This is a genomic window from Pseudomonas psychrophila HA-4, assembly GCF_000282975.1.
Taxonomy (GTDB): Bacteria; Pseudomonadota; Gammaproteobacteria; order Pseudomonadales; family Pseudomonadaceae; genus Aquipseudomonas; species Aquipseudomonas psychrophila_A.
In genome coordinates this window covers 1-57671 of record NZ_ALJC01000069.1, presented here as the reverse complement: position 1 = coordinate 57671, position 57671 = coordinate 1, and the positions used below count along the sequence as shown (strand labels likewise).

At 56.2% G+C, this 57671-nt stretch carries 51 protein-coding genes and 1 pseudogene (1 of these 52 running past the window's edge); 25 read left to right on the top strand and 27 right to left on the bottom strand.

Translation table 11 applies throughout. The annotated features are described in order from the left end of the window. Window positions 1–214 carry the 3' portion of a YgdI/YgdR family lipoprotein gene (locus B347_RS0108695; protein WP_026014075.1) on the top strand. Its footprint begins 8 nt before the window's first position, so 214 of the gene's 222 nt are visible here — the last part of the coding sequence; its start codon lies beyond the left edge, outside the window; its stop codon occupies window positions 212–214. Window positions 215–280: 66 nt separating this feature from the next. Here B347_RS0108695 and B347_RS0108690 read toward each other — a convergent pair whose 3' ends face one another. The 8 genes from B347_RS0108690 to B347_RS0108655 form a co-directional block, all read right to left on the bottom strand. Further along, the gene (locus B347_RS0108690) at window positions 281–1567 is read right to left on the bottom strand and encodes an OmpP1/FadL family transporter (protein ID WP_019409317.1); all 1287 of its coding nucleotides are present in this window, start codon (window positions 1565–1567) and stop codon (window positions 281–283) included. 190 nt (window positions 1568–1757) lie between these two features. Next, complete coding sequence (locus tag B347_RS0108685) at window positions 1758–2648, bottom strand: pseudouridine synthase (protein WP_019409316.1); 891 nt, start codon at window positions 2646–2648, stop codon at window positions 1758–1760. 56 nt (window positions 2649–2704) lie between these two features. Further along, window positions 2705–2944 carry a glutaredoxin family protein gene (locus tag B347_RS0108680; protein WP_019409315.1) on the bottom strand — a complete coding sequence of 80 codons (240 nt, stop codon included), beginning with the start codon at window positions 2942–2944 and terminating at the stop codon, window positions 2705–2707. A gap of 87 nt (window positions 2945–3031) precedes the next feature. Further along, complete coding sequence (locus B347_RS0108675; protein ID WP_237719111.1) at window positions 3032–3754, bottom strand: hypothetical protein; 723 nt, start codon at window positions 3752–3754, stop codon at window positions 3032–3034. A 381-nt stretch (window positions 3755–4135) separates the two neighbouring features. Further along, window positions 4136–4876 carry a hypothetical protein gene (locus tag B347_RS0108670; protein WP_237719110.1) on the bottom strand — a complete coding sequence of 247 codons (741 nt, stop codon included), beginning with the start codon at window positions 4874–4876 and terminating at the stop codon, window positions 4136–4138. Between the two features lie 386 nt (window positions 4877–5262). Next, entirely contained in the window at window positions 5263–8841 is a 3579-nt protein-coding gene (locus B347_RS24775; protein ID WP_019409312.1) for a toxin VasX, read from the bottom strand. A gap of 68 nt (window positions 8842–8909) precedes the next feature. Further along, on the bottom strand, window positions 8910–9806 hold the full coding sequence (locus B347_RS0108660) for a DUF4123 domain-containing protein (protein WP_019409311.1): 897 nt from the start codon (window positions 9804–9806) through the stop codon (window positions 8910–8912). A gap of 66 nt (window positions 9807–9872) precedes the next feature. Continuing rightward, window positions 9873–10391, bottom strand: coding sequence for an Hcp family type VI secretion system effector (locus B347_RS0108655; RefSeq protein WP_019409310.1), 519 nt, complete (start codon window positions 10389–10391; stop codon window positions 9873–9875). A 586-nt stretch (window positions 10392–10977) separates the two neighbouring features. Here B347_RS0108655 and B347_RS0108650 point away from each other — a divergent pair. The 8 genes from B347_RS0108650 to B347_RS0108615 all read left to right on the top strand — a co-directional run bounded on the left by B347_RS0108650 (window position 10978) and on the right by B347_RS0108615 (window position 23132). Beyond that, entirely contained in the window at window positions 10978–12714 is a 1737-nt protein-coding gene (locus B347_RS0108650; RefSeq protein WP_019409309.1) for a cation:proton antiporter, read from the top strand. 159 nt (window positions 12715–12873) lie between these two features. Beyond that, on the top strand, window positions 12874–13188 hold the full coding sequence (locus B347_RS0108645; protein ID WP_019409308.1) for a DUF883 family protein: 315 nt from the start codon (window positions 12874–12876) through the stop codon (window positions 13186–13188). A gap of 1 nt (window position 13189) precedes the next feature. Next, window positions 13190–13564 carry a phage holin family protein gene (locus B347_RS0108640; protein WP_019409307.1) on the top strand — a complete coding sequence of 125 codons (375 nt, stop codon included), beginning with the start codon at window positions 13190–13192 and terminating at the stop codon, window positions 13562–13564. Then, window positions 13561–13902 carry a hypothetical protein gene (locus B347_RS0108635; protein ID WP_019409306.1) on the top strand — a complete coding sequence of 114 codons (342 nt, stop codon included), beginning with the start codon at window positions 13561–13563 and terminating at the stop codon, window positions 13900–13902. The genes B347_RS0108640 and B347_RS0108635 overlap by 4 nt, the downstream gene beginning before the upstream one ends. 185 nt (window positions 13903–14087) lie before the next feature. Beyond that, complete coding sequence (locus tag B347_RS0108630; RefSeq protein ID WP_026014071.1) at window positions 14088–15419, top strand: deoxyguanosinetriphosphate triphosphohydrolase; 1332 nt, start codon at window positions 14088–14090, stop codon at window positions 15417–15419. A 399-nt stretch (window positions 15420–15818) separates the two neighbouring features. After that, window positions 15819–16445, top strand: coding sequence for a response regulator transcription factor (locus B347_RS0108625; RefSeq protein WP_019409303.1), 627 nt, complete (start codon window positions 15819–15821; stop codon window positions 16443–16445). A gap of 8 nt (window positions 16446–16453) precedes the next feature. Next, window positions 16454–20077: a transporter substrate-binding domain-containing protein gene (locus B347_RS0108620; RefSeq protein ID WP_026014070.1), complete on the top strand. Its 3624-nt coding sequence runs from the start codon at window positions 16454–16456 to the stop codon at window positions 20075–20077. 97 nt (window positions 20078–20174) lie between these two features. Next, window positions 20175–23132 (top strand): HD domain-containing phosphohydrolase, encoded by a 2958-nt coding sequence (locus B347_RS0108615; protein ID WP_019409301.1) that lies wholly within the window; start codon window positions 20175–20177, stop codon window positions 23130–23132. Window positions 23133–23147: 15 nt separating this feature from the next. Here B347_RS0108615 and B347_RS0108610 read toward each other — a convergent pair whose 3' ends face one another. Next, window positions 23148–23630 (bottom strand): GAF domain-containing protein, encoded by a 483-nt coding sequence (locus B347_RS0108610; protein ID WP_019409300.1) that lies wholly within the window; start codon window positions 23628–23630, stop codon window positions 23148–23150. Then, window positions 23623–24516 carry an ATP-binding protein gene (locus tag B347_RS0108605; RefSeq protein ID WP_019409299.1) on the bottom strand — a complete coding sequence of 298 codons (894 nt, stop codon included), beginning with the start codon at window positions 24514–24516 and terminating at the stop codon, window positions 23623–23625. The genes B347_RS0108610 and B347_RS0108605 overlap by 8 nt, the downstream gene beginning before the upstream one ends. 176 nt (window positions 24517–24692) lie before the next feature. Here B347_RS0108605 and B347_RS0108600 point away from each other — a divergent pair, with 176 nt between their 5' ends. Then, a complete protein-coding gene (locus B347_RS0108600; protein ID WP_019409298.1) occupies window positions 24693–27011 on the top strand; it encodes a response regulator in 2319 nt (772 codons plus the stop codon). 64 nt (window positions 27012–27075) lie between these two features. Here the strand turns inward: B347_RS0108600 and B347_RS0108595 are convergent, their stop codons facing one another. Both B347_RS0108595 and msrB read right to left on the bottom strand, forming a co-directional pair. Then, entirely contained in the window at window positions 27076–27558 is a 483-nt protein-coding gene (locus B347_RS0108595) for a glutathione peroxidase (protein WP_019409297.1), read from the bottom strand. 23 nt (window positions 27559–27581) lie between these two features. Beyond that, complete coding sequence (msrB, locus tag B347_RS0108590; RefSeq protein ID WP_019409296.1) at window positions 27582–27977, bottom strand: peptide-methionine (R)-S-oxide reductase MsrB; 396 nt, start codon at window positions 27975–27977, stop codon at window positions 27582–27584. A gap of 212 nt (window positions 27978–28189) precedes the next feature. On the opposite strand from msrB, the gene B347_RS0108585 reads away from it, so the two are divergent. Both B347_RS0108585 and htpX read left to right on the top strand, forming a co-directional pair. Then, entirely contained in the window at window positions 28190–29401 is a 1212-nt protein-coding gene (locus B347_RS0108585; protein ID WP_019409295.1) for a pyridoxal phosphate-dependent aminotransferase, read from the top strand. A gap of 302 nt (window positions 29402–29703) precedes the next feature. Further along, on the top strand, window positions 29704–30591 hold the full coding sequence (htpX, locus tag B347_RS0108580; protein WP_019409294.1) for a protease HtpX: 888 nt from the start codon (window positions 29704–29706) through the stop codon (window positions 30589–30591). A gap of 56 nt (window positions 30592–30647) precedes the next feature. Here htpX and B347_RS0108575 read toward each other — a convergent pair whose 3' ends face one another. Further along, a complete protein-coding gene (locus B347_RS0108575) occupies window positions 30648–31313 on the bottom strand; it encodes a thiopurine S-methyltransferase (protein WP_019409293.1) in 666 nt (221 codons plus the stop codon). A gap of 101 nt (window positions 31314–31414) precedes the next feature. Here B347_RS0108575 and B347_RS0108570 point away from each other — a divergent pair, with 101 nt between their 5' ends. Then, window positions 31415–32182, top strand: a complete 768-nt coding sequence (locus tag B347_RS0108570; RefSeq protein WP_019409292.1) for a DODA-type extradiol aromatic ring-opening family dioxygenase — start codon at window positions 31415–31417, stop codon at window positions 32180–32182. Between the two features lie 87 nt (window positions 32183–32269). Here the strand turns inward: B347_RS0108570 and B347_RS0108565 are convergent, their stop codons facing one another. After that, window positions 32270–33943, bottom strand: coding sequence for a DEAD/DEAH box helicase (locus tag B347_RS0108565; protein ID WP_019409291.1), 1674 nt, complete (start codon window positions 33941–33943; stop codon window positions 32270–32272). A gap of 370 nt (window positions 33944–34313) precedes the next feature. Next, window positions 34314–35069 carry a spermidine synthase gene (locus B347_RS0108560; RefSeq protein WP_019409290.1) on the bottom strand — a complete coding sequence of 252 codons (756 nt, stop codon included), beginning with the start codon at window positions 35067–35069 and terminating at the stop codon, window positions 34314–34316. 158 nt (window positions 35070–35227) lie between these two features. On the opposite strand from B347_RS0108560, the gene B347_RS0108555 reads away from it, so the two are divergent. Beyond that, window positions 35228–36574, top strand: a complete 1347-nt coding sequence (locus tag B347_RS0108555) for a class II 3-deoxy-7-phosphoheptulonate synthase (RefSeq protein ID WP_019409289.1) — start codon at window positions 35228–35230, stop codon at window positions 36572–36574. 104 nt (window positions 36575–36678) lie between these two features. Here B347_RS0108555 and B347_RS0108550 read toward each other — a convergent pair whose 3' ends face one another. Beyond that, window positions 36679–36858, bottom strand: coding sequence for a DUF1127 domain-containing protein (locus tag B347_RS0108550; RefSeq protein ID WP_019409288.1), 180 nt, complete (start codon window positions 36856–36858; stop codon window positions 36679–36681). A gap of 96 nt (window positions 36859–36954) precedes the next feature. Between B347_RS0108550 and B347_RS0108545 the strand changes: the two genes are divergently transcribed. After that, entirely contained in the window at window positions 36955–37812 is an 858-nt protein-coding gene (locus tag B347_RS0108545; protein ID WP_019409287.1) for a LysR substrate-binding domain-containing protein, read from the top strand. Here B347_RS0108545 and B347_RS0108540 read toward each other — a convergent pair. The 3 genes from B347_RS0108540 to earP form a co-directional block, all read right to left on the bottom strand. After that, on the bottom strand, window positions 37802–38536 hold the full coding sequence (locus B347_RS0108540; protein WP_423812778.1) for a sulfite exporter TauE/SafE family protein: 735 nt from the start codon (window positions 38534–38536) through the stop codon (window positions 37802–37804). The two genes, B347_RS0108545 and B347_RS0108540, sit on opposite strands and share 11 nt — an antisense overlap. A 159-nt stretch (window positions 38537–38695) precedes the next feature. Beyond that, window positions 38696–39268, bottom strand: coding sequence for an elongation factor P (locus B347_RS0108535; RefSeq protein WP_019409285.1), 573 nt, complete (start codon window positions 39266–39268; stop codon window positions 38696–38698). Between the two features lie 49 nt (window positions 39269–39317). Beyond that, complete coding sequence (earP, locus tag B347_RS0108530) at window positions 39318–40451, bottom strand: elongation factor P maturation arginine rhamnosyltransferase EarP (RefSeq protein WP_019409284.1); 1134 nt, start codon at window positions 40449–40451, stop codon at window positions 39318–39320. A gap of 125 nt (window positions 40452–40576) precedes the next feature. Here earP and B347_RS0108525 point away from each other — a divergent pair, with 125 nt between their 5' ends. After that, a complete protein-coding gene (locus B347_RS0108525; protein WP_019409283.1) occupies window positions 40577–41059 on the top strand; it encodes a GreA/GreB family elongation factor in 483 nt (160 codons plus the stop codon). A gap of 25 nt (window positions 41060–41084) precedes the next feature. Here the strand turns inward: B347_RS0108525 and B347_RS0108520 are convergent, their stop codons facing one another. Further along, on the bottom strand, window positions 41085–41336 hold the full coding sequence (locus B347_RS0108520) for a hypothetical protein (RefSeq protein ID WP_019409282.1): 252 nt from the start codon (window positions 41334–41336) through the stop codon (window positions 41085–41087). A gap of 177 nt (window positions 41337–41513) precedes the next feature. Between B347_RS0108520 and B347_RS0108515 the strand changes: the two genes are divergently transcribed. The 4 genes from B347_RS0108515 to B347_RS0108500 all read left to right on the top strand — a co-directional run bounded on the left by B347_RS0108515 (window position 41514) and on the right by B347_RS0108500 (window position 44021). Next, window positions 41514–41834 (top strand): DUF883 family protein, encoded by a 321-nt coding sequence (locus B347_RS0108515; protein ID WP_019409281.1) that lies wholly within the window; start codon window positions 41514–41516, stop codon window positions 41832–41834. Window positions 41835–41986: 152 nt separating this feature from the next. Beyond that, the gene (locus B347_RS0108510; RefSeq protein WP_019409280.1) at window positions 41987–43189 is read left to right on the top strand and encodes an MFS transporter; all 1203 of its coding nucleotides are present in this window, start codon (window positions 41987–41989) and stop codon (window positions 43187–43189) included. A gap of 104 nt (window positions 43190–43293) precedes the next feature. Next, complete coding sequence (locus tag B347_RS0108505; protein WP_019409279.1) at window positions 43294–43590, top strand: DUF6388 family protein; 297 nt, start codon at window positions 43294–43296, stop codon at window positions 43588–43590. A gap of 122 nt (window positions 43591–43712) precedes the next feature. Next, window positions 43713–44021 (top strand): hypothetical protein, encoded by a 309-nt coding sequence (locus B347_RS0108500; RefSeq protein ID WP_019409278.1) that lies wholly within the window; start codon window positions 43713–43715, stop codon window positions 44019–44021. 80 nt (window positions 44022–44101) lie between these two features. On the opposite strand, the gene B347_RS0108495 is transcribed toward B347_RS0108500, so the two are convergent. Beyond that, window positions 44102–44620 (bottom strand): DUF4142 domain-containing protein, encoded by a 519-nt coding sequence (locus B347_RS0108495; RefSeq protein WP_019409277.1) that lies wholly within the window; start codon window positions 44618–44620, stop codon window positions 44102–44104. Window positions 44621–44899: 279 nt separating this feature from the next. On the opposite strand from B347_RS0108495, the gene B347_RS0108490 reads away from it, so the two are divergent. Continuing rightward, entirely contained in the window at window positions 44900–45775 is an 876-nt protein-coding gene (locus B347_RS0108490) for a LysR substrate-binding domain-containing protein (RefSeq protein WP_019409276.1), read from the top strand. A 126-nt stretch (window positions 45776–45901) separates the two neighbouring features. On the opposite strand, the pseudogene B347_RS0108485 reads toward B347_RS0108490, so the two are convergent. The 4 genes and pseudogenes from B347_RS0108485 to fae all read right to left on the bottom strand — a co-directional run. Next, window positions 45902–47293 (bottom strand): annotated as a pseudogene (locus tag B347_RS0108485) (MFS transporter); the annotation flags it as partial. Between the two features lie 63 nt (window positions 47294–47356). Continuing rightward, complete coding sequence (locus B347_RS0108480) at window positions 47357–48790, bottom strand: NAD-dependent succinate-semialdehyde dehydrogenase (protein WP_019409274.1); 1434 nt, start codon at window positions 48788–48790, stop codon at window positions 47357–47359. Further along, a complete protein-coding gene (locus tag B347_RS0108475; protein WP_019409273.1) occupies window positions 48787–49821 on the bottom strand; it encodes an aldo/keto reductase in 1035 nt (344 codons plus the stop codon). The genes B347_RS0108480 and B347_RS0108475 overlap by 4 nt, the downstream gene beginning before the upstream one ends. A gap of 10 nt (window positions 49822–49831) precedes the next feature. Next, window positions 49832–50344, bottom strand: coding sequence for a formaldehyde-activating enzyme (gene fae, locus B347_RS0108470; protein ID WP_019409272.1), 513 nt, complete (start codon window positions 50342–50344; stop codon window positions 49832–49834). A 317-nt stretch (window positions 50345–50661) separates the two neighbouring features. Here fae and B347_RS0108465 point away from each other — a divergent pair, with 317 nt between their 5' ends. The 3 genes from B347_RS0108465 (at window position 50662) to B347_RS0108455 (ending at window position 54670) form a co-directional block, all read left to right on the top strand. After that, entirely contained in the window at window positions 50662–51183 is a 522-nt protein-coding gene (locus B347_RS0108465; RefSeq protein WP_019409271.1) for a sigma-70 family RNA polymerase sigma factor, read from the top strand. After that, window positions 51180–52142, top strand: coding sequence for a FecR family protein (locus B347_RS0108460; protein WP_019409270.1), 963 nt, complete (start codon window positions 51180–51182; stop codon window positions 52140–52142). The genes B347_RS0108465 and B347_RS0108460 overlap by 4 nt, the downstream gene beginning before the upstream one ends. 77 nt (window positions 52143–52219) lie before the next feature. Continuing rightward, window positions 52220–54670, top strand: coding sequence for a TonB-dependent siderophore receptor (locus B347_RS0108455; RefSeq protein WP_019409269.1), 2451 nt, complete (start codon window positions 52220–52222; stop codon window positions 54668–54670). 128 nt (window positions 54671–54798) lie between these two features. Here the strand turns inward: B347_RS0108455 and B347_RS0108450 are convergent, their stop codons facing one another. Further along, window positions 54799–57015 carry an OsmC domain/YcaO domain-containing protein gene (locus B347_RS0108450; protein WP_019409268.1) on the bottom strand — a complete coding sequence of 739 codons (2217 nt, stop codon included), beginning with the start codon at window positions 57013–57015 and terminating at the stop codon, window positions 54799–54801. 80 nt (window positions 57016–57095) lie between these two features. On the opposite strand from B347_RS0108450, the gene B347_RS25860 reads away from it, so the two are divergent. Beyond that, a complete protein-coding gene (locus B347_RS25860; protein WP_237719109.1) occupies window positions 57096–57392 on the top strand; it encodes a type II toxin-antitoxin system RelE/ParE family toxin in 297 nt (98 codons plus the stop codon). Window positions 57393–57497: 105 nt separating this feature from the next. Here the strand turns inward: B347_RS25860 and B347_RS27155 are convergent, their stop codons facing one another. Further along, complete coding sequence (locus B347_RS27155) at window positions 57498–57662, bottom strand: DUF6124 family protein (protein ID WP_085983207.1); 165 nt, start codon at window positions 57660–57662, stop codon at window positions 57498–57500. Between the last annotated feature and the right edge of the window lie 9 nt (window positions 57663–57671).

The window sequence follows — 57671 nt, the reverse complement described above, 5'->3', positions numbered from 1 at the left end:
TCGGACTCTCGCCGCTCTTATGCTCACTGCTGGTCTGGCCGCCCTTGCTGGCTGTGCTTCGCCGTCCGTGATCACGCTGAACGACGGCCGCGAAATCCAGACAGTCGATGCCCCTAAGTACGATGAAGCGTCGGGCTTCTACCAGTTCAAGCAATTGGACGGCAAAGCCACCCGCATCAACAAGGATCAGGTTCGTACCGTTAAAGAGCTGTAAGCTCTGGCGTTTACGCGTTTAAAACAAAACCCGCCTCGTGCGGGTTTTGTTTTTTCAGACATACGATTAGAAGCGGTACGTCACCGAACCACCAAAGCCGTTAGCGCTATTTTCATACTTGGCGTTGTAAGTCAGGCCCAATGCGGGCTGGTTATCACGAACCTTGATCGGCTCTTCTTTAAGGTAGGAATAAGCGACGTCGAAGGTCAGGTTATCCACTGGCGTCCATCCTGCACCTAGGCTGAATACAGTGCGGTCGCCCGTAGGAATACGAACCGATCGGTCAGTGTTATTGGTCGGGGTCTGATCCACCGAGAAGCCGGTACGCAACACCAGTTGTTTATTGACCCGGTACGAAGCCCCGATGGCGTGTGACCACGTGTCATGCCAGTGCTGCTCTTCAGTGATGGCATCCAGGCCAGCCAGCGCGATGGCAGAATCGGACACACCCGAGTTATTGACTGTAATTTTCTTCAACTGGCTCCAGCGGGTGTAGGTACTGCCCGCATAGAGAGTCCAATCATCATTGAGTTGATGGGTGACGGAAAAGTCGACCGACGACGGTGTCGTGATGTTCAGCTTGGCGTCATAACGCTGCGGCCCACCGTCCACCAGGTCTGTGAGAAACCCCGAAGCCTTAGTGTTACCACTCAGGTGATAAACCACTTGCGAGTGGTAGGTCACACCGATGCGAGTGCTGTCCAGCGCCTGAACCAACAGACCCGCGTTGAAACCAGTCGCGGTGTCGTCACCCTTGATCTTGACGTTTTCCGTACCCAAGCCAAACGCTGGCACTTTGGAGTCCAGTTCGCCGCTGATGCGGTTGAACGTTGGGCCGACACCGACCGACACTTTGTCGTTGAAGGCATAGCTGACTGTCGGCTGGACCGTGACGACTTGAACCTTACTTTTGTTACCGAAGCCGTTGCCTTGGAAGCTGTGCTCATAGTCAGTAACTAGGCCAAACGGGGCGTAAATACCCAGACCGAACGCCCAATGCTCGTCGATCGGGGTCACCAGATACCCAAATGGCACGCCAATGCCCGGCACCATGTCGCCCTTGTTGGTACCCGGGTTATCGGCGCCAAACTGTGTTGAACTCGCGTCCTTGATAGTCGATGTGGCTTCGAGGTAGGTAGCGCCGAAGCTGACTTCGTTTTGCTTCAAGCGGGACATACCGGCGGGGTTGCCATACACGGTACTGGCATCATCGGCAGAAGAGGATCGACCGGCAAAGCCGGTCCCCATACTGCTGACACTTTGTTCGTTGAGGGCAAAGCCGCCAGCGAACAGTTGAGTGGAGGCAAAGGCAACAGACAGCGCCAGAGCGCTCTTGAGGAGATTTTTATTCATTATTAGAACTCGAATTATTGGGCAGCGCCGAGCACGCTATCAATCTTCAAGCAGGCTAATTATGAAGAGTTTTTAATGTTTACCTTTGTCAGCCAAACCTTACATTTTCAACGACTTTAGCTTGTTTTTCGGCACTCATTAAGACCCTTGAGCCTTAATCTGACTAGGCGGTTTCATTAAGCTACAACCACTACCAATCCAAATGAATCCGGCTTTCGAAGAAGCGTTCTTCGCCCGTCAGCGGGTCAGCAAAGCGCAAGCCCTGCGCCAGCAGTTTCAGCGGTTTAGCGTAGTCATCGACCGCGTCCTTAATCACGTCAGGATAAAACGGGTCATTGCAAATCCCCGCCCCCAGCGCTGCCATGTGCACCCGCAGTTGATGCTTTTTACCGGTCACCGGGTACAGCGCATAACGCCACAAATCACCATTTTTCTCACAGACCTCAACACGGGTTTCCGTATTGCTGGCGCCTGGGCCTTCCTGCATGCGGAAAAATGGCTCGCCCTCCACCAAACGGCTTTTATGTACACGCGGCAACTCAAGTTCTGGCAAGGCGCGGGCAATGGCCTCGTAGCGCTTATCAATTTTTCGCGTAGGAAATAACGACTGATACGCCGAACGACTGGCCGGGTTGGCTGAAAACAACACCAGGCCAGCGGTATGCCGGTCGATGCGGTGCAACGGCACCAAATGCGGGTTGTCCAGCGTGCGGATCAGGCGACGCAGCAGCGTCTGCTCAACGTATTCGCCCGCCGGGGTCACGGGCAGAAAATGCGGTTTGTCCGCGACCACCAGATGCTCGTCGGCATACAGGATGGTTTCTTGTACTGGAATGGGTGTCTCGTTGGGCACTTCACGAAAATAGTGAATGCGCAGGCCTTCTTTGTAAGCCAGTTGCGGACTGATCGGCGCACCGTGGGCGTCCAACACACGGCCACGGGCAATTCGATCAAGCCATTGCTCACGGCTGATGGCGCGGAAGTGTTCGCACAGACAATCGAGCACTGTCAGCCAGGCGCCCGGCGGCAGATACAAAGTGCTGGCTTGGTGCTCGGCGGCGTTAAACAGCTCGGTCGACATAAGAAACTCTGAACAAGAAATGCAGCCCGCGATTATCGCGCACAGAGCGTCGCGGTCTATAGCAGAAAGTTGGCCACCTGCTCCGTATCAAATGGCCAATCGAGCTCTTGGCCTGTATCGCCACGGCGCAACACAGGAATACGTAAACCGTAGGCTTCAACGGTCTCCTCACTGTCCGCGATGTCTATCAGCTCAACCATCAATTCGCAGTCGTAGACCAAAGGCATCACCACGTCTTCGGCCAGTTCACACAAATGGCAACCCAAGGTGCCGAGCAACTGACATTCAGGAGGCATCAATAATGACCTTAAATAAAATGAGTCTTCATTTTAGGAGCCTTGTCCGAAGACGTCGACCCGTTTGCGAGCAGGAAGGACACCGCATCATTTATCGCTGCGATAAGCCTCAGCACATACCTCCGTAATAGGCTTGCGTGGTGAGCGTTTGATCAACGCTTTGACTTTGGCGCTCAGACGCAACAACTCGTCGCTGGGCTTGGCCCATTGCGCTGGCGGCAAGGGCTCGGACCATTCGCGCATCGCTTGCGGCAGCGCCTTGCGGCCGACTTTGGCGATGCGTTTTATCTCCCACTCCACCAAATGATTAGGCAAGGTCCATAACGTCATCACGTGGTAGACGTACCAAAAAAAGCCATAGATCCAGCCCACCTCTTTTTCGCGAATACGCCGATGCAAACTGGCGCGGGCGTTGCGAAAGGTGTGCAAGCCTTCGTGGGACGGATCGCCGGGCTCATGCAGCTCCAGCGGGTCTTGAATGGCTGATAAGTCGTTGAGCTCGTATTCCATGTAACCGCGCACCGCCTCCCAATTGGCGATTGCCAGTTGCAAGGCGCCGCATTGGAATTCGACACGAACCAGCTCGCCTTCATGCTCAAACCCCATGCCCATGCCGTAGTGGCGAGTGACGCCATATTGGCTTGCGCTCTGGCCCTGGACGATCCAGGCAGAGAGGGATTCCCATGGGACGAATAGAGGTTCTGTGGCGCCGTCAGGCATGAAGCAGACTTCGCGGCGCTGGCGGTTGAAACGGGTGGGGATGACGGTGGTGAAGAGTTTGTGGGCTTCGAGCCAGACGTAAAGGCACATGGCTGATCCAGATAGCCACATGAATAAAGCGTAGCCCCAGACAGCATAAAAAAAATCTACCGCAAACTCCCAACTCTCGGCAAAGCTATAACCCTCCATCAGACCCATAATCCAGAATAATAGCGGAGACCCAAAAGCGAAGAAGCATGTAGCACTGAACGGTCCTCCTACCCATATTTGATACGAATAAACATTCGGCTCACCTCCACCGAAATCTAAATACGTGTCGTTGTAATCACTGATATACGGGCAGCAAGGCTCAGCCTCCGTGGGCAACGGCAAGGGGGCCAAGTAGGTTTGGCGACCGGAAGGAAAATACTCAATGTCACCTGCTTTTTTAAGGACAGGTTGTGGTTCGTCAATTGAAATAGCCATCGCTGCTCAGCCCCGCCTACGCGAGTTGGCGTCGCTGCGATAGGCCTCAGCAAATATCTCGGTGATCGGCTTGCGTGGTGAGCGTTTGATCAACGCTTTGACCTTGGCGCTCAGACGCAACAACTCGTCGCTGGGCTTGGCCCATTGCGCTGGAGGCAAGGGCTCAGACCATTCGCGCATCGCTTGCGGCAGCGCCTTGCGGCCGACCTTGGCGATGCGTTGTATCTCCCACTCCACCAAGTGGTTGGGCAAGGTCCATAACGTCATCACGTGGTAGACGTACCAAAAGAAGCCGTAAATCCAGCCCACTTCCTTCTCACGAATACGCCGATGCAAACCAGCGCGGGCGTTGCGCAACGTGTGTAAGCCTTCGTGGGGCGGGTCGCCGGGCTCATGCAGCTCCAGCGGGTCTTGAATAGCGGATAAGTCGTTGAGTTCGTATTCCATGTAACCGCGCACCGCCTCCCAATTGGCGATTGCCAGTTGCAGGGCTCCGCATTGGAATTCGACGCGGACCCACTCGCCTTCATGCTCAAAACCCATGCCCATTCCGTAGTGGCGGGTGACACCGTATTGACTGGCGCTTTGGCCTTGGACGATCCAGGCGGAAAGGGACTCCCATGGGACGAATAGAGGTTCTGTGGCGCCGTCAGGCATGAAGCAGACTTCGCGGCGCTGGCGGTTGAAACGGGTGGGGATGACTGTGGTGAAGAGTTTGTGGGCTTCGAGCCAGACGTAAAGACACATGGCTGAGCCCGATAGCCACATGAATAATGCGTAGCCCCAGACAGCATAAAAAGAATCTACCGCAAACTCCCAACTCTCGGTCGAACTACCACCCAGCGCCAAAAACATAACCCAGCAAAATAACGGGAATCCAAAAGCCAATAAGCATGTAGTACTGAATGGCCCTCCTAACCATATTTGGTACGAATAAACATTCGGCTTACCTCCACCGAAATCCAAATACGTGTCGTTGTAATCACTGATATACGGGCAGCAAGGCTCAGCCTCCGTGGGCAACGGCAAGGGGGCCAAGTAGGTTTGGCGACCGGAAGGAAAATACTCAATGTCACCTGCTTTTTTTGGCGCTCCACTAATCGGTTGCTGAGTTGATACCACTTTGGCTTTAGTCATGACGGCAAATCCAGTGCATTGACATCAACCTTCAGCAAAGGCATCTCAGCGCTTGATTCGAAGTGCTGCTGCGCCGGCATAAAGCGCCCACCTTCCGTAGCATCAAAGCAAATGCGGTAAGTGCGCTTTACCAGTTGCCCCTTGTCATCCAGTGAATGCAGCTCAAGCTCAATTAATAACTCCTCAGACACTTTGCCGAACACAGGCTCAGGGTTGCGTGGATAAGTGAGCTTTAACAACAAGGGTGCCGGACCCTGTTCTTCTTTCTCTTGCCTGCTTGCCACACGGCACAACCCGGCATGCACCTGTTCGGTTACAACCTCACGGTATTCCATGGGAGTGCCTCGATCGCCTCGCAGCGACCGAGTGATGCGCCGAGCACCGATCTTGAGAGCATGACTGGCCCTGCCCTCCAGCGTGAGTTGATAGTCGGACACAGTCCGCCCAGGAAGAATCACGCAAATCTCACCCGGTTTGGTATTGGGCAGCATGCTTTGCCAAAACGACTCTTCTCCGGAGCCCTTGACCTCTACAAAGGGCGTTTGCTGCAGCATCTCCAAGTAATACTGAAACTCTTGCAGGGTTAATTCTTTGCGTTTGTCTGCATCAAGCCCCCACGGAGTGCTTTGCAGCCACCAATCATGGGCATTGGTGTTGTAGCGGTTGTAAAGCCAGGTTCCTGCTAACTCCAGTACCGTAAAGAACGCACCCGCCAAGTTAAAACGGAAAAACACACTGCTTAAACGAGTGCCAGCAACCTTCCATGCCACCTCCCGTGCGGCGCCATTGGCAGCCTTCAATACATCTAGTCCTGCTCGTACCGTGTTAATAAACCCATAAGCATTACTGGTCGCCAGACCACCTGCGGCGATCATCGTCAACATTGCTGCGTTTTGAGCGCCTCTATTTCCGCTACGGACTGCTTGCAACCAATTACGGTGATAGCTGTAGAGACTGAAAATCGCAGCAATTAACCCGAAGGCATAATTAAAAATACCTAACCCAACATGCAACTTGCCGATCGTAACTTGAAGTCGACTGAGCGCAGTACGAGCTAAACCATCACCTAAATTTTTAACTTGAGCGCTAAGCGCCGTATCGAACACTCCCTGAGCAGCAGCAAACCCAGCGGCTCCAGTGGCAGTAAACGCGCCAATAAGGGGCATCCACGCTCTCTTATCACTCGAAACTGCCATCGTTTCCTTAAACACCTGCCTTAAATTCACCGCCTGCGCCACAAACAGCAACAACGCCGCCCCATCCCCTGGCACATTCAACACCGGCGCACGGCTCACACCTTGACGAAAATCCTCCATCAACCCGGCCACTTGGCGCTTGCCTTCGTTGGGAAAGATCACTGTCAACCCTGCCTTGCCCTGTGTAGAGCCAAAAATCCGTGCATGTTCATCCGGCAGTTCCGGGATTGGGCTAAGGCTGGCAGCCAGACGTCTTTGTTCCAGGTCCAACATCCCGTTCTGGTAGTCGATCTGCTGCAACAATTCTCGAGACGTGACTGACTTATGCCCGTTCCTCCGATTGGATAGAGCACGTTGTTTTTTCAGCAGGGCTATTTGGGCACGCAGCTTCAACGTCTCTTGCAGCGCCTCCCGGAGCGCGGCCTGTTCTTGCGGGGTAGAAAAGTGAAACGTCACGCCTTCGGTTTTAGCCGCCTGCAGTATTCGAGACTTCAACGCCGTTGGCAGTTTGCGCAGCAGCTCTTCAACGTCCGGCATGGCGTTGTTTTTGAAGAGGTCATCAAAGTTGAGCAGTGCTTTTTCCAACCCGCGATTTAGCGCCGGGGTTAGGGTATTCAGTGCAGCGTTGGCCACTGAGCGGGTGCTCTGCGGCAGGTCGTCCAGCGCCGGTAAGCGGCTCTGTTCAATCGTGCGCAAGCGGGCCAAAAGCTCAGGGCTGTTGTTGAACAGCACCATGCCCGCCGCCAGCAAAAAGGCGTAGTGCACCCAAAGCCCGGTTTGGTCACTGTAGGGCAAGGTGTGGTACAGCGGGCGACTGAATTGCGGCTCGCGCTCGCAGTAAGCCAGCAACTGGTCGCAGGCGTCATCGCTGCGGCAGATGTCTTTGAGGCAGGCGTATTCAAGGGTAAAGGCATGTCCTGTCTGCCCAATGTCCATCGGGTCGAAGTACCAAGCGGCTTTGTGAAACGCGCCGGAGCAGATTAAGTCTGTGCGGTCGGCAGTGATGAGGTCGAGCTGGTGGTTCCAGCGTGCAAGCCCGGCACGATGAGCAAGCAACTCACGGTCCATCGCTTCGCGATCGATCAGGTCATTAATCCCGCGCTGCCCCAGTTTAGTCCCGTATAAAAGGCCCGTGATCTGCTGGCCCTGCTGCCTACCCAGCGCTATCAACACCTCGAAGTGCTTATCGACAAATGCCGGTGACGCTACTCGAAAGTGTTCGCGTGTGAAGAAGCGGCGATCAACATCCTCAAGCGCACTCAGCGCATCAGAGCCATTGCTCATCTCACGTGAATAGTCAGTATCAATGGCTGCAGCCTGCGCCCGCTGGCGCAACACCGCCAACTCTTCCGGCACCGGGCTGCCCGCAGGCGGGGTCATCATGCCGCCCTTTTCGAGGTACTCAATGATCGCCGCATCCGTCACCCCTTGTTGCGGCTCAGCCATACACAGCAAGTCATCCATCAGCGCTTTATGCGCCGGGTCAGCGCTGTCACCGAGCAGCGTTTGAACATTCGGCGCATTGAGTTGGCTCAGGGATTCGATGTAACACGCCAGTAAATAGTCGCGCTCGTTATTGCCCTTTTTCGCCCCGCCATTGCTCCAGTCGTCGATCCAACCCACGACCTCATCCTGATAATTGGCCAGATCACGCAGCACGCCCAGCGTGTCGTCCAGCACCAGGTACAACACGTCATCGCGGTACTGCGGATGAATGCAGCCGGTCAGGCGGTTCATAGAGATTTGATTGAAACGCGCAGGTTCTTCCCACAGATACGGCTTGCGCTCGTGCTCGGGCAGTTCGACGTCCAGATGTTGTTGCGTGTGTTGGGCATGTTCGGCCAGGGTTGTCGCTGGCGCCTGCTGCTGCGCCTCGACCCTTTCAGTCGCCACCTCAGCCAGCAACTGCTCGGCCATGTCCGGGGTCAGCAGGTGCGGCCCGCCGGTATCGCATTCAGCCTTGCTCAGGTCGACCGCTTGCATAAAGTGGTTACGTTCCGAAGGCGAACTCAGCACTTGCTGGCACTTTTTCGCGGTCCACGGCACTTCGGCATAGGCCACGTACAACGTGCTGGTGTTGAGGAAAATGAGATTGGGTTCGTAGATTGGCTCGTCGCGGTCGTCGTCGAAAACAGCCAAGCCTTGCCACAGCATGGCGCTGACCAGCCCGTCGTCTATGCGGTACTCAGACAAGGTCCCGCTGCTGCCTTCAATCACGTACAACCAGCCATCGCGCAGCAGCCGTATCCCCAGCGGCCGGGCGCCGAGGCTGTACGGCATCGGGAGTTCGCCCACCGGGTTCAGCGCTGGGTTATCGACCATCCCGTAACGCAGCGGGATCAGTTGCACAGTGGATTTCATCAATGGGCAGGTGCCCATGCTGTTTCGTGCATCGTCTCGGGGGAGGTTGACGTTGTTGGGGTTTTGGGGCCTGAAGGCAGTCGACATTAGTGGGACTCTCGCAGGTGCAGGGCCCGGCATCGGGCGATTTCGGCCGCTTTCTCTACGCGTTGCGCTGGGGTGAGCAATGAGGCTGTGGTCAGGAGGTGCTGAAGATCGGGATGATGTTGCAGGGCCTCCTCCCCGAGGTAGCCCTGGATGTTGGCGTAGAGCGTGATGTCGAGTTCGCTGTAAAAGCCACGGTCGTACGCAGAGGTCGCCAGTTCATGCACATGCGCCCAACGCTGGGCCGCCGAGAGGTTGGCCTGATACGCGGGAAAGTAGTGGCGCAGATGCTGGTCAAGCCGCAGCACCACATTGCGAAAACTCACTTCATCCAACGTGCTCGCCTCTTGCGTCGAGAGCTGATAAAGCGTGGCATGTTGCGCAGTGGGTGCAGGGCCGGGTCGTTGCAGAAGATGCCAGCTGTCACGTGCGCCGTCAGCGATCAAAATTTGATGACAAGGGCCAAACAGAGTGGGATCACCCGCCTCGACAGCGAGGTTGAGCAATGCATGCATCACCGAAGGGTCGGCCACACGCAAAAAAACTTTCTGCTCGTGGGGCATGCGCACCACGGTCAACCAGCGCAGATGTTCAACCAAGGACTGCCACGGACCATCACTGAACAGCACATAGCCCCACTCTTCATCGGCCTTGGCCAAGAACTGTTGCAGCACCGGATGGTGCGGGTCTTCGACTTTCATCACCCGCGGCGTCACGTATTCAAGACCGGCCATTTGTGGACCCGTGTACAGGTGCTCAAACACCCAGGGATTGGTCCACTGCTCCAGGTTCTGAGACAGTTTGATCAGGCGAACGGCATCCAGTAATAAACCGCTGCCCCCTTGCCAATCGAGTTCGGGAGGAAAACCTGCCGCCAACGAACCTTCACGTTCAACCATACAATGCCCTCCGTGAACGACATCAGCCCGCATAAGCGGGCCGATGAAGTGTTATGCAGCTATGGTTTACGCGGAGACCGGCGTGCGCCAATCGTCAGAACCGGAAGTACCCGACACTTCGTGCGTCCAGGTAATTTTTCGGTAGGTGAATTGCACGTCTTCAAGGTGTGTGAAGTGGCTGTTTGCCGGATCTTGGCAGTTGTGCATGTAGTCCTTTATGTCGACGATGATCGCGTCTTCAAGTTTGGTGGTGTAGTAATGCTCTTGGGTGCCAGAAGCTGACGTCCGAAACCATTGAATAACGACTTCGGTGATGCGCTCACCGCTCGTCAATGCTTGAAGCAGCAAAGGCGAAGACTTGTCAAAAACCTTGGTGATACACAGGGGTTTGTGAACGCGCTGACCAGTAGGCTGACCCGACTGAGGATCACGAGGAATGATCACTTCGTGGCTGAAACCCTGAACCATGACTTGGTCTTCGTGACCTTCTTGGTAGCTGTTACCTATTGAATCTGCAGTGAAAGCACCGGCAGTGATCAGGCCTTGTTTCTCCCCGGTAATGGACATATACGCTGGCGTAGCCATGAAGCTCTCCTTGAAAAAGTGTGATAAATCCGCAAGCAAAAACGCTGCAGCACGCCAACAAGAGTTCAAGAGTTATGCCAACTTAAGTTAAAGCCTTATAAACCGCGGGCTGCACGCTTGTAGCGAACGTAGCGAAACTTCAATAACACTCAATAACCGTTAAAAGTGCGCAAGAAGTTGCGCACCACTGCGCAACTTCTTGCGCACTGCTCTACGAGCCTTTATTACGTTGACCTGCAGAACGTTATACACAGAAAAAAACGTATTTAACTGCGCAACAAGTTGCGCAGTTGGATTTTCAGAAAATAGTGCGAATTCAATATTCGATCCGCTTAATAGAGCCTAATTCATGGCGTTAAAATGACCCTTTAAACTAATGCCGATCGATCAGGCCTCTGTAGGGCACCTCCCCCCCCATTGCACTCAACAATACAGTCGCTTTACAGCTCCACTTGCGACTACGCTTGCACAGCATCTTGCGATTTAATCCGACGAATACCGGCCTGGCTGACGTATATCAGCGTCCCTTGCGCCCGATTGCTGGATGCTCGCGGCTTTTTTATTCGAACCGACAAGGAAGACTTTCGTGTTTGCCAATTTGTTAATCATCCTTGCCTCGTCACTGGTGGTCATCGCCCTGTTTCGACGTCTGCAACTGCCGCCGGTGTTGGGTTATTTGTGTGTCGGCCTATTCATTGGCCCGACCGCGCTGAACTGGGTCAATGACAGTCCGGACCTGCCTGACCTCGGCGAGTTGGGGGTGGTGTTTTTACTGTTTTCGCTGGGGCTTGAGTTCTCGCTGCCCAAGATGCTCAAGCTGCGGCGCGTGGTGTTTGGCCTAGGCAGCTTGCAGGTCTTAGGCACGACTGTGGTGCTGGGCGGCCTGCTGTATGCCTTTGGAATGAGCCCCAACAGCGCACTGCTACTCGGTGCAGGACTTGCCTTGTCGTCCACGGCCATCGTCAGTAAAGAATTGACCAGCCTAGGGGAGATTTTCAGTCGTCACGGCCAAAATGCTATTGGCGTGTTGCTGTTTCAGGACGTCGTAGCAGTATTGTTGCTAACGCTGGTGCCGGTGTTTGCAGGCAGCAGCGACCAAGCCTGGTATTGGGCCTTGCCCAGCACATTGGGCAAAACCGCGATTTTGTTTGTCGGCCTGCTCATCACCAGCCGCTGGCTGTTGCCGCGACTGTTTCATGAAGTGGCGGCTTCGCGTTCTGCCGAGTTGTTTGTGTTGCTGGCCCTAGTGATTGTCTTAGTCACGGCATGGCTCACCCATTTACTGGGGCTGTCGCCAGCGCTCGGAGCATTCTTGGCAGGCATGCTGCTGGGAGAAAGCCATTACCGGCACCAAATCGAGGCCGATATTCGGCCCTTTCGCGACATTCTGCTGGGGCTGTTTTTCGTCAGCATTGGCATGCTCATCGACCTGCAATTGTTCCTGCACCACGGTTTCCTGATCCTGGGCATCACGCTGGCCCTGATGCTGATCAAGGGATGCGTGGTGGCTATTCTGGTCAAACTGCGTGGCAGCGACGCCGAAACGGCGTGGCGAAGCGGCCTAGCGCTGGCCCAAGGGGGTGAGTTCTGCTTTGCACTCATGGCACAAATGCAACTCAACGCGCTAATCCCGTCTGAAGACGCGCCTTATTTGCTGGCTGCTACCTTCTGTTCGATGCTGCTCACCCCCGTGCTGCTGCGCGCCGCGCCAAAAATCGCGGCGAGCCTGCACCACAAATCGAATGAAGAAGCAGAACTGGAGCAAATTGCCGCACAAAGTGCCGAGTTGCACGGGCATGTGGTGATCTGTGGCTACGGCCGCGTCGGTCAGTCCATCGGACGCTTTCTACGCCGAGAAAACCAGGACTTTATCGCCTTGGACTACGACCCGGATCGGATTCAAGAATCCACCAAAACCGAGAATTCGGTGCATTACGGTGATGCCCGACGGGGTGATTTACTCCGTGCTGTGGGCCTGGACCGTGCGCGTCTGCTGGTGATCGCGGTAGACAACAGCGATGTCGCAATGAGTGTGCTCAAAGAGGCCCGGCTGATCACCCTTGATGTACCGGTATTGGTCAGAACCCGCGATGACAGCAAACTCGCCGAACTCAAGGCTGCCGGTGCGACAGAAGTGGTGCCCGAGTTACTGGAGTCCAGCTTAATGTTGGCCTCACATGCGCTGATATTGCTGGGGCTGCCGGAAAAAACGGTGCGCCAGCGCGTGGATGAGGTGCGCCATAATCGTTACCACTTGCTCGAAGGCTGCTTTGAAAACCCCGACTCACGTGACGGCCCGGGTTTTCCCCGAGAAGGTGAATAATTTAAGGTAAGGTTTCGCGCCTCTTCAGACCGAAACAGTCTAGGCTCTGCGTTTCAGGGCACTGACCGCCCAGAGTCGTTACCTGAAGTGAAGAATTGCAGTGAACCTTCAGCTAATGCCTACACTCGAATCATCTAGAAGCCACACACGGAGTTAATCATGGCCCGCAAAACAGCAAAGAATGCTCAAGAAATCCTCAAGGCCGATTTCCAGGCCCTGGTCAACGACACTGAACGCCTACTGGAGCACAGTGCCTCTTTGGCTGGCGAACAGGCTGACGAGTTACGTGCACAGATCAAGCTGAGCCTGCTCAATGCCCGCGAGTCTCTGGAACAGACCAAAGAGTCGTTGCAAGAACGTGGTGAAGCCGCCGTTACCGCTACTGAAGATTATGTTCAGGCAAACCCGTGGCAGTCCGTCGGCATTGCGGCCGGGATCGGCTTTTTGATTGGCCTGCTGGCCACACGGCGCTGATATGAGTAACGAAGAATCCAGCTCCCGTTCCTCACCGCGGCGCTTGGGTGCTGCGTTTCTGGGCCTTCTGCACAGCCACGTCGAGTTGCTGGGCATCGAACTGCAAGAGCAAAAAGCGCGCACGGTCAGCCTGTTGTTATTTGCCGGGCTGGCACTGGTCTTCGGGCTGTTGTTGCTGATCGGCCTATCGGCGCTGATTTTGATTGTGCTTTGGGACAGTTACCGCCTGCCCGGCATTATCGGGCTCTGCGTGTTTTATGCACTGGCTGCGGTTTTCTGCGGCTTGAGGCTTAAATCTGCGGTGTTCGATGAGTCCTCTCCTTTCAACGCCACGCTCGAAGAGCTGGCCAAAGACCGCGAGCGTTTGTTGCCATGAGCCTGCCTGAAATGCCGCAAAACCCCTCGCGCCGCGAAATGCGCAAAATGCTGATTCGCCTGCGCATGGAAATGCATCGCCAGGAGATTCGTCATGAAACGCAGCAACTTATGGAGCCGCTGCAAAAAATGCGCGGCATGACCACCAACTGGCAAGAAAACCTGGGAATCAAGCACGGGCCGCTGTGGGGTGTCGGGCTTGTCACCCTGCTCGGTTTTCTGACCGGAAAAGGTGCTAAAAGCAAAGGTGCTGGAGGCATGTCCCGCTTAATCGGGCTCACCACTGGCCTGTTGCCGCTGATCAAACTGGTTATCCAGGGATCATCGCGCAAGCCATGAGCGTCCGTTACCCCCAAAGAGCGAGCTTGCTCGCGATCTTTTAAGATCAAAAGATCGCGAGCAAGCTCGCTACTACGAAGTGACAGAACACACCCTCACGCCGTGATTTGAAAACCGCGCACACCTTGCGCCATCCCGCGTGAAGCGCGAAGCTGCGTCATCAGTCATTGACGGAGCACTGCGCCTTGGATTGGCAAACCCTGCTTAACCGCGAACGCCTTGGAAAACCTCACCACAGCCCCGAAGAACTCGGGCGCAGTCCTTTCCACAAAGACCATGACCGGATTATTTTTTCTGGTGCCTTTCGCCGTCTGGGACGCAAGACCCAGGTGCATCCGGTCAACAGTAACGACCATATCCATACCCGACTTACCCATTCGCTTGAGGTCAGTTGCGTAGGCCGCTCACTGGGCATGCGAGTCGGTGAAACCATTCGCAGTGCATTACCCGAATGGTGCGACCCTGCCGATCTGGGGATGGTGGTGCAATCTGCTTGCCTGGCCCATGACATTGGCAACCCGCCCTTTGGCCACTCCGGCGAGGACGCCATACGCAACTGGTTCCAGCAGGCCGCTGGCAAGGGTTGGCTGGATGACATGAGTGAGGCCGAGCGTAACGACTTCTTGAGCTTTGAAGGCAATGCACAAGGTTTCAGGGTGCTCACCCAACTTGAATATCATCAGTTCGATGGTGGCACACGTCTGACCCACGCCACGCTGGGCACCTTTCTTAAGTACCCGTGGACTGCGCGTCATGCCGACTCTCTGGGGTACAAAAAGCATAAGTTCGGGTGTTATCAAAGCGAGCTTCACCTGCTTGAAAATATTGCCCACAAACTTGGTCTGCCACAGATAGAGGACGAGCGTTGGGCGCGCCATCCTCTGGTGTACCTGATGGAAGCGGCTGATGACATCTGCTACGCGCTGATCGACCTTGAAGATGGCCTGGAAATGGATCTGCTGCAGTACGCCGAGGTCGAGTCCCTGCTGCTCAATCTGGTGGGGGACGACTTGCCGGAGACCTATCGCCAACTCGGCCCCCAAGAATCGCAACGACGCAAGCTGGCGATTCTGCGGGGCAAGGCGATTGAACATCTCACCAACGCTGCCGCCCGCGCCTTTGTCGAGCAGCAAGACGCACTGTTGGCCGGCACATTACCAGGGGATCTGGTCGAACACATGCATGGCACGGCCAAGCGCTGCGTGCTGGACGCCAAAGACATGGCGCGCAAAAAAATCTTCCAGGACAAACGCAAAACCCTGCATGAGATTGGCGCCTACACCACGCTGGAAATCCTGCTAAACGCCTTTTGCGGCGCAGCGCTGGAGCAGCATGGTCACAAACCCCTGTCGTTCAAGAATCGACGCATTCTCGATTTGCTGGGCAACAACGCTCCTGCCCCTCATTGGCCACTGCATCGCTCGTTTATGCGCATCATCGACTTTATCGCGGGCATGACCGACAGCTATGCCACGCAGATGGCCAGAGAAATGACGGGGCGCTCGAGTCCTGTCTGAAGAGTGCCCACCCTTATGAACAGGGGGGTGGGTGCACAGCAAAACCAGCACGCGCTTAACCATGCTGTATTAACTGCCAGTAGCTCTCGCCCAAACAAAAAGCCAGGGCGATTACGCACTTATTTCTTGATGTAAATACCACAAAGCAAAAACAAAACTACTCGTAGGAATATTCCTAATATAACTAGGAATACATAAAACCACTTGCAACCCCACACCAAACAAACGATTCAGCACGATATTAAACAGCCTCTACCCATCAAACAAATCGTGAGTTCACGCCTTATTTAATGTAGGAATATTCCCATACTACGTTTGTAGGCCGCCCCCTTCGTGTTCCCGCCCATATATCTGAGCTAAGGTGCGCGCTTTCTATGCAGCTCTTTAAGGGAATCTAATATGAACACAATTTTTATTGTCGACGATCACCCGGTAATCCGACTGGCTATTCGCATGTTGTTAGAACATGAGGGTTATGAAATAGTCGGCGAAACTGACAATGGCGTAGATGCGATGCAAATGATCCGCGAATGTGTCCCAGATCTGATTATTCTCGACATCAGCATTCCGAAACTCGACGGCCTGGAAGTGCTAGCACGTTTTAACGCAATGAATTCAACCCTTAAAACCTTGGTCCTAACGGCTCAGTCGCCGGCTCTTTTCGCCATGCGTTGCATGCAGTCGGGTGCGGCCGGATATGTGTGTAAACAAGAGGAGCTAAACGAACTTGTCAGCGCAATAAAAGCTGTATTCTCTGGCTACAATTACTTTCCTAGCCAAGCATTGACTCCTGAAAAACTGGGAGATGAAAACTCTTCAGAACTCGAATTATTCAAATCGGTCAATGACCGAGAACTCATGGTTCTGAAGCTATTTGCACAAGGCAAAACCAACAAAGAAATAGCCACCGGTATGTTTCTTAGTAATAAAACCGTGAGCACTTATAAAAAGCGGCTCATGCAAAAACTTAAAGCCAATTCCTTGGTCGACCTTATCGAATTGGCAAAACGCAACGCCTTAGTGTGAGAAACAGGATGCCCACGCGGTTAAATCATTACCTCTCTTTACTCGCAGGGTTAATCCTGTGTACACCCGTGTTCGCAGAGTTACCCCGGACTGAAAGCTTTGCCTTGCTCAGCCGCTCGGGCACCTATCACATGGAAGTCCCGCTGGATAAACAACAGCGTTACTGGCTACAAGAAAAACGTGAGCTGCGGGTAGGCACCTCCAACCCGGACTATCCGCCCTTTGACATGACCGTCAGCGGTCAAGACTACGAAGGTTTCACTGCTGATTACGTCGGCATCCTGGCCAAAGCCTTGAACGTGTCGATCAAGGTTCAACGCTTCCCTACTCGAGACGCCGCCATCAAGGCGCTTGAAGGCGGCAGCATCGACTTGCTCGGCACATCCAATGGTTTTGAAGCCGCGCACCCAAACCTGTTGCTCTCAACGCCCTATGCCATCGACCAGCCAGTACTGGTCACTCGCGAGGGAGAGACGCGGTCTCTCTCTCAAGGTCTGGAAGGCCTGCGCTTGAGCATGGTGTACCACTACTTACCGCTGGACGAAGTCAAGGCGCTCTATCCCAAAGCCATCATCCAGTCCTACCCGTCTTATCAGAACGCCATTAATTCGGTGGCGTTCGATCAGGCAGATGTATTTTTGGGGGACACCATCTCCACCCATTACATGATCAACAAGGGCTACCTGACAAACATCAAGATGGCCAATTTTGGCAAGCATGAAGCCTATGGTTTCAGCTTTGCCGTACGCCGCGACAACCCGCAACTGCTCGGCATAATCAACGCCACGCTGCGCGCTGTTCCCAACAGCGAACGAGAAAGCATTGCCAAGCGCTGGAACGCCAGCAGTGACCTGTTGCTGACGGACCAAAAACTCCAGCTCACTGCCCGTGAAGAACGCTGGTTGATCAAACACCCTGTCGTCAACGTGGTGGTCAATGAAACACTGGCGCCGCTGACCTTTTTCGATACCGAGGGTAATTTCAGGGGCATTACCGCTGATCTGCTGGAGGTTATTCGCCTGCGTACCGGGCTGCGTTTCGAGATACAGCGCGAGCGCAGCCTCAACACCATGATTCAAATGATCCAGCAGCACGACACCGACATTATCTCGGCCATCAGCCCCTCTGCTCCACGAGAAAGCGCCTTGACCTTCAGCCGCCCTTATCTCGAAAACTCTTTTGTCTTGCTCAGCGCCAAAGGCGCTGAGCAACCCACCAGCCTCGACCAGCTAGCCGGTAAACGTCTAGCCTTAACCCGGGGCAATCCCTTGACCGAGTACCTGCGCACAGAGCACCCACGGATCACGCTGGTCGAGACGGACGATATTTATCAGGCCACAGAATTGCTGGCCGAAGGCAAAGCAGAAGGTGCGGTGAATACGCTGGTGATTGCCAACTACCTGCTCGCCTCGCAATTATTTCAAGACCGATTGCAGATCAGCGCCACATTGGGCACTCAACCCGCGACGTTTTCTCTGGCCACCGCCCGCGATGCCCCCGAACTCGCCTCTATCCTCAACAAGGCACTGCTAAGCATTGCCCCCGATGAACTGGGGATCATCAACAGCCGCTGGCGCGGTTATGTCCCGGCAACTGACAGTTATTGGCGCAATTACCATCGCCTGATTTACCAGATCATTATTGGCACCAGCTTGTTACTGCTGCTGTCACTGGTCTGGAATGCCTACATGCGGCGCCAGATCAACCAGCGAAAAATGGCTGAACGCGCCCTCAGCGATCAATTTGAATTCATGCGTGCGCTGGTCAATGGCACGCCGCATCCCATTTATGTGCGTGACCGTGCCTGCATTCTGCAAACCTGCAACGACAGCTACCTCAACGCCTTTTCAGCCAAGCGCGAAGACGTCATCGGCAAAGACGTGATGCAAACCCAAAGCATCCTCAACAATGCACATGAAGCGCATGACTATCAGGCTGACTACTTGAGGGTTATGCGCGAAGGCACCCCGCTTATCGTCGATCGCCCGCTGCAGATCGGCGGCAAGACCCAAACCATCTACCACTGGATACTGCCTTACCGGGATTCGCTGGGTGAAGTGCAGGGCATTATTGGCGGCTGGATCGATATCAGCGACCGGCGCCAACTGATGGATGAACTGCGCGCAGCCAAAGAGCAAGCTGATGATGCCAACCGGGCTAAAAGTACCTTTCTGGCAACCATGAGCCATGAAATCCGTACACCGATGAACGCGGTCATTGGCATGCTTGAACTGGCCTTAAAGCGGGCCGATACCGGCCAATTTGACCGCCCTTCGATCGAAGTCGCTTACAACTCGGCCAAAGACCTGCTGGAACTGATTGGAGACATTCTCGACATTGCCAGGATTGAGTCCGGGCGACTTAACCTGAGCCCGGAGCGCGTCAATCTACGTGAACTGGCCAACTCGGTTATTCGGGTCTTCGATGGTCTGGCACGACAAAAGAACCTAAGCCTCTCGCTTATATTCAACCCGCTAGATAACGAGCCCGACGTACTGATAGATCCTCTTCGCTTCAAACAGATCCTGACCAATCTGGTCAGCAACGCGATCAAATTCACCGAGCGCGGCCAGGTCACGCTCCAACTCACGATGCTGCCTGCCGACACATCGGAGCAGGTTGAGCTGCAGTTAAGCGTGACGGACACCGGCATCGGCATTAGTGAACTCGATCAGACGCGATTGTTTGAACCCTTCTCTCAAGCCGAAAACAGCGGGCAACTGGCCTTAAGCGGCGCAGGCCTCGGCCTGGTGATCTGCCGTAGCCTGTGCGAAATGATGGGGGGCACGCTCAAGCTGAGCAGCCAACCGAGTGTCGGCACCCAGGTTCACATCAGGCTTAAGGTGTCAGCCTTGGCACCTTGCCTCGCAGCGCTCATTCAAGAACCCGTAATAACCCCCGCCGCTCGCCAATTGAACGTGCTAGTGGTCGATGATCATCCGGCTAATCGTTTGTTGATGTGCCAGCAACTGGGCTTCTTGGGGCATCATTTCACCACCGCTCACAATGGAGCAGCAGGGCTGGAACTGTGGAAGCAAGAGGTGTTCGATCTGGTTATTGCAGACTGCAACATGCCGATCATGAACGGTTATGACTTGACGCGTGCTATCCGCCAGCACGAGCAAGACTCAGACCAAGCGCGCTGCACCATTATGGGGTTTACAGCCAATGCGCAACCTGAAGAGCGCCAGCGGTGCAAGCTGGCCGGTATGGACGACTGCCTGTTTAAACCGATCAGCCTGATCTTGCTGAGCCAGCGCCTGAGCGCACTTGAGTCACTGCCCAGCTCAGCAGAGATTCTCAATGTTGAAACGCTCTACTCACTGGCTGGCAGAAATGGCTCGCATTTAAAATTGCTACTTGAAGAGCTGGTGCGCAGTAATCGACTGGACCTCAAGGCGCTGTTAGCGCTGAACATCACAGATGGGTTGGAGCCTTTTCAGGGCATTGCTCACCGAATAAAAGGCGCTGCAAAAATTGTCGGCGCTCACGACCTGATCAATCACTGTGAGGGGCTCGAACACGCAGAGTTGACGACACTCCAGGTGCGCAGCAATACGGTTCAGCTCGCCATGCGCACACTTGAGCGCGCATTACTGCGTGAACTGGCTCGACTGAACGAGGGCACCTAAATCGTTATCCCTACCGCAGAGCCAATTTAAGGGGCAGGTTGGCCACGACTTACTATGCTTACAGGCACCGGCACCCTGACACTTGCGGAGATCCCCCATGCCTCTGAACATGCCCGCCAGTAAGCGTCAGTTTCCGCTGCACATACACATCAGCGTGGTGTTCACTTTATTGCTGATCCTGATGGGCGTAGCACTGGGTGTTTTCAACTATATACAAAACACCCGCATCATCCTTGACGGCAGCCAGAAGCTGTTCAGCCAGATCGAGCAGGATGTGCAGTTAGACCTGCTGAATACCTATCAGCCGATTCGAAACACTCTGAATCTGCTGGCCCTGCATCCAAACGTGCCGACAGACCGCTTCGAATCCCGCCTCCAATTGCTGCAACCCTTCGTGCAGGCACTCAATGACACCCCCGCGCTCTCAGCGCTGTACTTGGCGGATAACAAAGGCAATTTTTTCCAAGTTAGGCCTTTACGCAGCGAGGCCAGTAGGGCACGTCAAAACGCCCCGCCGCACGCTGCTTATGAAGCCTGGTCCGTTCAACGCTCAGGCCAAACCGAAGGGGCCGTGTCGCAAAGGCTATTTTTTGATGAGTCCCTGACATTGCTGTCACAGCTCAGCAACCCTCATGAAGTCTATGACCCACGTGATCGCAGCTGGTTTATCCCAACCCACAGCCCCATCAACCAATCCACCACCAGCCCGTACTTGTTTTTCTCGACGGATGAAATCGGTACAACGCTGTCTAAACGCAGCTCGGCGAAAACCATGATTGCCGCAGACCTGACCCTTTCAGAGCTGTCCAGTACCCTCGGCAAACACTTGATTACGCCTAACACACAAATCGTGCTGTTCGATAACGACGGGCGAGCGGTGGCGTACCCGGATGCCAGCAAATTATTAACCGGGTTAGGCTCCACACAACTGTCCAAGGTAACCTCACTCAATCCAGCCCTCAATCTGCTGATCACACAAGGGATAGACGCAAACCAGCGCCTTGACGACGGGCAACGCCAATGGATCGTCTCATTGGCCAAGGTAGACGATGGCGGTTCCAACGGCCTGCAATTGGCCTTGATGGTGCCTGAGGACGAGTTACTGGCCGACGCTTATCGCCTACGCTGGGAAGGCACTCTGGTGGCACTGGCGATGTTGCTTTTGTGCTTGCCATTGGGTTGGTTGACCTCTCGACTGCTGGTCAAACCCTTGAAAGAGTTGGTGCAAGAGGCTAACGCGATTCGTCGCTTCGACTTCAACTACCCGATCCAGCAACAATCACCAGTGCTTGAAATCGACCAACTGGCCGCGTCGATGCAGCGAATGAAAGAAACCCTCGCAAGCTTCTTTGAAATCACCGCCAGCCTCTCGGCACATACTCGGTTTGAGCCCTTGCTGCAGTCGGTACTCGTCGAAATGATCAAGCTCGGACAAGCGCAGGCAGGGTTGATCTATCTCACGGAAAACGACAACACCGATCTAGAACTCAAAGGCTTGATCATTGATGGCCAAGCGCAGAGTTTGAGCATTCTGGCCCATAGCTTGATCAACCCGCAGGACGATCAAACGCCATCTTGGCTGCGCACGCTGAGTGCGGGCCAGGACAGCGTGGTGTGTGCGCTTAGCCTCGAGCAGGCGGGTGACTTGCTGCCTGTGATGCAGGCGCTCGACAGCCAAAGCATTCATGTGATCGGCATCCGGCTGCATAACCGCCACAGTGAAACCGTTGGCGTGCTTGCGCTGATCCTCAACAACAGCGAGGCCAGCAGTGATCAGGAGCCGCTGAGCGCCGAACGCATTGCATTTATCAAAGCCGTTTCCGGCGCAGCGGCTGTGTCGATTGAAAGCCAGCGCCTGCAAGAGCGCCAAAAACAACTGTTGAAAGCCTTTATTCAACTGCTGGCCGGGGCCATCGACGCCAAAAGTCCGTACACCGGCGGCCACTGTCAACGCGTTCCCGAACTGACCTTTATGCTGGCCAAGGCTGCCGAACAAAGCCAAGACCCGAATTTTGCGCTGTACAACCCAACGGATGAAGAGTGGGAAGCCCTGCACATAGCCGCCTGGCTACACGATTGCGGCAAAGTCACGACGCCGGAATATGTGGTCGACAAGGCGACCAAACTTGAAACCATTTACGACCGCATCCACGAAATTCGCACGCGATTTGAGGTGCTTAAGTGTGACGCCTGGATCAGCTACTGGCAGGCACTCGCCCAAGGCGGCAGCAATCAGCTGCTGGCTGATCAGCGTGATGCCCGCCTGGCAGCGCTCGATGACGATTTTGCCTTTGTGGCACGCAGCAATGTCGGCGGCGAAGCCATGGCAGAGGCGGACCTGGAGCGTTTGAAAAACATCGCAAGGCAAACCTGGACCCGTACCTTGGATGATCGCTTGGGCGTGTCGTGGGAAGAAAACGCACGACAGGCTAGGCGTGAAGCCCCAAGCCTTCCAGTCACCGAATTATTGCTGGGGGATAAACCCGAGCATCTGTTCATGCGGGCCGAGTCCGAATCCGAACTGAACGAAAGCGACAATCCTTGGGGTTTCAAGCTGGATGTCCCGCAGTACAAGTTCAATCGCGGCGAGCTGTACAACCTGAGCATCACCCGCGGCACATTGACCTCGGAAGAGCGCTACATCATCAATAACCACATTGTGCAAACCATCCTTATGCTCGACCGTCTGCCCTTCCCCAACTACCTAGGCAACATTGCGGAAATAGCGGGCGGGCATCACGAGCGAATGGATGGCAAGGGTTATCCGAAACGTCTGCGCCGAGAAGACATGAGCCTCGCAGCGCGAATGATGGCGATTGCCGATATTTTCGAAGCCCTGACCGCCTCGGACCGCCCCTACAAGCGGGGCAAAACCTTGAATGAGGCGCTGAACATCATGGCGGGCATGTGCCACGACGGGCACATTGACCCGTCGCTGTTCGAGCTGTTTATGCGCGAGCACATCTTTATGCAATACGCTCGGCAGTACCTTGAACCGCAGCAAATCGATACGGTCAACGTTGACGCGCTGCTGGTCAAGGCCGGGGTCGATTGAGCCTCTAAACGGCGATCAGCACTCGCTCAAGCGCAGGAAAATCGCCGCCAGCGCTTCAACACCTTGCTGGTCTTGCTCAGTGAATCTGCCGATGCTCGGGCTGTCCAGGTCCAGCACGCCGATCAGGCGACCGTCCTTGATCAAGGGCACCACCAACTCACTGTTGGACGCGCTGTCGCAGGCAATGTGCCCGGGGAATGCATGTACGTCTTCAACTCGCTGGGTCTGCCTGCTGGCCGCTGCGGCACCGCACACACCCCGCCCAAAAGGAATACGTACGCAGGCGATCTGGCCCTGAAACGGCCCTAGCACCAGTTCCTCGTTGCGATTGAGGTAGAACCCGGCCCAGTTCAAGTCATCAAGCTGACTGAACAAAAACGCCGAAAACTGCGCCGCGTTGGCGATAAAGTCGCGCTCATCGGCCAGCAAAGACTCCAGTTGCGCTTGCAGCAAGGTGTAACCGTCCAGGCCTGCGCCCGTGGCATTTAAATCAATCATTCGTGTACTCCAACAATTTCAATCCAACCCAGTAGCGCGCGAACTGATACGCACAGCGGCCATTACGATTGCCGCGCCCGGTTGCCCAGCGCACGGCCAAAATATCCAGCGCCTCATCACGCTGCCACTGCAAGCCGGCCTTGCCGGCCAGCACGTTGATCCAGTGTTCAACCACGCTCAGGAAGTGCTCCTGAGTAAATGGGTAAAACGATAACCAAAGTCCGAAGCGGTCGGACAACGCAATCTTGTCTTCAACGGCTTCATTGGGATGAAGTTCTCCATCGACGTTCTTCCAGTTCTCGTTATCGCTTTCTTTTTCGGGCACCAAGTGCCGACGATTAGACGTGGCGTAGAGCAAAACGTTATCGGGCGCTTGCTCCAACGAGCCATCGAGTACGCTTTTCAGCACCCGGTAATCACTCTCGCCGGCTTCAAATGACAAGTCATCGCAAAACAGCACAAAACGCTGAGGCAAACCCTGCAGTTGCTCGACCACCCGCGGAAGATCCGCCAAGTGGTCACGTTCGATTTCAATCAGCCGCAGACCTGCGCCCGCGTATTCAGCGAGCAATGCCCGAATCAGGGAAGACTTACCGGTGCCACGCGAGCCCCACAGCAAGGCATGGTTAGCGGGCAGGCCGTCAAGAAACTGCTTCGTATTGCGCCCCAGTTGATCGCGCTGGTTATCGACACCAATCAGGTCAGTCAGGCGCATCTCAAGACTGACGTCCAAGGGCAGCAAATAACCCGTACGACCTTCTCGCTGCCATCGCGCGGCCAAGCAACTGCCCCACTCGACTGCCTCGCGGGGCGCGGGCAACAAAGGCTCAAGGCGCGCAAGCACCGCTTCGGCCCGTTCCAGGAAAGCACTCAGTTTAGAATCCACATCATTTCCTCAGACTGGTTCGCAGCCATCGTGCATGAACATGACGAACGCTCAGCGCTCGCCCAGGCTGTGATTCATGCGGGCTCTTTGAAAAAACTGCACGTGTGCCAGCAAGTTACCCCATACATCGACTATTCTTGGCCGCCGAAAGGGAATGGAAACAGGTGTAGCACCCAATGGATATAAAATTCACCCATCGTCTGTCTTTCAAGCAAGCAAGACTGACAGTGTTGGTCGGTTTTGCTCTGGGGACGGTGCTCAGCCTGCTTCAAATCGGCATCGATTATGCCAGTGAAAACGCCGCCATCAATCGGGAAATCCAATCCCTGCTGGACATCAGTCACAACCCGGCCTCGCGTATTGCCTACAACCTCGACTCAGAACTCGCACAAGAGCTGGTGATGGGCCTGTTGAACTCGCCGGCTATCACCGGCGCGCAAATCAGTGATAACGATAAAAACACGCTGGCCTTTGTCCGGGACCCGCCAGAAGGCGGGCGCTACCGTGCATTAAGTGACTATCTGTTTGGCGAAACACGCACCTTCGACGACCGGCTCTATTTCAATCACCTGCCTGAACAAAGCGTGGGCGAATTGCACCTTGAGGTGGACACCTACCCCTTTGGGACCCGGTTCCTGCAACGTGCCGAAGTCACGCTGCTCACGGGTTTTGCGCGCAGTTTTCTACTGACGTTCATTCTGTTGGGGCTGTTTTACGTGATGTTGACCCGCCCCCTGACGCGGGTTATTCGCGAGCTCAGCATCAGTAAGCCCGGCGACCCCAACCCCTCACGCATCCACTGCCCGCCCGGCCATGAAGATGACGAAATTGGTGTGCTGGTCAACGCCGCCAATCTGCAGTTTGACGCCGTGACCCGCGAAATCGAACAACGACGCGCAGCAGAAAATCGCCTGACCGAGTATTTGGCTCAGTTGGAAAACATTGTCTCGGCTCGCACGCAAGAACTTGAGGCGATCAACACACGGCTCAGCCAGTCCAACGATGAACTCGAAGCCGCTCGCAGCACCGCCCTAGAAATGGCCCAGGCGCGGGCGGCCTTTCTGGCCAACATGAGCCATGAAATACGCACGCCGCTGAACGGTCTGCTGGGCATGCTCGCACTGTGTCTGGACAGTCCGCTGAATGCCGAACAGCACCAGCAACTGTCAATTGCCCATGACTCGGGCAAGGTGCTGGTCGAGTTGCTGAATGACATTCTCGACCTGTCAAAATTCGATGCCGGGCAATTAGAGCTGGAGCATATCGCCTTCGATCTCGGCACCTTGATTGAAGACACGGCCAAGCTGCTCTCGCAAAATGCCGCCCCAAGCGTAGAACTGACGTGCCTGATCCACCCGAGCTTCCCGGTGCTGATACTGGGCGACCCGACTCGCGTGCGCCAAATTGTCAGCAACCTGCTGTCCAACGCCCTGAAATTCACCCGTTTCGGACGCGTCGATGTGCGCCTCAGCACCCACAATAATCAGGTACGCATTGAAGTGTGTGACACCGGAATCGGTATCGCGCATGAAGCCCAAGCTCGCATATTCAGGCCTTTCACCCAGGCCGGGGCCGGCATTACTCGTCAGTTTGGCGGCACCGGCCTGGGGTTGGCATTGACCCGCAGCCTGTGTGAGGCCATGCAAGGGCGCCTAACCATCAGCTCGGAGATCGGATTCGGCAGCCAATTCTGTGCCGAACTGCCCTTGCCCTGTCATACCCCCGCGATCATCCCCACGCCGCTGTCGGGCCGAGTGGTGGCGGTGAGTGCCGCCAGCAGCGGTCTAAGTGAGTTGCTCAACAGCTACCTGCCACTATGGGGCCTGGACTATCAACGCTACTCCCTCGACCAGTCCCTAGTGGGTGTCGAACCTCAACTGCTGATTACCGACTGCCCGGAATGCCTGTTTGGGCTGCGACCGGCTATCAACACACCTATTTTGCTGGTCACCGCCTATGGCAACTTTATGCCTAGCGATCAAGTCAACGCGCTCGCCCCTCTGCAGCAAAAGGCCCGGCCTCTGTCACGGCAGGCGCTTTATCAAACCTTGCAACACTTGCTCCAGAAAGAGGACGAAGTGCACCCAAGCGTTCTTGTCAGCACTGCGCCAGTCGAGCATCGAGCGCGCATTCTTCTGGTCGAAGACAACCCGGTCAACCAACTGGTGGCCAAGGGCATGCTCGCCAAATTGGGCTGCGATGTGGTGATCGCGGCCCACGGCGGCGTAGCCCTGAGCCAGTTAAAACAGAGCGATTTCGATCTGGTGCTGATGGACTGCAACATGCCGGTGATGGACGGCTATGAGACCAGCCGGCAAATCCGCCAAAGCGGACGCTGGCCTGATTTGCCCATCGTCGCCTTGACGGCGAACGCTATGCCCGAAGAACGTGAACGCTGCCGCTCTGCAGGCATGAATGACTACTTGGCCAAACCCTTCCGGCGTGAAGAGCTGGCTGCATTACTCGACAGTTGGGTGCCCAAGAAAGAGGGGTAACTGCTTGTTTTGCGATCTTTTAAATGCTCAAAAGATCGCGAGATAAGCTCGTTCATTCCGGGATTTACTGGAGCAATTTCTCAATGTCAGCCTTAAGTGCTGCGGGCTTGGTGGCGGGTGCGTAGCGTTTTACCTTGCCATCGGGGCCGATCAGAAACTTGGTGAAGTTCCATTTGATGCCCTCCGACCCCAACACCCCAGGCGCACGCTTTTTCAGTTGCACAAATAGCGGATGTGCCTGGCTGCCGTTGACTTCAATCTTCTTGAACAACGGGAAGGTCACGCCAAAATTCAACTCGCAAAACTCGGAAATGGCTTCGGCATCGCCCGGCTCCTGCTTGCCGAACTGATTGCACGGAAAGCCAAGGACCACCAACCCCTGGTCCTTGTATTGCTGCCACAGGGCTTCAAGCCCTTTGTACTGGGAAGTAAAGCCACACTTACTAGCGGTGTTGACCACCAGCACTGCCTTGCCCGAGTAATCCGCCAGAGTTTTTTGCTCGCCGCTGAGGGTGGTACAGGGAATGTCGAACAGATTTTCGCTCATGACGGTGCTCTCATTAATAAACGTTACTGGCGGGGCACCAGATCCAGGCACACCGAATTGATGCAGTAGCGCAGCCCGGTTGGCGGTGGGCCATCGGGAAATACATGCCCCAGATGCGCATCGCACTTGGCGCAGGTCACTTCGGTGCGAATCATGCCATGGCTCACATCACGGATTTCAACCATCGCACTTTCGCCAATCGGCTGATAGAAGCTCGGCCAGCCGCAGCCCGAATCAAACTTGGCGCTGGAATCAAACAACGGCTCATTGCAGCAAATGCAGTGATAAACGCCCTCTGTTTTAGTCCCGTTGTATTTACCTGAAAACGGCCGTTCGGTGCCTTTAAGACGGCACACGTTGTATTGCTCTGGATCGAGCATGGCCTTCCATTCGTCCAGGGTTTTGTTCAACTTTTCCATGGTTCTACCTCTGCAACTGAAAAACCCTGACCGGTGGCTTTTCCAGGGGGCGGGTGGCACGTATGATTGCGCCTCGTTATGCGCCAGTCTGGCACCCGCTCTATTTGCATTCAAACGGATTCTTGAAGCATAGCGGCGTTCGCCAACGCAGAATTTCCCAGTGCCAAGGTACTCACCTTGCCTGGATCGTTCATTTTCGGGATCCCATCACCATGCAGGTCAGCAAATCAAACAAGCTCGCCAACGTCTGTTATGACATTCGCGGCCCAGTGCTCAAGCACGCCAAACGTCTGGAAGAGGAAGGCCAACGCATCCTCAAGCTGAATATCGGCAACCCGGCGCCTTTTGGTTTTGAAGCGCCGGACGAAATCCTGCAGGACGTGATCCGCAACCTGCCGACCGCGCAAGGTTACAGCGACTCCAAAGGCCTTTTCAGCGCCCGTAAGGCGGTGATGCAGTACTACCAGCAAAAAGAAGTTGAAGGTGTCGGCATCGAAGACATCTACCTGGGCAACGGCGTGTCCGAACTGATCGTGATGTCGCTGCAAGCGTTGCTCAACAACGGTGACGAAGTGCTGGTGCCAGCCCCCGACTACCCGTTGTGGACAGCTGCCGTGACCCTGGCCGGTGGCCACCCGGTGCACTACCTGTGCGACGAGCAGGCCAACTGGTGGCCTGATCTGGCCGACATTAAGGCCAAGATCACCCCTAACACAAAAGCCATGGTCATCATCAACCCGAACAACCCAACGGGTGCGGTGTACTCCAAGGAAGTGTTGCTGGGCATGCTCGAACTGGCACGCCAGCACAACCTGGTGGTGTTCTCGGATGAAATCTACGACAAGATTCTATACGACGACGCCGTGCACATTTGCACCGCCTCCCTAGCCCCCGACGTGCTGTGCCTGACCTTCAACGGCTTGTCCAAGTCTTACCGGGTGGCAGGCTTCCGTTCCGGCTGGATCGCGATCTCCGGCCCCAAGCAAAATGCCCAAAGCTACATTGAAGGCATCGACATGCTGGCCAACATGCGTTTGTGTGCCAACGTGCCCAGCCAGCATGCCATCCAAACCGCGCTGGGCGGCTACCAAAGCATCAACGACCTGGTACTGCCAAACGGTCGCTTGCTGGAGCAGCGTAACCGCACCTGGGAATTGCTCAATGACATTCCCGGCGTGAGCTGCGTGAAGCCGATGGGCGCGCTGTACGCTTTCCCACGGATCGACCCAAAAGTGTGCCCGATCCTCAACGACGAAAAATTCGTCCTGGACTTGCTGCTCTCGGAAAAACTGCTGGTGGTCCAGGGCACCGCGTTCAACTGGCCTTGGCCCGACCACTTCCGCGTGGTGACATTGCCTCGTGTAGACGAGTTGGACATGGCCATCGGACGGATCGGTAACTTTCTGAAGACCTATCGTCAGTAATTTCCCAGCATGCTGTGCGACTAATGAAAAGTCGCACAGCATGTGTCCAATGAAACATTCTTCAGCTGTTTCCTCCTCTGCCCTTCAAAAAAAATTAAAAACCGGTAAAGCCTTTTATTTACTGGCTTCGGACTAAACTTTTGCCTAAAGAAGTGGCATGTCCCTATTAGGAAATGTCAGGCGCTGCTCTGGAATCACCCTGTAGGACACAGTTTGAAATAGTCACTTGGTTGAATAGCCTGAAGCAGCACCTTATATACCCGCATACGGCAATACCCCTAGACGAGGAGATTCTTACAACCATGATGCGCATTCTGCTGTTTTTGGCCACTAACCTGGCGGTCGTGCTGATTGCCAGCATCACCCTGAGCCTGTTCGGCTTTAACGGGTTCATGGCGGCCAACGGGGTTGATCTGAACCTCAGTCAGCTGTTGGTGTTCTGTGCGGTCTTTGGTTTTGCAGGGTCTTTGTTCTCGCTGTTCATCTCTAAATGGATGGCGAAAATGAGTACCAGCACCCAGGTGATCACTCAACCTCGTACCCGCCACGAGCAATGGTTGATGCAAACCGTTGAACAACTGTCCCGCGAAGCCGGGATCAAAATGCCTGAAGTGGGTATTTTCCCAGCCTACGAGGCCAATGCCTTTGCAACCGGCTGGAACAAAAACGATGCACTGGTTGCAGTCAGCCAAGGCTTGCTGGAGCGGTTCTCGCCCGATGAAGTGAAGGCAGTACTGGCTCACGAAATCGGCCACGTCGCCAACGGTGACATGGTTACGCTGGCCTTGGTTCAAGGCGTGGTGAACACCTTTGTGATGTTCTTTGCCCGTATCATCGGCAATTTCGTCGACAAGGTGGTGTTCAAAAACGAGGAAGGCCGAGGCATTGCTTACTATGTCGCGACCATCTTCGCGGAACTGGTTCTGGGCTTCCTGGCCAGCGCCATCGTGATGTGGTTCTCGCGCAAACGTGAGTTCCGGGCTGACGAAGCCGGTGCTCATCTAGCCGGTACTGCAGCCATGATCAGCGCCTTACAACGCCTACGCTCCGAGCAAGGCCTGCCGGTGCACATGCCGGACACTTTGAGTGCTTTCGGCATCAATGGTGGCTTGAAGCAAGGCCTAGCGCGGATGTTCATGAGCCACCCGCCACTGGAAGAACGTATTGATGCACTGCGTCGCCGCGGCTAACCCCACGGCAAGCACAAAAAAGGGCGACTCCGGTCGCTCTTTTTTGTGTCCAGCAATCAGCCCCCGGATGTTTTGCTCAGGCGATAAACCCGCTCATCAAGACGCGTCACCCCGCTCTTGAGAAACTTCCACTCCTGGCCAAGCACATCAGCCTCCTCAAGGGTTTCCAATGACCAATCAGGCGCCATCAGACGCTGAACCTCAGCATCTGGCACTGAAAACGGCGGTCCGCTCATCTGCGACTGATCGTAGTCGAGGGTAATCAACAGCCCTTTGCAGCCTTGGGCGAGGATATTGCCAAGGTGTCGAACATAGGTCTCACGCATTTCAGGCGGCAAAGCAATGATCGCCGCACGGTCGTACAGCCCTCTGCACTGAGCCACATCTTCGGCGGTCAGGGCAAAGAAATCACCACACAAGAGCGTGATAGGGCCCGCCTCGTACACCGTGAAAGCGCCTTGCTGGCGAATATCGGGATTGATCTGTTGTTCGTGAAAAAACTGCTCCACGGCCGTCTGCGAGAGCTCTACACCCAACACTTCGTAGCCATTGGCCGCTAGCCAGCTCAGATCCAGGCTTTTACCGCACAAGGGCACCAGCACTCGGCTGCCCTGCTCCAACCCAACCGTCGGCCACAGACGTTGAAGGTAGGCATTGGCCTTATCTAGGTGAAAGCCGATCTGATTGCGCTCCCAGCGGTCGTGCCAAAATTCTGGCTGCATGATTCACCTTTAAATTCGATAAATAAGTACTAAAACTTATATTGGATTTAGATCAATGATCAGGTTGAAGATGGCGCATCTTAACCTTGAGGACGCACACCATGCTGCCCAGCCTATTTATATCGCACGGTTCTCCGATGCTAGCACTGGAACCCGGCGAAAGCGGCCCGGCATTGCAGCAACTGGCCGCTGAGCTGCCCCGCCCCAAAGCCATTGTCGTCGTCTCGGCCCATTGGGAAAGCAACGACCTGAGGGTCGCCAGCCACTCTGCACCTGAAACCTGGCACGACTTTGGCGGTTTCCCACCTGAGTTGTTCGCCGTGCAATACCCCGCTCCGGGTGATCCTGCGTTGGCAGCCCGCATCGTACAACTGCTGGAAGCACATGGCATGCCCGCACAACTGGATGACAAGCGCCCTTTTGACCATGGGGCCTGGGTGCCACTGTCGCTGATGTACCCGGCGGCCGACATTCCTGTGGTGCAGGTTTCGTTGCCAAGTCGGCTGGGGCCGGTGGTTCAAACAGAAGTGGGCCAAGCGTTGGCATCTCTGCGCAGCGAAGGCATCTTGCTGATCGGCTCCGGCAGCATCACGCACAACCTGCGCGAGCTGAATTGGCGCGCCGGACCTGAAATCAGTGAGCCTTGGGCACAGGCATTTCGGGCCTGGATGATCGATAAGTTGGCTGCCGAGGATGAAGCAGCCTTGCACCAATACCGTCAGCAGGCACCGTTTGCGGCCAAAAACCATCCCAGCGAAGAACACCTGTTGCCGCTGTACTTTGCCCGTGGTGCGGGCGGGGATTTCAGCATTGCCCATCAAGGTTGGACCTTGGGAGCGCTGGGCATGGATATCTATCGGTTTGGCTGACAACCGCCGGAGCCTGCCAGATCGCAGGCAAAAAAAATCCCCGAACCAGTCGGGGATTTTTTAGCGATTAATCACAGCGCACTGTGATTAATCTTCGCGGTAGCGACGCAGCTTCAACTGCTTGCCCGCAACACGCGTGTCTTTCAACTTGGCCAGCAGTTTTTCCAGGCCATCTTCCGGCAGTTCTACCAAGCTGAAGCTATCGCGCACTTGAATGCGACCGATTGCTTCACGTGCCAAGCCACCCTCGTTGAGGATAGCGCCCAGCAGGTTCTTGGCAGCGATACCATCACGCGCACCCAGCGCGGTACGGCAACGAGCACGGCCTTCAGCCAATGGAACCGGAGCGCGACGCTCACGATCACCACGGTCTGGACGGTCGCCAGTACGCTCGGACGAACGCTCACGCGGTGCGCTGTTAGGCACCAGTGGACGCTCGCGCTCGATAGCTGCCAAGGTCAGAGCCTGACCGTTGGTGGCTTTGCGCAACAGAGCTGCGGCCAGTGCACGCGGGCTGCAACCAATATCGGCGGTCAGGCGGTCTAGCAGGTCGCCGTGGGTCGATTCAGCATCAGCAACCAGTGGCGCCAGGCTGTTGGTCAGTTTCTTGATGCGAGCATCGAGAACTGCCTGAGCATCCGGCAGGCGGACCTCAGCAACCTTTTGACCAGTGACACGCTCGATCACTTGCAGCATGCGGCGCTCACGAGGAGTCACCAGCAACAGTGCACGACCTTCGCGACCGGCACGACCAGTACGGCCGATACGGTGAACGTAGGACTCTGGATCGTACGGCATGTCAACGTTGAACACGTGAGTGATACGCGGAACGTCAAGACCACGAGCAGCTACGTCGGTCGCTACAACGATGTCCAGACGGCCATCTTTGAGAGAGTCGATAACGCGCTCACGTTGGTTCTGAGCAATGTCACCGTTCAGCGCAGCAGCTTTATAGCCTTTGGCTTCCAGGGCACTGGCCAAGTCCAGGGTCGCTTGCTTAGTGCGTACGAACATGATCAGGGCGTCGAAGTCTTCAACTTCCAGCAGGCTCAATACAGCCGAGGTCTTCTGGTCAGCGTGAACCAACAGGTGAGCCTGTTCGATCGCGGTAACGGTCTGAGTCTTGGTCTGGATTTTTACGTGTTGCGGATCGCGCAAATGGCGCTCAGCAATGGCACGGATCGACTGCGGCAAGGTGGCCGAGAACAATACGGTCTGACGAGTAGCAGGCAAAGCCTTGAAGATCACTTCAAGGTCATCCATGAAGCCCAGCTTGAGCATTTCGTCAGCTTCGTCGAGAACCAGGTGGTTCACGGTCGCCAATACTTTTTCGTCACGACGCAGGTGGTCGCACAGACGGCCCGGAGTGGCGACAACAATTTGTGCGCCATTACGGATTGCTTTCAGTTGTGGGCCCATAGGCGCGCCGCCGTAAACGGCCACAACGGTAACGCCCGGCATTTGCTTGGCGTAGGTTTCGAAAGCGGTTGCTACTTGCAGCGCCAACTCACGGGTTGGCGCCAGGATCAGGGCTTGCGGCTCGCGCTTAGCAGGATCGATGCGATGCAGGATCGGCAGGGCAAATGCGGCGGTTTTACCCGTACCGGTTTGCGCCTGACCAATCATGTCGTGACCGGCCATAATGATCGGGATCGATTGCTGCTGAATCGCCGAAGGTTCTTCGTAGCCAGTCGCTATGACAGCTGCAAGAATGTTCGGATTAAGATTAAAAGCGGCGAAGCCGCCGGTTTCCTGGGTCATGGGTCTGCCTCTAAGTGCATCCGCAAAGACCCATGCTCCAAAGCTGCGCATGCCGTGTAAGACTCAAGAGTCGCCCTGGCTGCTTTGTCGGCGGGGATTTGCGAAAACGTTAAATGAATGGAGCGTTCAGGGTAGTCCGCGAAACGGACGAGCAGCCGAAGCGTGCTTCGGGAAATGCAACACCTAAACGTGGCCCGGCTAAAGGCCGGCGCGCACTATACCGGATTTATCAAAAAAAAGAAGCGCTTTTTTAGTGCGCAATCGTCTGTATGCCTCTGTAGACCGGGCTTTAGCGATATTTTAGGCGTTGCAAAATCGTTTCGCGCCCGGCCACTCTGGGGCAATCGCTAAAACGATTAACCCGAGCGCCTCAAGTCGCTGGACGAATCGACTTGATTAACGGTTCCAGCGAATACCCCAAACGCGGGGCCAACGCCTGCGCACGCGCAGTCAGTGCGTGCATGTCCAAGGTTTGATCCAGGTCGCTAGGCACCAGCAGGATCACATTGCCTTCTTTGACCGGCAGCTCCCAGTAGTGGCGATGGTACAAGCCACGCAACAAGGCGGCACCCAGCGGTTTACCATCATCGGTCGCCCATTGGTTAATCACCAGCCAGCCGTTAGCCGACAGTTTTTTCTGGCAGTTTTCGAGAAAGTTCCAGGCCAGGTGACCTGCCGCTGGCCCCAGATCGTTATAGAGGTCGACGAAAATCAGGTCCGCCGACTCTGCGCTGGGCAGCAACTCCACGGCATCGCCAATGCGAATGTACAGCCGCGGATCATCGTCCAGCCCTAGGTATTCAATGGCCAGACGCGGCACATCCGGGCGTAGCTCAATGGCTTCGACATCATCAAGCGGCAAGAACTTCAAGCAGGCTTGGGTTAGGGTTCCGGCGCCAAGCCCAAGAAACAAGGCACTTTCAGGCGCCTCATGGCACAGCGCACCGATCAGCATGGCACGGGTGTAGTCATACTCCAGCCAGCTTGGATCAGCCGTGAACACGCAGCTTTGCTCAATCGCATCGCCAAATTCGAGGAAGCGGTAGTCTTCCACTTCCAGCACTCGAATCATGCCGAAGTCATCATGGACTTCAGCGAGCAGGCGCTCAACGCGCTCCTCAGACATTGCCTCTCCTTGCCGCGCCCCGACACACACGGGCAACGCGCTAAAAACCACCACTCGATATCGAGCGCAAAGGCGCAATTGTCGGCCATTGCAGCGCAACAGGTCACGCACTAATTGCTGATAACATGCGCCACCCCTTTCCCACACTAGAGTCTGCGATGAGCCAACCCTGGAGCCCTGACAGCTGGCGCGCCCTGCCGATCCAGCAACAACCCCACTACCCTGACGCGGCGCATTTGCAGCGCGTTGAACAAAGCCTGGCGAGCTATCCGCCGCTGGTATTTGCAGGCGAAGCCCGCGAGCTGCGCCGTCAATTTGCCGAGGTGACTCAGGGGCGGGCGTTCCTGTTACAGGGCGGTGATTGTGCGGAAAGCTTTGCTGAGTTTTCGGCAGCCAAGATTCGCGACACCTTCAAGGTATTGCTGCAAATGGCCATCGTCATGACGTTTGCGGCGGGCTGCCCAGTGGTCAAGGTGGGACGCATGGCGGGCCAATTCGCCAAGCCGCGCTCGGCCAATGATGAAACGATCAATGGCGTCACGCTGCCGGCTTATCGCGGCGACATTGTGAATGGCATCGGTTTCGATGAAAAAAGCCGCGTGCCAGACCCCGAGCGCTTGCTGCAGTCTTACCACCAGTCCACCGCGACCCTGAACCTGCTGCGCGCCTTTGCCCAAGGCGGCTTTGCCGACCTGCATCAGGTACACAAGTGGAACTTGGATTTCATCGCCAATTCGGCGCTGGCTGAAAAGTACAGCCAACTGGCCGACCGCATCGACGAAACCTTAGCCTTTATGCGCGCCTGCGGCATGGACACCTCGCCGCAACTGCGCGAAACCAGCTTTTTTACCGCCCACGAAGCCTTGCTGCTGAACTATGAAGAAGCCTTCGTACGCCGCGACAGCCTGACCAACGATTACTACGACTGCTCGGCGCACATGCTCTGGATTGGCGACCGCACCCGCCAACTGGACGGCGCCCATGTCGAGTTCCTGCGCGGGGTGAACAACCCGATCGGGGTCAAGGTTGGCCCGACCATGAACACCGAGGAACTGATCCGCCTGATCGACATCCTCAACCCCGACAACGACCCGGGCCGTCTTAACCTGATCGTGCGTATGGGTGCCAACAAAGTGGGCGACCATTTGCCGCAACTGATCCGCGCGGTTGAGAGCGAAGGTAAAAAGGTGCTGTGGAGCAGCGATCCCATGCACGCCAACACCATCAAGGCCAGCAGCGGCTACAAGACCCGCGATTTTGCGCAGATCCTGGGCGAGGTGAAGCAGTTCTTCCAGGTACACGAAGCCGAAGGCAGCTACGCGGGCGGGATCCATATCGAAATGACCGGGCAAAACGTTACCGAATGCATTGGCGGTGCCAACCCGATTACCGAAGACGGCTTGTCAGATCGTTATCACACCCACTGCGACCCGCGCATGAACGCCGATCAGTCGCTGGAACTGGCGTTTTTGATTGCCGAGACGCTCAAACAGGTAAAACGCTAAAACCCGTGGGAACGGGCTTGCTCGTTATTTAGGCGCCTCGGTATTTCAGCTAGATCGAGGTGATGCCATCGCGAGCAAGCCCGCTCCCACGCAAGCGAGATCGCTCACTTCTTGAGCGGATCATCCCAAAATGCGCGATGGCTTTCGGTTTCAATGTCTGCCCTGCTGAGGCCTAGGTCCTTGAGCGCCGCATCGCTGATTCGCCGCAAACTCGCACGCTCTTGCGACAGCTGATACCAACGCGCAATACGCGCCCACCACTGCACGGCTCTTTGACCTTTCATCACTTGATACCTCCTTGGGGATGGTTCAAGTCTCGGCCCAGGCATAATATCAATCCAACGAATGTTTCTTATGTGACACATCTGCGAGATTGATCAATGGCCGAGTTTCCCAGTATCGATACCGACCTGTTGCGCACCTTTGCCGCGATTGCTGATCACGGGGGTTTTACCCGCGCCGCCGATGTCGTCAATCGCACGCAGTCGGCGGTCAGCATGCAGATGAAGCGGCTGGAGGAGGACGTGCTGCAATGCGTACTGTTCAAGCGTGAGGGCCGCAGTGTCAGCCTCACCCCCGAAGGCGTGCTGCTACTGGGTTACGCACGGCGGATTCTTAAACTGCACAGTGAGGTCTTCAGCACGCTGCGCAAACCGCAGATGGTCGGCACGGTAAAAATCGGCTCGCCGGATGATTACGTGATGCGTTTTTTGCCCGGCGTGCTCATGCGCTTTGCTCAGGATTACCCGCTGATCGATGTTGAAGTGCATTGCGAGCCGTCCGCCCAACTGCTGCAACGCAACGATCTGGACCTGACCATCGTGACCCGCCAGCCGGGCAACGAAATCGGCCAGTTGCTGCGCCACGAACGCTTCGTGTGGATGGTGGCTCAAGGCTTCTCGCCCCACGAACAAACGCCCCTGCCGCTGGCCATGTTCAATACCGACTGTTTTTGCCGAACCTGGGCCTGCAATGCGCTGGATATTCAGCAGCGCGAATACCGGGTGGCGTATACCAGCGCCAGCTTGGCGGCGATCAATGCCGTGGTCAGTACAGGGTTGGCCGTGACTGCCCAGCTGGAAAGCCTGCTGACGCCGAATTTACGCATTATTGGTGAGGCCGAGAACCTGCCTGCATTGCCTTCGGCGAGCATTGTGCTGATGCGCAAACACAGCGGCGCGCCCTCGCCGATCATTGAGTGCTTTGCCGAATACATCGTTGAAGGCTTTAAGCTTTAACCGCCAGCAACGCCGCACACAGCAGCAGAAAACAGCAGTACAAGCCACGCAGCAAACGCTCAGGCATGGCATAGGCCACCTTCACGCCCCAACTGATACTCAACAAGCCGCCCACGGCCATCGGCAACCCCATGAGCCAGTTGACCTCACCGTGCGCGGCGTAAGTCAGCAAGGTGACTGTGGTGCTCGGCGCCGCCAGCGCCAGAGACAGGCCTTGAGCCACGACCTGGCTAGTGCCGAACACACTGGTCAGCACGGGCGCAGCGACCACGGCCCCGCCAACACCGAACAGCCCGCCGGTGGTGCCTGCCAACACACCCAGCGCGCCATACGAGCGCCAGCCAAAGCGCGAGCCGTTCACCGGCTGCCGGGCTGATCCATACAGTTTGAACAGGTTGTAAAGAGTGATCGCGAGCAGAAAGCCAATGAAGCCCCAACGAATGAGGCCCGCATCCACGCCGACGGCCAGCATTGCGCCAAGCCAGGCAAAACAAAAACTCATCAACACCAGCGGCAATGCTTGACGCAGTTCGATTTTATTGCGCTGGTGGTAGCGATACAGCGCGAGATACACATTGGGTACAGACATCACCAGGGCAGTGCCTTGCGCCATTTGCTGATCGAGACCAAACCACATCCCCAGCACCGGGATAGCGATCAACGCACCACCAATCCCGAACAGCCCGCCCAACGCGCCTAAAACGACGCCCAAGGCCCCGTACATTGCAAAATCAATGAGCATTTCTACCCCTCAGTCAGAGTGGCCATGCTAACCAGTCACTCCTGTACGGCAAAGCTTAAACCGCACCGCGCGCCTGTTTTCACACGCAAAAAAAACCCGACATTGAAGTCGGGTTTTTTCATCGTGCGGTTAACGCAAGGTTTAAACCTTTGCGCGGCCCTTGTAAGAGCCACCTTCACGGGTGTCGATCTCGATCCAATCGCCGATTTCAACGAAATCTGCAACGCTCAGTTCGGTACCGTTTTTCAGTTTGGCAGGCTTCATTACCTTGCCCGAAGTGTCGCCGCGAGCGGAACCTTCGGTGTAGTCAACCTGACGCACGATAGTGGTCGGCAGTTCTACGGAAACCAGACGCTCTTCAAAGAAGATCGCTTCGCAAACGTCAGTCATGCCTTCTTCGATGAATGGCAGAACCGCTTCGATGTCTTCAGCGTTCAGCTCGTACATGGTGTAGTCAGAGGTGTCCATGAACGTGTAGGTGTCGCCGCTGATGAAGGACAGGGTCGCTTCTTTGCGATCCAGGATCACGTCTTCCAGCTTGTCATCTGCGCTGTATACGATTTCAGTCTTGTAGCCAGTCAGCAGGTTCTTCAGCTTGGTCTTCATGATTGCGCTGTTACGACCGGACTTGGTGAACTCAGCTTTCTGAACCAACCAAGGGTCGTTTTCGAGCTTGATGACTGTACCGGGTTTAAGCTCTTTACCAGTTTTCATTACGAATATCCGAATTTGGATTGAGATTTACAAAAATCTAGGCCGCGTATCATATCCAATTTCTATAAAACAGTACCAGCGCTTGCGCAAGATCAGCCTGCAATGACTGTTCCAGACACCATTGCTCAGCGTGCTCGCTGAGCTCTTGCCAGTGTTCCTGCACTCCATTCCAGCTTTGAGCCATGTCGGAACCGGCATTCCAGGCGTGCCACAACCCGGTGAATGCCTGTGCGGCAGCGGGCGAAAGGGCTTTTACATACAACGCCAAAAAGGCATTGAGCTTGACCCAATGCGCGTCTTCTTCCTGTTCATAAATGTGCCAAAGCAGCGGCCGCCCCGCCCATTGCGCCCGCACGAACGAGTCTTCGCCGCGCACCGCATTGAAATCACAGCTCCACAACACGCGGTCGTAATCTTGCTGCCGGACGAATGGTAGCGCCTGAACGGTCAATGACCCACGCTGCTCAACACGTCCTAGCCCAAGCTCATCAATCTCAAGCCAGCGCAGCAGATCGCCCATGATCCGGCCCTGCGGAACCAACAGATGGGTGGGCGTGTTGCCCGTTGCCATGGCGTCCAGCCAACTGGCCAGCCCGCTGTTCTCATAGGCAAACAGGGAGATCAGCCGCGCGTTGTCTGCTGCAAAAACGCCCAAGCCCTGCAAAAACGCCTGCCGGGCCTGCGGGTCTTGCTCAAAGGCCCGGCGCCGCGCCAGCAAGTCAGCCTCGCGCAACAGGCCGCCAGTCCCGGCATCAAAACCTGGAAAGAAGAACATCCGCTTCAAACCATCCGGCCGCAGGGAGGGCAAACCATGGCAGCCGCTGACCCAGTCTTCGGCGCTTAAATATTCAAGATTTATCCACAGCACCGGTGTTTCTCGCGCTTTCATGGCGAGTCGGTAACTGTCGGGCAAGGTGCAGGCGAAGGCTTCGATCACCACATCGGCAACCTCCACCGGCTGCCAGTCCTTGGGCCACGCGCGCACCTCCACGCCCTGCTGCCATTGCTGAGCGGCGCTGGCGTCGGCCTCAGGACAGAGCGGCACAAACGCCTGCACATCATCGACCCACAACCGAACGGGCACCTGATGCTCAGCCACCAACTGGCGAGCCAAACGCCAGGTCACACCAATGTCGCCGTAGTTATCGACCACACTGCAAAAAATATCCCAGGAGGCTTTCATTCCGGGCTCCGACATTAAAAGGGCTGATTGTCCGTACAAATCAACGCGTACAGAAGGCTTGAGGCGGATTAATCTGCCGAAGAGTCGTGCGACAATCGCCGCTCGCCTCTATCAAGCCCCCTCTTATGAACAAGACCGCCGTGCACCAGCAGATGCTGGAACAGCTCGCCATCGACCTCGACGTACTCCAACGTGCGGCGCAAACAGCATATGAGGCTGCGACCCACAAAGAGAACATTGCCGAGAACAAGTACGACACCCTTGGGCTTGAAGCGTCTTACCTGGCAACCGGCCAGGCACGCCGGGTTGAAGAAATTCGCCTAGCGCTGAAAAACTGCCAGGCCATGACCCTCACCCCGTTTAACCCGGCGCAGGGGATTCAGGTCGGGGCATTGGTCAGGCTTGAAGCTGACAATGGCAACGAACAGTGGTTATTCCTGGCCCCGGAAGCCGCCGGCCTCAAGCTTGACCATGACGGTCACACCGTGACCGTCATCACCCCGCGCGCACCGCTGGGCGCAGCCTTGCTCGGCAAGCAGATGGACGATGACGTGCAAATCAACGTGGGTGGCGCAGTGCAGGGGTTTGTGGTTTGCGAGGTTGACTAAACGCTCGCGCCTACAGGTTTAGAGATTACTTGGCCGCCATCAAACGGTTCACTTCACTGCGCACCATGTTGGCGTATTCCGGCGGGGACATGGCGTCCAGCTCCGAACGTACCCACTCAGACCACTTGCCCTTGCGCTTGGCGCGCTCCCCAAACAAACGCGCCGCGTCTGCCTTGGCTTTGCCCAAGTTACTCTGCCAAAGCTCGTACAAACGAGACTTTTCATCTTCAAGCGCAGCCCGCTCAGCGAGTGGCTTATTGGCGAGGTTGAAGCTCATTAGATTTTCCTGCGGCGTAAATTAGGCGACATCTTACACCTTCAAAAGAAGTGTCTCAGTCTGGATTTTAACTACGCTCACACCTCAGCTTCAGAATCCGTTTAAAAAAGATGCAACTTTTTAGCATTGGGTTGACTCCATTAGTCATCACCCTTTTCACCTGCAAGGAGTACCGCAATGGCTCGAAAAAATGCCGTACAAGCCGCTGAAGATCAAATCAAGGATCAAGCGTTCAGCGAGCTTCAAGAACTGATTGCCGAATCTGACAAACTGCTCAAAGACAGCGCGTCTTTGATTGGCGAAGAAGGCGAGACCTTGCGTGCGCAGGTCGGTTTGAAACTCAAACAAGCGCTGGACTCTGTGAGTAATGTGCGTGAGCGCAGCAAACCCGTCGTCGATGCCACCGAAAACTATATCGGTGGGCACCCATGGCAAACCGTGGCCATCTCGGCCGGTTTCGGCCTGGTAGTCGGCCTGCTGCTGGGACGCCGCAACTAATTCAATTGCAACGCCCGTAAACCAAGCCCTTTCGCCGTCATAGCGAGGGGGCTTTGTGGTTTAGAAATCACAATTTTTGACATATTCAGTGACATTGCGCTCGAGCATTCCGGATACTTCACGGTATTCCCCCCATGCTAACGAGACAGTCAATGTCCGATTCCACCGTTGCTACAAAACCTTTGAGCACTGCCCTGATACTGCTGATGGCGATTGCCACCGGCCTTGCTGTCGCCAGTAATTACTACGCACAACCTTTGCTGCACACCATCGCCAAAGAGCTGGGTTTGAGCATGGAAAGTGCCGGCACGGTGGTGATCACCGCTCAACTGAGTTACGGCGCCGGGCTGTTGTTGCTGGTGCCGCTGGGCGACCTGTTTGAACAACGCCGACTGATCGTCACCATGACGGTGCTCAGTGCCTTGGGCCTGCTGTTAAGCGCTTTCGCCCCGTCGTTGACGTGGCTATTAATCGGTACCGCAGTCACCGGACTGTTTTCGGTGTCGGCCCAAGTGCTGGTCCCAATGGCCGCCAGCCTGACCGACCCGAAAAGCCGCGGTAGTGTGGTTGGCACGCTGATGAGTGGCCTGCTGCTGGGTATTTTGCTGGCCCGTACCGTGGCCGGGGCACTGTCATCGGCCGGTGACTGGCGGACCATTTACCTGCTAGCAGCGGCCCTGATGCTAATCAGCGCCATTTCGCTGTTCTGCGCCCTGCCTAATCATCACCACAGCGCCGGCCTGAGCTACCCCAGACTACTGGGCTCGGTGTTCAAGCTATTTGTCGAGGAGCCGGTGCTGCGCCTGCGTTCATTGCTGGGCCTGCTGACCTTCTCGCTGTTTGCCTTGTTCTGGACGCCACTGGCGTTCTTGCTGGCCGTACCGCCTTACGACTATTCAGACGGGGTGATTGGTCTGTTTGGCCTCGCAGGTGCGGTGGGCGCACTGGCCGCCAATTGGGCCGGACGCATGGCAGACCGTGGTCGTGGACAAATGGCGACGACCGTCGGTCTGCTGGTTCTGTTGGCCTGCTGGCTGCCCATGGCGTTTGCCGGTCACTCATTGATCGCGCTGATTATCGGCGTACTGGCCCTCGACTTTGCCGTGCAACTGGTACACGTGAGCAATCAGAACGCCGTGTTCCAAGTCCGTCCTGCGGCGCGTAACCGATTGAATGCCGGTTATATCACCTGTTATTTCATTGGCGGTGCGCTGGGTTCCTTGATCGGTGCACAGACCTACCCGGCCTATGGCTGGAGCGGCATCGTCATCGTCGGCGCCGTAATCGCAACCCTCGCGCTGGCCATCTGGGGCTATGTGCTGCAACGCGAAAGCAAGCTGCATGCTGTTAGCTAAGGCGCCACGTAGCGCTTTTCATCACTTGGCGAACTCGCTAGCATGCAAAAAACGCCCTGAAGACGGTCTGCCACGCAGACCGTCCTAATTATCCGAGACGCCATATGATCCCTAAAGAATCCCGTAACGAACTGGCCCTGGATACCTTCATCAAGGCGCACCCTGATCTGATCGAAGAAATGAAAGAACTGAGCGCCGAAGACCGCCAGCAACAAATTTTGTGGGCCTTTGAAGACGAAGCGCAAACCCGCGGTCTTGAGGCCTGGGAATTGGCACTGGAACTGATCGCGCGCTCTCCAGAAGAACTCAAGGCCATGCGCCTCGAAGTCCATCAGGACGTGGCCGAAGCCCTGGACATGAGCTGGGAAGAGTACTGCGGATTCAACGACATCGCCGTCTAAGCCCATCTACCCCACAAGCGGCGCACGGCACACTCGCAGCCGTTCGTCGCTTGCATCGCACTAAACGCCCTCGCCGCCACACCAACATCAGGTACGACTCCCCATTGTTTGGAGACGCAACCATGATGAAGTCACCGCTTAAAGCCTTGTCGTTAGCCGCTGCACTCTGTGTGATGTCTGCTACCAGTGTTGCCGCCTCCTCTACCGGGCCGACTATGCCCACTAAACCGGTAGAGCCGCCCTACGGCCAAGATGTAAAACCCACGATTAACCAAGACTCCAAAATCCACAACGATGCGGATGTGCCGACACACCCGTCCGTGGACCCGCGTATTCAGGGCAATGATCCTGGGCGTCAGGGCGGCATGAATACCGATGGAAATGGACCGATTGGAGGCGATGACAACCCGCCGAAAACACTAAAACCCTGAGTTCAATCCACGCATATGCGCTCAACGGTAAGAGCGGCGGCCCGTACCGTTGAGTGAACATGCCATTGAGTGAAATTGAATCATGACTCGTTGTAGGACCGCTCCAGCGACTTTGCCACCGTCAGATTGTTTTCTAATTTCGGCAAATACTTCTCTACAAAAGCCTTCAGCTCAGGCGAATCACTGGTGCTGGCCTCACGCTTATACAGCTCGATAGCAACCTCCTGAGCCTTCACTTGGTTAGCGATATATGCGGCATCAAAGTCATCGCCTTCTGGCACTTCAAGCATTAACGCCTTCGCCTTGCTGGCTATTTGGTCGTCGCTGGACATGGGCAAATCATGTTTTTTCACGATCTCCTTAAGGTCCCGGTTCACGTCCGTATAGTCCTTGATGATCTCCACAGCAAAACTGTTTATGCCCGTAGACGAGGTTCGGCTGATCGCCATTCGGCTGGTTTCAATCTGGGCAATCGCGGCGGCGGATGCCTCGTCAACAAAATTAGCCGGACTGGCAGCAACAGCGTTGCCCGCCACGGCTAAGGCGAAGGCCAAAGCACAACCTGCGACGAAGCGTTTGGGGCCAATCAGGGTGTTCATAGCGTCCTCCAGAAAAAGGCAGGTTTATTCCCTGCACAGAATCTGAAGGCGTGTGGCCGCAAAGGTTTAGATAAATGCAGTAATTCTGACCAGCGGTTTCAGGCGTCGCGTAAAAACCAATCCGCGCCCTGCTCCGCCACCCTGAGAGCCGCAGACAGCACTCTTTGAAAGGGCCTACGGCTGCGGCTACAATCGCCCACAGCAACAAGATATGTCCTACAAAAAAAATAAACCCGCCCTACCCTTCTGGCGTAGAAGGCCGGTGCGGAGCACTGTGTCATGCGTCAACTCCCCTCACTCAACACCCTGCGCGTCTTTGAAGAAGTCGCGCGGCATCGCAGTTTCAGCCAAGCGGCGCTGAGCCTTAATGTGACTCAAGGCGCTGTGAGCCGACAGATCAAACAGCTCGAAGATTACCTTGGGATCGCGCTCTTTGTACGCACCCCGCAGGGTCTGTCACTGACCGAAAGCGGCGCTGCTTTATCACCCCACCTCGCCCAAGCCTTTGACCATATCGAGCGGGCCTTGCAGGCCGTGCGTGTGCCCAATCTGCGCCAGCGCCTGCGCCTTGTAGTACCACCGACTTGGGGCACACGCTGGTTGTCTGCGCACTTGCGCACATTCTGCCAACGCTACCCCGACATCAGCTTGAGCGTGACCAACACCAGCGCCCACGACAGCCTGGCCGAGGTTGACTGCATCATTCATTGGGGGCTGGAAGTCGACACGCATTGCAACAGCCAGTTACTGGTGATGGAACGCCACATTGCCGTGGCCAGCCCGGAGTTATTTACCGACGGGCAACCACCAGATTTGCGCACCTTGCCCTTGCTGCACATCCTGCACGATGGCAAACGCTTAAAGGTCTGGGAAAACTGGCTGGCGGCGATGGGCCGTGACGACGTCGATGCTGCCCGTGGGCTGGAATTCAGCACGTTGGATCAAGTGATCCACACCGCCCTAGCGGGTGGTGGGCTGGCGGTCATCGACCGGCAGATGATCGAAAAAGAGTTGGCCAATGGCAGCCTAATGCCCATCACCCCGGTAGAAGTGATAGGCCCTTATGGCTATTGGCTGAACGTGGCGCATGACAAACAAGGGTTGTCAAAAGTACGACTGTTTACCGACTGGCTGGGGTTAGTGAGCAACCCTTGAATTCACAGTATTCAACTGTAGGAGAGGGAACCGATTGGGGGACGCTGTCGATTATCGGTAGCCTGTTTGCTGCACGACAGCGCGACGTCGAAGACGGGGCGGCACCTCCTACACGTTCAAAAAACGTTAAACGTGGGCAACAACCTTGGCAGCCACCGGCATGCTCCCCTCCACCGGGCTCTGCGCCTTGCAGGCCTGGCTCAAGGTCAGGGACTTGGTTTCCGGTGCCCATGCCCATGAGATCAACGCACCGAAGGCCAGTATCGCCGCCAAAATACCAATGGTCGGGCTTAGGCCTATACCCACCACGCTCACCGGTAACAGGAAGGTGCTCACTGCCGACCCCAGACGGCTGACCGCCGTTGCCAGACCAATGCCGCTCGCACGCACTTCTGTCGGGAAGCTCTCGGCCGGGAACACACCCACTAAGTTGCTCACCGCCGACAGCACCAGCGTAAAGACGCCGAACGCCAAAATCATCAAGAAGGCTGCGCTGTTAGGCAGTATCGCGAGGATCAACAGTGCAACCGCCAAGATGATGAAGGCGTTGATGAGAAAGCCCCGTCGCGAGAATTTCACGGTGCACCAGATCCCGATCAGCGCCCCCAGGATCAACAGCATGTTGAGCATCAGTTCGGTGCCAAAACCTTCAGCCAAACCCATTTTTTGCAGGATGGACGGCAGGAAGGTGTAGATCGCGAAGTACGGCATCACAATGCACACAAAGAACAGGCAGTTGAAGGCAGTGCGCTTGCGGTATTCGCGGCTGAACAATACGGCATAGCCAGAGCGTGTTTCTGTGGACTGGACCTCGTCCAGTTCAACGTTGTCGCCCAGGTGTTTTTTGACAATAGCCCGCGCTTCGGCGATGCGGCCCTGATTGACCAGCCAGCGCGGTGATTCCGGCGTACCAATGCGGGCAATCAAAATCAACCCGGCCGGGATCGCCGACGAAGCCAGCATCCAGCGCCAGGCGTCATCGCCCAGACCAAGCATGGCGGTCCCCACAAAAGTGGCGGCAACGTAGCCAAAGGTCCAGATAACGCTGAACGAACCGAGCATCACGCCACGGTGTTTCTTGGGGGCAAACTCGGCCAGCATGGCGTGGCCCACACTGAAGTCGCCGCCCAACCCGATGCCGATCAGTACCCGACACAGGAACAGGCCCATCGCCGTTTCGGCGTAGAACTGCATAACGGAAGCGAGGGTGATCAGCACAAAGCTGACCAGGAAGATTTTTTGCCGACCGACCTTGTCGGAAATCCAGCCAAAGAACAGGCTGCCAAGGAATAATCCGATCAACGCAGACGCGCCGATCAGCCCTTGCCAGAACGCATCGAGGTGCATCTGCGGGCTTATCAGGGTAAACGCGATACCGATCAGACCCAGGATGTAGCCATCGGTGAAGTGCGCGCCGAAGGTCAGGCCGGCGATTTTAATGTGGAAGCGCCCAATGGGCAGGTCATCAATTTTTACAGGTTGAGCGGACATGTTCGTCTCCAATTTTTTGTTATTGACGGAGAAATAAAACCGATAGCTCTTGTGGGGACGGGCTACCCCGCCCCCACTTTTCGGGTGCCCTTACAGGCCGCCCATCAACAGGTATTTGAGTTCGAGGTAGTCATCCAAGCCGTATTTGGAGCCTTCTCGGCCAAGGCCCGATTCCTTAATGCCGCCAAACGGCGCGACTTCGGTGGAGATGATCCCTTCGTTGATCCCCACCATCCCCGCTTCCAGGCCTTCAGCCATGCGCCACACCCGACCGATGTCGCGGCTGTAGAAGTAGGCCGACAACCCGAACGGCGTGTCGTTGGCCCGCGCCAGCACCTCGGCTTCGTCCTTAAATCGGAAGCACGCGGCAACAGGGCCGAAGGTTTCTTCTTGGGCAATCAGCATGTCGTTGCTGGCCTCAGTCAGAATTGTCGGCTCAAAGAAGGTGCCGCCAAGCGTGTGACGACGACCGCCGCACAGCACCTTGGCGCCTTTCTCGATTGCATCGCCAACATGGGACTCGACCTTGGCCAGTGCCGCTGCGTTGATCAGCGGGCCTTGCTCGGTCTCACCTTGCAGTGCATCGCCCACACGCATGGCCGCAACCGCCTCGGCCAGTTTTCGGGTGAACGCGTCGTACACACCGTCTTGAATAAAGAAGCGGTTTACGCACACGCAGGTTTGCCCGGTGTTGCGGAATTTGGAGGCCATCGCGCCTTTAACGGCTGCATCCAGATCGGCGTCATCAAACACGATAAACGGCGCGTTGCCGCCCAGTTCCAGCGAGACTTTCTTCAACGTGTCACTGGCTTGGCGCATCAACAATTTGCCGATGCGGGTGGAGCCTGTGAACGAGAGTTTGCGCACGATGCTGGACGCTTGCAGCGCGCCACCGATGGCCGCTGCATCGCCGGAAACGATGTTGAATACACCGGCCGGGATCCCGGCCTGTTCAGCCAATACTGCCAGGGCGAATGCCGACAATGGGGTTTCTTCTGAAGGCTTGAGCACCATCGTGCAACCCGCCGCCAGTGCCGGGCCGACTTTACGGGTGACCATCGCCAACGGGAAGTTCCACGGGGTGATCGCCGCCACGACACCGATGGCTTCCTTGACCACGATGATCCGCGCATCCGCCTTGTGGCTCGGGATCACATCGCCATACGCGCGCTTGGCCTCTTCACCGAACCATTCCAAAAAGCTCGCGGCATACACCACTTCGCCCATGGCTTCAGCCAGCGGCTTGCCTTGTTCACGGCTGAGCAAGGTGGCCAGGTCCTTCTGGTTACTCAACATCAATTCGGCCCAGCGCTTGAGCTTCTGACTACGCTCCTTAGCGGTCAGCTTGCGCCATGCGGGCAAGGCGCGATTGGCGGCAGCAATGGCCAAGTTGGTTTCTTCAGCGCCAGCCTTTTGTACGGTGGCCACCAACTCGCCGTTAGCCGGGTTAAGCACCGGGTACGTCGGGCCGCCGCTGGACCATTGGCCATCGATGAAATTGCCGTTACGGATCAGCGCGCTCATGCCACAGCCTCAGTCAACGTGAAGCGTTCCTGACCCGGACGGGCCGAACGCAAGATGCGTTTTCCGGCGGTGTAATCGTTGATCACGTCGCACGGGGTGTAATTGCGTTCGAGCTCATACAGCTCATCGGCATCGAGTTTGGTTTCCAGCGCAGCCAGTGCGCTGTCGAACTGTGCAGTGGTGTCGGCGCCGACCAGCATGCAGTCCACACCCGGATGGTTGGCGACCCAGGCCTGAGCGATTTGTGCGTTGGACACACCTCGCGCACGGGCCACGCGTTGCACCGAATGAGCAATTTGGTGTGACGCTTCGTCGCTGTACATCTGCTGGGTGAAGAAGTCGGTCTGGTTGCGCGTCGATTGCACATCGCCCGTTAGCAGACCACGCGCCAGCGGGCTGAACACCGAGACACCAAGGCCTTGGTCGCGGCAGAACGGAATCATCTCGCGCTCTTCTTCGCGGTAGGCGCAGTTCAATTGCAGCTGCATGTTGATCGGCTTGACCCAACCATTGCGTTCGCAGGCCATAAGAATTTTGGCCAGTTGCCCGACCAGCATGGTCGACACGCCGATGTAACGGGCCTTACCGGCGCGCACGATGTCGTTCAGTGCGCCCATGGTCTCTTCAACCGGGGTGTTCACGTCGAAATAATGCAGCATGAACACGTCAACGTAATCCATGTTCAGGCGCTTTAGCGACGCGTCGATGCTGTCCATGATGTGCTTGCGCGAATGGCCGCTAGCATTGATCCCAGTGCGGGTGCCGTAACCCACCTTGGTCGTGATGACCAGGTCTTCGCGGCGAGCCAAACGCTTGACGATGCGCCCCACCACTTCTTCCCCCACACCTGCGGAGTAAAAGTCCGCGAGATCGATGAAGTTCACCCCGTTGTCCAACGCGTGAGCGACGATCGGCTCGCTTTGCTTCTCATCGAAGATCCAGGGTTTCCAGTCCGGGGTGCCCATGTTCATGGTGCCCAGGCACAGGCGGGAGACTTCAAGGCCGGAGTTACCCAAACGAATGTATTGCATGGCGCAGACCTCAGGCTTTTGGCGTGTAGAAAGGGTTGGAGATGTGATCGACCACGTCCGCCAATGCTGATTTTTGCGGCAGGCCAGTCAGGGCGGCGCGAATCGCCGTGCGGCAAGCGTTGTAGTTGTTCAGGTACACCGCATCTAGGTCATCACACGCTGGGTTGACCCAGTTGGCAGTGACGATGGCCCACTCGTCTTCGGCTTCTGGCGGCAATGTGCCATCGATCAGGGCTTCGAGTACCGCCTTGGCGATCCCGGCCTGGGACGCGCCCCACGTTGCATTTCCGTGCAGGTCACTGCTGATCTCGGCCTTGTTGACGTACAAGGTCATCGGCTTAACTGGAATATTGGGCTGTGCAATTACCATGAACGGGCAATGCCCTTGGCTCGGCGACGCCAGGCTGTTGGCGAAGGCTTGACCGGCCGGACCATTGCGCGGGCCGATCAACATATTGATGTGCGCGGCGTTCACGCCTGGGCCTTCGAAACCTTCACCGATGTACAGGTCGAGTGCTTTCATGAGTCATTACTCTTTGGACGATGCGTTATTTTTGGAGGATCAGCAGCGCACGTATGTCGCAAGACATGCACGGTTTGCAGAGGGAGTCGAAGAGCGCAGCGCACGGCTGGCGAGGGTGTGACGCAGGGAGTCAGTCATGGCTACAGCGCTCTTTTTTGTTGTGGGTGAGCTATGGCGTAATTTTTAGCACTGCACGCTGAGGGGGCTGTAACCATTAAAAGTCATGGGGGTATGCATTTAGGTCATACCGTGGGAGGCATTGTCAGAAGGTTGTCGATGATACTAATATAGAATCATTCCCATTTAAGCCGCCGACCATGAAGCCTTCACCACCCTGCGACACTGACAGTCTCGACGCGCTATATAAGGGCTATCACGGGTGGTTGCTGGTGTGGCTGCGTCGGCGTTTGGGCTGCCCGCACAACGCGGCCGATATGGCGCAAGAGACGTTTATCCGTTTACTGACAGCCGGGGCGTATATCACCCCGCGTGAGCCGCGTGCGTTTTTGGCCACCGTGGCACGTCGGTTGATGGTCGATCGCGGCCGTCGACAACGGCTTGAGCAGGCTTATCGCGAAGAACTGGCACGGCATGTCGAGCACCTCGAACAGGCGCCCTCACCCGAGCAAATCCTCGCGGCGGTGCAAGCGCTGGAACATATCGCCCGAGCGCTGGACAGCATGCTGCCGCGCGCCCGTCAGGCGTTTGTGCTGCGCCACCTCGAAGGCCTGAGCCACGCTCAGATCGCCGAGCGCCTGAACGTGTCGACCAAAACCGTACAGAACTATCTGGTGCAAGCCCTGCTGCACTGCCATGCCGCGACCGAAGAAGCGCTGTGAGTCGCGCGCCCTCGCTCAAAGTGATGCGCCAGGCAGCGGTCTGGCTGGTGCGTCTGGACGACCAGCCCAGCGACGCAGACCAGCGTGCATTCAATGAATGGCTGGCCCTTGCACCCGAGCACGGCAATGCGATCGAACGCCTGCAAGGTAGCCTCGCGCCGTTGCGCGGATTGCCACAAGCCCCGGCCCGGGCGGCGCTGGCCACGTTGACGCATCAGACGCCTGGCGGGCGCACGCTCAAAGCCTTGGCGCTGGCCGCGGTGGTGTTGGTGCCCGGCGCGCTGGCGCTCCAACAATTTCCGCCCGCTTACCTGATGGCTGACATTCGTACCGGCACCGGGGAATGGCACGAGCAGCAATTGCCGGACGGCACGTGGCTGCGATTGGACGCACGCTCGGCGGTTGACCTCAATTTCGACGCGCAAAACCGAACGTTGCACTTGATCAGCGGCGAAATCCTGTTGGACGTGGCCAAGGACGCTAATCGCCCGTTTCGGGTGATCACCGACCAAGGCAGCGTTCGCGCACTGGGCACACGCTTTGTGGTCGAGCGTCTGGACGGCGCCACGCGTCTGGCAATGATCGAGTCGAGTACCGAAGTCAAAAATGCCGAGCAGCAGCGCACGGTACATGCCGGTCAGCAAGTGCGTTTCGATCACTCGGGCATTTATTCGCAGGCCGCCGTCAACGGTACCGAAATTGAACAGGCCTGGGCCAGCCACCAGCTCATCGTCAAAGACCAGCCGCTGTCCGAAGTCCTCGATCAATTGAACCGCTACCACAGCGGTTACTTGATGTTTGACCAAACCGAGCTGGCCAAGATCAAGGTCACAGCCGTGTTGCCGGCCGATGACAGCGCACGCGCGTTGCGTCTGCTGGCCCGCAGCCTGCCGATCAAGATTGCAACCTTCACGCCGTGGGTGACACGCGTCTCGCTGGACTCAAACTCGCCCAAATAAAAATTATTGTCCGCTGCTTCCAGTTCTCATTTCCCGACCGTCCTTGTAGTAGCCAAATCCAACAGAGAGTCGGGAACATGCCTTCAACTTCGCCCACGCGCCCCCTATTCATACCTGTCAGCGCCTTGACACTGGCACTCAAGCTCAGTGTCGGCAGCCTGGCACTGGCAGCCTTTGCCCCCGCAATGGCCGCGCAATTGAATCACTACGACATCCAAGGCGGGCCATTGGCTGACGTCTTGAGTCGCTACGCGCGCGAGTCCGGGGTGTCGATTTCTTTCGAGACGCGCCAGCTCGCCAATCAGACCAGCAGTGGCCTGAAAGGTGATTTCGGAGTGGATGAAGGGTTTGCCGCGTTGCTGCGCGGACAAGGTCTGCAAGCCGTACCGAGCAGCGATGGCTACGTGCTGGTCGCCGTGCCTCAGACACAGGGGGCCGTCGAACTGGACGCCACGCGGGTCAACGCCAACACCGTGGGCATGAGTTCAGAGGACACCCGCGCCTACACTGTTGCCTCGACCAGCACCGCCACACGGCTGCCGATGAGCCTGCGCGAAACCCCGCAATCGGTGAGCGTGGTGACCCGTCAGCAAATGGACGATCAGGGCATGAAAAACCTGGATGATGTCATGCAAGAAGCGCCAGGGATCACCATCGTCAAAAACGGCGGCGAGCGTTCGCTGTACATGGCGCGTGGCCAGTTGGTCGATACCCTGCAAATTGATGGCGTGCCGACCAACATCAGCAACGCCTATTCGATGGACGCCATTTCCAAGCCCACCACCGATATATATGACCGCATCGAAATCGTGCGCGGTGCGACCGGGTTGCTGGAAGGCGCCGGCAGCCCATCAGCGGCAATCAATCTGGTGCGCAAGCGCCCGACTGCCGAGCCTCAGGCGTTGATCGAAACCTCCGTTGGTTCGTGGGACGACTACAAAACCATGGTCGACCTGTCGTCGCCTTTGAACGAGCAAGGCACGTTGCGCGGGCGCACGGTCATTACCTACAACAACGCCAACAGCTACATGGACACCGCGAAAAAAGAAAATCAGGTGTTCTACACCCTACTCGAAGCCGACCTCAGCACAGACACCCTCGCAACGCTGGGCTTTAGCTATCAGAAAGATCGCAACTCCGGGTATGACTGGTCCGGCTTGCCAACCATGAAGAGCGGCCAGTTCTACCCGCTGTCACGCTCGACCTCGCTGACCGGCAAGTGGAACCACCTGGACAAGCGCAACACCACAGTGTTTGGCGACATTCAGCATTACTTCGCCAACGACTGGAAACTGGTGGTCGCAGCCAACCAGACCTGGGCTAAATCGGACTTTCTTGGCAACTACACCCAGCGCGTGAGCGGAACCGAGAATATGTTCACCCTGAACCCGCGTCATTTCCGCTACGACGACACCCAAACCAGCGTTGATACTTACTTGTCCGGGCCCTTTAGTTTCATGGGCAAGCAACACGACTTAGTCGTCGGCAGCAACGTGCGGGTCGACGATTTCGACTACCACGGCGGCCGCGACGCATCCTACAACTACGTGTTCGACATCACCGACCCGGGCAGCTTTAACCCGCCGACGCCCACAGGGCTAAACGTTAACCAATGGAAGTACAACATCACTCAGAAACAGGCCGGGATCTACGCAGCGGGACGCTTTAGCCTGACCGACAGCACTAAGTTGATCTTGGGCAGCCGTATCAGTTGGTTCAAGAACGAAAGCATGTCGTTCGTGAGCAAAAAGGTTAACAACGAGTACGAAAAAAATGGAGAAATCACCCCGTACGCGGGTTTGGTCCAAACGTTAAACGACAATTTCTCGGCCTACGCCAGCTACACCGAAATCTTCAAACCGCAGAACAACCTCGACAGCAGCGGCTCGATCCTCAAGCCGATGACCGGCTCCAACTACGAGCTAGGGCTTAAAGGCGAGTTCCTCGATAAACGCCTGAACACCTCGGCCGCGTTGTTCCAGACCGACCAGACCGGGCGCGCCGAAGCTTACAGCAGCACTCAAGCAAGCACGCTGTGCCCTGCGCTGCCGAACGGTTGCTACCGGGCTTCAGAGAAAGTGCGTAACCGCGGGATTGATCTCGAACTCAACGGCGCGCTGACATCCGACTGGAACGTGTCTGCCGGTTACACCTACACCCAATCCAAGTACGTGGCCGGAAGCCAGAAAGGCGAGGACTATTCAGCCCTGTCACCGCGCCACCTGTTTAAAGTGGCCACGGACTATCGCTTGCCGGGTGTCATGAACCAGACCCGCGTAGGCGGTAGCTACTTTGTGCAAAGCAAAATGACCAACACCTACCCGGGCGACGATTACAAAATCCAGCAGCAGGGCTACGCCCTGACCAACTTGCACGCCATCTACGAGATTAATAAAAACCTCGACGTCCAATACAACCTGGACAACGTATTCGACAAGAAGTACTACCAGACCACCGGCAACCCTAACTACTGGAACTTCTACGGCGCGCCGCGCAACTTTAATCTGGCATTGAGGGCGAAGTTCTAAGGCCAGACGTTAAACACCTGTAGCCGCTACCGCAGGCCGCGATGGGTTGCGCAGCGACCCGATTATTGAAGGTCCTGCGGCCCTTATCGCAGCCTGCGGCAGCGACTACAGATGTGTCGATGAAGGGGTTACAGCGACACACCCGCCGCCTTAGCCCGTGCCGCATGCAGCTTTTTGTAGCTGTCGATAAGGCGCAAGTGTCGGTCCAAGCCTTCGAGCTTCATGCTGGTCGGCGTCAAACCATAGAAACGCACGCTGCTGTTAACCGAGCCAATTGCCGCGTCCATCCGCTCGTTACCGAACATGCGACGGAAGTTGGCTTCGTAGTCTTCCAGTTCCAAATCTTCGTCCAACTGCATTTCCAGCACCGCATTTACCGCTTGGTAGAACAACCCACGCTCAACGGTGTTGTCGTTGTACTGCAGGAACATTTCAACCGCTTCTTTCGCCTCTTCGTACTGCTTCAAGGCTAGGTAAATCAGCAGCTTCAGCTCTAGGATTGTTAACTGACCCCACGCGGTATTGTCGTCAAACTCAATGCCGATCAAGGTGGTGATATCGGTGTAGTCATCCAACTCACTTTCGACCAGACGCTCAACCAGGTCTTTCAGACCGGCCTCGTCTAGGCTGTGCAGGTTGAGAATGTCTTCACGGAAAAAAAGTGCCTTGTTGGTGTTGTCCCAGATCAGGTCGTCTATCGGGTAAATCTCGGAGTAATCCGGCACCAGAATGCGGCACGCCTTGGCACCAATGTGCTCGTACACCGCCATATAGACTTCTTTGCCCATGCCTTCAAGAATGCCGAACAAGGTCGCGGCTTCCTCGACGTTGGAGTCTTCACCTTGGCTGGTGAAGTCCCACTCCACAAATTCGTACTCAGGCTTAGCACTGAAGAAGCGCCATGAGACCACACCGCTGGAATCAATAAAGTGCTCGACGAAGTTGTTCGGCTCAGTCACCGCATGGCCTTCAAACGTTGGCTGCGGCAAATCGTTTAGGCCTTCAAAACTGCGGCCTTGCAGCAGTTCAGTCAGGCTACGTTCCAGCGCCACTTCCAAGCTTGGGTGGGCGCCAAACGAGGCAAACACACCGCCGGTACGCGGGTTCATCAAGGTCACGCACATTACCGGGAACTCACCGCCCAGCGAGGCGTCTTTCACCAGCACCGGAAAGCCCTGCTCTTCCAACGCCTGAATGCCCGCCAAAATACTCGGGTATTTCGCCAGCACGTCTTGCGGCACGTCCGGCAGCGCGAATTCGCCTTCGATGATTTCGCGCTTAACTGCACGCTCAAAAATCTCGGACAGGCACTGCACCTGCGCTTCAGCCAGGGTATTACCCGCGCTCATGCCATTGCTGAGGTACAGGTTTTCGATCAGGTTGGACGGGAAATACACCACTTCGCCGTCTGACTGGCGCACGAATGGCAGCGAAACGATGCCACGTTCTTCATTACCGGAGTTGGTGTCAATCAGGTGCGAGCCGCGCAACTCGCCTTCGCGGTTGTAAATTCTGAGGCAATACGCGTCGAGAATTTCAGTCGGCAACTCATCTTTGCGCCCCGGTTTAAACCAGCGCTCTTCTGGATAATGCACAAACGCCGCGTTGGCGATGTCTTGGCCCCAGAACTGATCGTTGTAGAAGAAGTTGCAGTTCAGGCGCTCGATAAACTCGCCCAGCGCCGACGCCAATGCGCCCTCTTTGGTCGCGCCCTTGCCGTTGGTGAAACACATCGGCGAATGCGCGTCGCGGATGTGCAACGACCAGACGTTAGGCACGATGTTGCGCCATGAGGCGATTTCAATCTTCATGCCCAAGTCAGCCAACATGGCCGACATAGTGGCGATGGTTTGCTCCAGCGGCAGATCCTTGCCCGCTATATAAGTGCCTGCCGCACAAGCTGCGTCTGAGTTAGAAGCAGGCATCAGCAATGCCTGTGCATCGGCGTCGAGGTTTTCCACCTCTTCAATCACAAACTCAGGCCCGGCTTGCACCACCTTCTTGACCGTACAACGGTCGATGGAACGCAAAATGCCTTGGCGATCCTTGTCGGAAATGTCAGCGGGCAACTCGACCTGAATCTTGAAAATCTGGTTATAGCGGTTTTCTGGGTCAACGATATTGTTCTGCGACAGACGAATATTCTCGGTCGGAATATTGCGCGTCTGGCAGTACAGCTTCACGAAGTAAGCCGCGCACAATGCTGACGACGCCAGGAAATAATCAAACGGACCCGGCGCCGAACCATCGCCCTTGTAGCGAATCGGTTGATCGGCAACCACCGTGAAATCATCGAACTTGGCTTCAAGTCGAAGGTTGTCGAGAAAGTTGACCTTAATTTCCATGGGGGGAATTACCAGAATAACGGCTAAAAATATGGGCGCCATTATCCGATTTTTCAGCAGGAAGTCCCGCGCTTTTCCCTGTGAGCTTAAGAAGGCAGACAAAGTGTCTGCGACAATGCGCGTTCGTCAGGGCGACCAGTGATCTCGACTCGATTCATGAACACTACGCCTCGCTCATAGGTCCGGATGCCGCGAATGCCGTGCTTGCCCAGATAATCGAGACACTGGAGCAATTGCAGACGTTCACCGGGCTCGGGCGCCCCCTCCCAAACACCCGATGCTCGGGAGCTGATCCTCAGCAAATTTCCTTTTATTGCACCGTACCGACTGGTGGGTGGCGAGGTGCAGGTGCTGCGGACTCTTCATCAGAGCAATGAGCGGGTGCAAGACTGGTAGGTTGTGCTGCGAGGTTTGATGGGCTCTTAAAGCAACTGCTGCAAGCATAGAAATGACGCGCCTGTCGCCAAGCAAGCGCGTGCTGCTTAGTGCGTCGCCATACCGTCCAGCGACTTATCGACATACGCCTTGGCCAACTCGACCAAATGCGCCACCGACAGCACCAGATCGCGCTGCTGCCCGTTTAAGCCATTCCCCACCTCACTCGCCGAAGCACCCGCGCAGCGCAACAAGTCTGACGCTTGGGCCAAAGCCGCTTC

What these genes read in the sequence shown, in the direction of transcription:
- B347_RS0108475 (WP_019409273.1), bottom strand. Translation starts at nt 49,821, where the DNA reads ATGCAATACATTCGTTTGGGTAACTCCGGCCTTGAAGTCTCCCGCCTG.
- B347_RS0108685 (WP_019409316.1), bottom strand. Translation starts at nt 2,648, where the DNA reads ATGTCGACCGAGCTGTTTAACGCCGCCGAGCACCAAGCCAGCACTTTG.
- B347_RS0108570 (WP_019409292.1), top strand. Translation starts at nt 31,415, where the DNA reads ATGCTGCCCAGCCTATTTATATCGCACGGTTCTCCGATGCTAGCACTG.
- B347_RS0108635 (WP_019409306.1), top strand. Translation starts at nt 13,561, where the DNA reads ATGAGCCTGCCTGAAATGCCGCAAAACCCCTCGCGCCGCGAAATGCGC.
- B347_RS0108545 (WP_019409287.1), top strand. Translation starts at nt 36,955, where the DNA reads ATGGCCGAGTTTCCCAGTATCGATACCGACCTGTTGCGCACCTTTGCC.
- B347_RS0108540 (WP_423812778.1), bottom strand. Translation starts at nt 38,536, where the DNA reads ATGTACGGGGCCTTGGGCGTCGTTTTAGGCGCGTTGGGCGGGCTGTTC.
- B347_RS0108615 (WP_019409301.1), top strand. Translation starts at nt 20,175, where the DNA reads ATGCCTCTGAACATGCCCGCCAGTAAGCGTCAGTTTCCGCTGCACATA.
- B347_RS0108625 (WP_019409303.1), top strand. Translation starts at nt 15,819, where the DNA reads ATGAACACAATTTTTATTGTCGACGATCACCCGGTAATCCGACTGGCT.
- B347_RS0108655 (WP_019409310.1), bottom strand. Translation starts at nt 10,391, where the DNA reads ATGGCTACGCCAGCGTATATGTCCATTACCGGGGAGAAACAAGGCCTG.
- B347_RS0108660 (WP_019409311.1), bottom strand. Translation starts at nt 9,806, where the DNA reads ATGGTTGAACGTGAAGGTTCGTTGGCGGCAGGTTTTCCTCCCGAACTC.
- earP (WP_019409284.1), bottom strand. Translation starts at nt 40,451, where the DNA reads ATGAAAGCCTCCTGGGATATTTTTTGCAGTGTGGTCGATAACTACGGC.
- B347_RS0108645 (WP_019409308.1), top strand. Translation starts at nt 12,874, where the DNA reads ATGGCCCGCAAAACAGCAAAGAATGCTCAAGAAATCCTCAAGGCCGAT.
- B347_RS0108575 (WP_019409293.1), bottom strand. Translation starts at nt 31,313, where the DNA reads ATGCAGCCAGAATTTTGGCACGACCGCTGGGAGCGCAATCAGATCGGC.
- B347_RS0108620 (WP_026014070.1), top strand. Translation starts at nt 16,454, where the DNA reads ATGCCCACGCGGTTAAATCATTACCTCTCTTTACTCGCAGGGTTAATC.
- B347_RS0108525 (WP_019409283.1), top strand. Translation starts at nt 40,577, where the DNA reads ATGAACAAGACCGCCGTGCACCAGCAGATGCTGGAACAGCTCGCCATC.
- B347_RS0108675 (WP_237719111.1), bottom strand. Translation starts at nt 3,754, where the DNA reads ATGTGCCTTTACGTCTGGCTCGAAGCCCACAAACTCTTCACCACCGTC.
- msrB (WP_019409296.1), bottom strand. Translation starts at nt 27,977, where the DNA reads ATGGAAAAGTTGAACAAAACCCTGGACGAATGGAAGGCCATGCTCGAT.
- fae (WP_019409272.1), bottom strand. Translation starts at nt 50,344, where the DNA reads ATGAAAGCACTCGACCTGTACATCGGTGAAGGTTTCGAAGGCCCAGGC.
- B347_RS0108585 (WP_019409295.1), top strand. Translation starts at nt 28,190, where the DNA reads ATGCAGGTCAGCAAATCAAACAAGCTCGCCAACGTCTGTTATGACATT.
- B347_RS0108510 (WP_019409280.1), top strand. Translation starts at nt 41,987, where the DNA reads ATGTCCGATTCCACCGTTGCTACAAAACCTTTGAGCACTGCCCTGATA.
- B347_RS0108680 (WP_019409315.1), bottom strand. Translation starts at nt 2,944, where the DNA reads ATGCCTCCTGAATGTCAGTTGCTCGGCACCTTGGGTTGCCATTTGTGT.
- B347_RS0108520 (WP_019409282.1), bottom strand. Translation starts at nt 41,336, where the DNA reads ATGAGCTTCAACCTCGCCAATAAGCCACTCGCTGAGCGGGCTGCGCTT.
- B347_RS0108490 (WP_019409276.1), top strand. Translation starts at nt 44,900, where the DNA reads ATGCGTCAACTCCCCTCACTCAACACCCTGCGCGTCTTTGAAGAAGTC.
- B347_RS0108555 (WP_019409289.1), top strand. Translation starts at nt 35,228, where the DNA reads ATGAGCCAACCCTGGAGCCCTGACAGCTGGCGCGCCCTGCCGATCCAG.
- B347_RS0108465 (WP_019409271.1), top strand. Translation starts at nt 50,662, where the DNA reads ATGAAGCCTTCACCACCCTGCGACACTGACAGTCTCGACGCGCTATAT.
- B347_RS0108560 (WP_019409290.1), bottom strand. Translation starts at nt 35,069, where the DNA reads ATGTCTGAGGAGCGCGTTGAGCGCCTGCTCGCTGAAGTCCATGATGAC.
- B347_RS0108480 (WP_019409274.1), bottom strand. Translation starts at nt 48,790, where the DNA reads ATGAGCGCGCTGATCCGTAACGGCAATTTCATCGATGGCCAATGGTCC.
- B347_RS0108450 (WP_019409268.1), bottom strand. Translation starts at nt 57,015, where the DNA reads ATGGAAATTAAGGTCAACTTTCTCGACAACCTTCGACTTGAAGCCAAG.
- B347_RS0108610 (WP_019409300.1), bottom strand. Translation starts at nt 23,630, where the DNA reads ATGATTGATTTAAATGCCACGGGCGCAGGCCTGGACGGTTACACCTTG.
- B347_RS24775 (WP_019409312.1), bottom strand. Translation starts at nt 8,841, where the DNA reads ATGGGCACCTGCCCATTGATGAAATCCACTGTGCAACTGATCCCGCTG.
- B347_RS0108640 (WP_019409307.1), top strand. Translation starts at nt 13,190, where the DNA reads ATGAGTAACGAAGAATCCAGCTCCCGTTCCTCACCGCGGCGCTTGGGT.
- B347_RS0108690 (WP_019409317.1), bottom strand. Translation starts at nt 1,567, where the DNA reads ATGAATAAAAATCTCCTCAAGAGCGCTCTGGCGCTGTCTGTTGCCTTT.
- B347_RS0108495 (WP_019409277.1), bottom strand. Translation starts at nt 44,620, where the DNA reads ATGAACACCCTGATTGGCCCCAAACGCTTCGTCGCAGGTTGTGCTTTG.
- B347_RS0108500 (WP_019409278.1), top strand. Translation starts at nt 43,713, where the DNA reads ATGATGAAGTCACCGCTTAAAGCCTTGTCGTTAGCCGCTGCACTCTGT.
- B347_RS0108515 (WP_019409281.1), top strand. Translation starts at nt 41,514, where the DNA reads ATGGCTCGAAAAAATGCCGTACAAGCCGCTGAAGATCAAATCAAGGAT.
- B347_RS0108565 (WP_019409291.1), bottom strand. Translation starts at nt 33,943, where the DNA reads ATGACCCAGGAAACCGGCGGCTTCGCCGCTTTTAATCTTAATCCGAAC.
- B347_RS0108535 (WP_019409285.1), bottom strand. Translation starts at nt 39,268, where the DNA reads ATGAAAACTGGTAAAGAGCTTAAACCCGGTACAGTCATCAAGCTCGAA.
- B347_RS0108670 (WP_237719110.1), bottom strand. Translation starts at nt 4,876, where the DNA reads ATGTGTCTTTACGTCTGGCTCGAAGCCCACAAACTCTTCACCACAGTC.
- htpX (WP_019409294.1), top strand. Translation starts at nt 29,704, where the DNA reads ATGATGCGCATTCTGCTGTTTTTGGCCACTAACCTGGCGGTCGTGCTG.
- B347_RS0108505 (WP_019409279.1), top strand. Translation starts at nt 43,294, where the DNA reads ATGATCCCTAAAGAATCCCGTAACGAACTGGCCCTGGATACCTTCATC.
- B347_RS0108595 (WP_019409297.1), bottom strand. Translation starts at nt 27,558, where the DNA reads ATGAGCGAAAATCTGTTCGACATTCCCTGTACCACCCTCAGCGGCGAG.
- B347_RS0108455 (WP_019409269.1), top strand. Translation starts at nt 52,220, where the DNA reads ATGCCTTCAACTTCGCCCACGCGCCCCCTATTCATACCTGTCAGCGCC.
- B347_RS0108550 (WP_019409288.1), bottom strand. Translation starts at nt 36,858, where the DNA reads ATGAAAGGTCAAAGAGCCGTGCAGTGGTGGGCGCGTATTGCGCGTTGG.
- B347_RS0108600 (WP_019409298.1), top strand. Translation starts at nt 24,693, where the DNA reads ATGGATATAAAATTCACCCATCGTCTGTCTTTCAAGCAAGCAAGACTG.